Source organism: Nocardiopsis sp. EMB25 (assembly GCF_026797795.1).
Taxonomy (GTDB): domain Bacteria; phylum Actinomycetota; class Actinomycetes; order Streptosporangiales; family Streptosporangiaceae; genus Nocardiopsis; species Nocardiopsis lucentensis.
The window spans coordinates 2300486-2357759 of the sequence record NZ_JAMTDN010000001.1; the positions used below are offsets into that span (position 1 = coordinate 2300486).

A 57274-nucleotide genomic window follows, 5' to 3' on the forward strand; every position below is an offset into this window, starting at 1 on the left:
CGCGAAACGTCCGGCGAGTTCGACGGTCCGCTGACAGGTGTCGTGGTGTCCGCCCTCGGGGCAGCCGTCACGGTGAAGGTCGTCGCGGCGCAGGTGGATGTCGCGCCTGCCGTCGAGAGGGGCGGTCAGGTGGCGGATGGCGTCCATGACGTTGGACTTGCCCGCGTTGTTCTCCCCCACCAGGACGGTGACGCCTGGTCGGAGTGCGACGGTCGCGTCCGCGAGCGACCTGAAGCCCTTGATGTGCAGCGATTCCAGGTACACGATTTCTCCCGTCGTGAACTGTATGAAGACGATGCTAACAGTTTCTTATACCATCTACGACGCGCACAGCAGGAGAGAGGTTCCGAGAACCTCGATCGATCTGGCTCCCCTTCGAAGCGATCCTCGAAAGCCACCAGCTCTCAACTCTCTTGTGGTAACTTTCAAAGAAGACAGACAAACTCCAAGACAGGCCATCCGGAGAGACGATGAGTACCTGCACCGGAACCACGAAGACGGTCCGCACCACCCGCGTCGAGACCGTGACCACCTGTTGCTGCCAGACCCAGCACGCCGACCGCCCGGAACGAAAGACGGGCGCGCAGGGTGAACTCCGGCGGCTCATCGAGGCGGGAGAGCTCCGTCCCGGGGAGTCACTGGTCTGGGAACGGCCGCGAAAGCAGGAGACCCACCACGTCACGGTCAACGCCGACGGAACGGTCACACCGCACGGCACCGACAAGCGCCACTCCCTTTCGACCGCGGCGGAGTTCTTCGCGCAGGGCTCGTTCAACGGCTGGAAGGCGTGGCGACGGGCACGGGACGGTGCACGTCTGGACAGGCTGCGCGCCCTGATGGAGCACCGCTGACCCCCGCACGTGCCCGCTGCGAAGCATGCGCGTACCGCCGGTCCACCACAACACGAACAGGAAGACTCCATGTCCCATGTCATCCGGATCGACGACGAGGTGTACACCGAGCTCCAAAAGCGCGCGCAGCCCTTCGTGGACACCCCCAACGACGTGCTCCGCCGCGCCCTCGGACTGAACGCGCCCACGGGAGAACACGGAAGCGCGGGTACCGAGCGATCGGACTCACCCGTGATGTCGGACGGTGAGCACGACCGCGGCGCACTCTTCGACATGGTCAAGGCGGGGAGTCTCTCCCCCGGTGAGCGGCTGGTCTGGGACCGTCCGCGCCGGGGAGAACGGCACACCTCGACGGTCACCCCGGGTGGGCGTGTGCGTGTGGACGGCAGCGACTCTGCGCCCTTCAGGACGCCGTCGGGGGCCGCGCGGTCGATCTGCGGACACGAGATCAACGGCTGGCGTCAGTGGCGCCGCGAACGCGACGGGGTCCTCCTCGAAGACCTGCGTTGACCGCTGGCCGCACGCCGGCGCGGTTCTCCCGTCGTGGAGGACGCCGTTCAGCCAGGAGAAACGGATGGGCAGCGGCTCACTCCAAGGAGACCTCGACGAGGGCCGCCGGTGTCGGCGAGCCGTCCCGCATGCCCTCGGGCACGGTCCAGGCACCAGGCCTCCAGGGTGAGTTCGCTGAGCTCGCCCGGGTCGATCCCGTCAAGACGGACGACCACCCAGCCGAACCCGCCCGCAGTGAAGTACACCTCGGACCGCCCGGCCACGAGCGCGGCCTGCTCCAGCAGGAGCTTGGGGCTCAGGGCTGTGGCCGTCGACCTGCCACGAGCGACATGTACTCCTCCAGGTAGTACGCGAACCGTTTCGCGGTCTCCGGGTCCTCGGCCAGGGTGAGTGCCTCCTCGACCCTGGCCCGTAGGAGGGCCCGCTCCTCCGTTTCCGGGGAGAGGAGGTCGCGGCGTAGAGCGGACGCCAGTTCCTGGTAGGAATCGATGAGCTCACCCACCCACTGCTTCGGGCTCGCCCCGCCCTCCGGCCCCTGGTGCCGGTCGAGCCACCACACCAGTCCTAGACCCTGGGACAGGACCCGTTCCCTGAGCACCTCCAGGCGGGCGGTTTGCTCTTCCTCCTCCAGACGCACCTGTTCGGATGCGCGGTACCGGGCGCGGGCACGAGCCTCCGTGGCAGCCGGGATGCCCAGGCGCACGCGACCCGAGACGGTGATCCGCCCGCCATCGTCGATCTCATCCGACAACTCCGCGTTGGCTGCCCATTCGGCCTCCTGGAAGTGCAGTACCGGATGCTTCGCGGTTGCGGCGCGGACCGCCCCGACGAGGAGGCTGCGCGCGACCTCGTCGGGGTGCAGGATCCGCTGTTCGGCGCCATCGGTGACCGTCCACCCGTAGGAGAGGTGCGCGTCGAAGTACAGCCCGCTGTCGGCGCTCTCCACGCGGGCCGAGCACGTGCGGTCGAAGGTCCGGTTGTTCGAGGGGGTGTTCCGCCGTTTCCTACTCCGGAACACCCGGGCTCTCCTCGATCCGTTCGGCCCGTGTCCTGTCGAAGAAGTCCCTGAACAGCAGACGGCCCATCGTCCCTTCCGCACGAATGACGCGGTCGAGGTCGTCGTCGAGCCCAATGGATTGGAAGGAGACGGAGAGAACCCGACGTGTCCGATCGAACGGAAGGGTCCCCGCATCGGCCGCACGCCTCCAGGCGGCCAGCGCGTGGCTGGTGTCACTGCGCAGTTCGGGGTGGTTCCAGGTACGCCCCCACGCCTTCGTGAACAGCTCCACGGCTGTCTCGCCGTCCAGGCCCGTGAGCGAGAGCAGGCCGCGCGAAGGATCGTCCCGAATGGCTTCGCCGTCGGATCCGGAGCCGTCGAACAGGTTGAGGAACAAGCGGCCTCCGGCGAGGGTCGTGCGCTCGTTCTCCACCCAGTCGACCAGGATCTTCAGCGCGGACAGCCTGGGCTGTCCCGGTTCGAGCCGCCCGGCCACCGCCGCGACGGCCTCCTGCCGCAGTTCGGGGTCCTTGGCGTGCTGCATGACGTAGCGCAGTCGAGTCAACGCCTGTTCGGGGTAGGTCTCGGCGAGCTTCCCCCGGCACACCCCGATGACCGCCCTCTGCCGCTGCGGGTTGTTGGACCCCGTGGCCCAGTTGCGCAGGTCCACCACCCGAACTCGGGACCCCAGGACGGGGTGCTCGGCGAGCCGTTGGAGGACCTTGACCACGAACTCCATCCGGTGGTCGGCGTCCTGCCGCAGCCATCCCTCCAGTAGACCGAGGACGGTGGAGCTGCCCTGTGCGACCGCGACCTCGGTCAGGACGTCCGAGAGCCGGTCCAGGCACGCGTGCGCCGCCCCTCCGGGAGCGCTGATCCGGGTCAGCCACCCGGAGAGCAGGTTGGCGGCGGAGCCTCGCCGGGCCCAGAGGTAGCGGATCACCGCGAGGTCGAGTCCGTCTCGGTTGTCGGTGATGTAGACCCGCCCGTCGCGAAGGGCCAGGTTGGCGTTCGTGCACCGCACCCGGTCGTCAGGGGCGGCGAGGGCGCCTCCCCACTCCTCGAGGCGGTCCCGCACCACCTTCGGGAGCAGATCGTCGGCCGCGTTCAGAACAGCGGACGCAGGCGATCCGTCGAGGAAGGCGGCCGCGATGCGCAGCGTCCGTTCCTCGGCTCCCGAGGCGCCCGGCTTACGGTCGTCGGTCGCGAACCAACCCTCGATCTGCGACTGCCAGTCCGAGAACGGTCCCACGACGCCCGTGTCGTTCTCATGCTCGGCCCTCAGGATGATGTCGGCGAGTCCGACTCCGCGCGAGGGCGGGGAGTCAGACGACACCAGGCCGAAGAACGCGCCGCCCTCGTTGTCGAGCCACGCCTCCCGCGACGGATGGGGTGATGTCCTGATCCTGCGCCTGGCGATGTCGAGCGTGTCCGGGCGTCGGTGCTCGCGAACCACGATCCCGTCCCGTTCGCGGGATCTCGGCAGCCTCATCCCCACCGCCTCGTCACCGAGGATCACGAGCAGGGTTTCGTGTTCGTGTTCCCGGGCCTGCTTGGCGTACTGGACCAGGTCGTCGCCGAAGTCGTCCGGCAACGCCTCCCCCATGCCTGTCAGGTCGAGCAGGTAGCCGTGGCGACCGTCGTTGGGAAGACGGCTCATCTCCGGCTTGTCCCAGTCAGGCTCGGGGAACGCACGAAGGACGTAGTTCCCCGGCAGGGTCGCCAGCATACGGAGACCAGCCGTACGACGTCCGGTGTCCGGTGGGCCGATCAGCGCGTACACACCACTCCGGACGGTCTGAACCTGCCCCGCGGAGGAGTAGAGGTCACCAGTGGGGATCCCTCCGCGGTTGATCGCCTCCGACCTCAGGTGGGCGGGACCGTTCTGGTAACGGACGAGCTCGTTCACGATCTTGGTGACATCCCGGCCCGCCGCGATCACGTCTCCCCTGGCCTGGACGTCGGAGAGCACGTTCGTCGCCCCGTCCGGCCCCTCGGTGGAGTCCTCCGGTTCCGGCGGCTCTCCGGTCGGCACGGGCGGGCGCTCACCCTCGGCCGACACGGCGGGGCCGTCGGCCTGGTCGATGACGGGGGCGTCAGCGGGAGCGATCCTCGCGGCGGCGAACTCTTCCCTGACCAAGGGAGGAGGAGGGTACTCCACCCGGCCGTGGTTGCCCACGTACCGATCCGGCACGGGTCCAAGGGAGGCGGTCACGGCCTCCTCCGCATCGGCCTCCGGGGTGGGGGAAGGCGGCGTGTTCTCGACGGGTCGGTTCACTTGCCCTTCCTCACGTTCGCGTCACGACCGGTCACGATGACATCGCCCTTGGCTTTGACGTTCTCGACCCGGTTGTGGCTGATGACCGACACCTCCGACGCCGAGGCGGACCGAACCTCCTCCAGGAGCGAGCGCAGTTGCCCGGCGGCTTCGGGGGAACGCTCCAGCAACGCCGCCAGGTCTTGGGCCGTGTGTTCGGCGAAGATTCCAGTCATTCCGTCCCGTGCATCGTCGGGAGTGGCCGCGAGGGCCTGGTGGTGGGTGTCCAAACGGGTCACGGCAGCGGTCTGGGCCTCGCCGTCGAGGTACCGGTGGAACAGTGCGACACAGCTTTCACGGATGTCCGTCCAGGCCGTAGTGGCCATGGCGCCGACGATGCTGCTCGCGGCCGCGGTGGCAAGTTCCAGGGGCGCGCTCATCACTACCTCCACTGTCTGCTTCTTCGAATCATTCGGGGTTTCGGCGGCGCGTCCTCCACACCTGCACGCTCGTGAGGCGGGACAGCACAGCCGAGCGAAGGCCATCGGCCGCACTCGTCAGGGGAAGCCGGAAGTACACGATCCGCCTTGACGAACGTCGACAACACAGGAAGTGAACACCACAACGAAAGCCACGTCAACACACAGCATCAACTAGATCCGTGAGCGAAAGCCTCGCACCCTCTCGGCGATCCATGGGAGAGCACGCGAAGACCGGGAGGCCGTAGCCGCCCAGAGAGTGTTGAACAGGACGAACACGTGCTTCGCAGGATCGATGGACACATGCGCTCCCATCATCACTGTGAGCGACACCCACGTGGTGGTTTCTGCGTAGTTGGCCGATTCCGGCCAGTCATGGCTTGGGAGAGGGCTTCGCGGCTCTCCAGAACCATGGGATGAGGCGAGCGGGTGAGTGGGCGAACCCCGCTCTCAGCCAGGTGGAACGGTCAGCCGAGGGCGACCGGGCCGTTGCGGAGTCCATGGTGGATTCCGAGTGCCGGACCGAGAGGCTGGAACACCGAACGTGGCGGGGCACCCGACCGGTCCCGCCCGCGGCCCTCCACCACCCTCAGCGGGCGGCGATGGCCCTGCTCGGGTGGTGAATCCCTCGCACGGCCTCATACAGGGACTACGGGACGGCTCGCTCATGCGATCGACGCAGGTATCGGTCAAGGTGGCCTGTCCGGGCCTGGGAACCACACTCCGCGGTGGGAGCGTGTACGCGCTAACCGGCGAGGAGCTCCACGGCGTGGATCATACGGCGGAAGGATCGGCTGCGCCGTTCGGCCAGGCGAAGGTCCATGACGGCCGAGAACTTGGCCTGGTGCAGGGTTTCCCGGTAGGGCTCGTTCATGATGGCGCGCAACGCCCCCTTCGCATCACGCCGCGCCTCAGGGTCCTCGGGCGCCTCAGCATCATCCCGTACCGCGGCATGCGTCCGGAGAGACTCGGCCGCGGCGAGGAACCACGCCTCGTACTCGTGCCGTGCGATCACGATCTCGACCGGAACATTCACCAATCCCGGGGCCGGCACCATTTCCTTGGCCAGCTCCACAGGACACTCCTTGTCCTTGTCGTCGCCGTCCCGAAGAACGAGGACTCCGCCGTGGCCCCGTACACGCGCTGACTGAACACGAATCGCCTTCGCCAACTCCTCCGGCTTGCGCATCTTGGCCGAATCCAGCCGGAAGGGTTGTTCCACCCGCACCGCTGTTCCGGCGTACTCAGCGGCTACACGCGAAACGAGAACCCTAACCGCGGGCATTTCGCCATGCCCCTCCACGATGGGAGCGATGATCGCGAGGGACATCAGGCCCCTTCCAGCGGTAGGGACATCTGCGTCGTTTCAGGGAGAAGCTGATCCGTACGCAGGAGTTCGCCCGGCGTGTACAGGTGTTCCCGCATCGCCAACGCGCCCGCCTCGTCCAGTGGACCGATCCGGGTCTCACCCTCCACGGAACGGACCGCGCAGAGTTGCTCGACCTCGAAGTCGTCCCGATCCAGCAAATCGGGGCTGTGGCTGGTGACGATGACCTGACGCCGTGCACTCGCGTCCCGCAGAGCGTCCAGGAGCACCCCGGACGCCGCAGGGTGCAAAGCACTCTCGGGTTCTTCGATACCGATCGTGCTGAGCGTGTCTCCACTGTCAGAGAACAGCGAGACGAGGACTCCGAGAGCTCTCAGTGTTCCGTCCGAGACCGACTGGGCTGGGAACCGCCACGGGTCGCGGGCCCCCGGAACGTCCTGGGTGAACTCCAGGGTCTCCCAGTTACCCAAGTCCTTGCGTGACACACCGCGCATGCCCGGAACGATGTTGCGCAGGTAGTCCTCGATTCGGCTCTTGGCCGCCCGGTCCAGTCGGTGCATCACGCTGGCGATGTTGGCCCCGTCCCTGCGCAGGAACTCCCCGGAGTCCGGGGTCTGTGGCTCGCGCATGGCGTCAGGGTTCAGGCTGAAGACGTTGATACCGGCGAGCCCTTCGAAGACAGGCTCGAAGATGTCCAGGCCCGCGGCGGAGACGAGGTACAGGCGCTTCTCACTCGCCGGAGGCATGACGGGCTCGGAGGACTCGATCAGCTTTCCGTTGCGTACTTTGAAGTTTCCGCGGCGGGCGTCCCCGTCACCCGTGGTGTGCACGTGGCACTCTTCCCGGGTGACCTTGAATCCGCCCCCCTGAACCGCTCCCACCTCGAACCTGTACGTTCCGGAGGAAGTGGGTCCACGGAACTCCAGGTTGATCCCGAAGTGGTTGGGGTGTCCGGTGGACCGGCGACGTACTTCGGCCGCACCGCCCCGGGTACGCAGGGCTTGATCCAGCGTAGTCTGCAACGCCTCGGACAGCAGCCTCAACGCGTCGAGCACGTTGCTCTTACCCGAACCGTTGGGCCCTACGAGGAAAAGCAAGGGGCCAAGGCTGATGTCAGCTTTGGCGATGCTTCTGTAGTGCCTCAGTTGCACACGTGTGAGCGAGAATCGGTTGTCCTGCATAGTTCCAGTCTTTCAGTAGTACGCCCTCCGCGCACCGCAGCGGTGGCCGTGCCGGGAGCGGCGGGCCCCCGGCACGGCCGCGCGTGGTCGGGCTCAGAGCAGGTCCACGGCCAGGTGGAGCACCAGTGCGCCGGTCAGGGCTGCGAGGGCATGGGTGGCCAGGTGTCGGCCCGTGGAGCGGGGTTTGCGGTGGCTGTGCGGCCTGCGCCGCGATTCGAGCGCGGGCTCCCGCGCGGTCGACGGGGGCGGCGGACCGCGCATCCAGGCGGGCAGTTCGCCGTGGGCCTGGCGGTAGGCGACACGGGGGTTGCCGCGCAGTTCGTTCAGGAGACGCTGCTGGCGGGTGGGCGTCCGGGTGCCGGTCCGGGTGCGGGCGAAGCGGTGGCCCCGGGGTGCGTCCAGGACGGCACGGACCCGGTTGTCGGCGCTCACCGTCCCGCGCCCGCGCGGGCGGGGACGGGCAGGGCGAACTCGGCCCAGATCACCGTGCCGAGGCCGCCGCAGAAGGGGAAGTCCACGACGGCCCGGGTGCCCCACGCGGTGGCCAGGTGGTCGATGAGCAGCAGGCCCCGACCGCGTTCGGCCTCCTCCCACTCCTGGGGCGTGCGGTGCTCGGGGATCCGGGGGCCAATGATGGTCGCGGTCGTGTCCCGGGTTCCGTCGTCGACGATGGACACGAGCACGGTCGTGGCGGTGGGCATCGACAGGGTGCGGATGACCCGGCCGTCCGGGTCCTGGCCGGAGCGCGAGTGGTCGCAGGCGTTCGCGAACATCTCGCTCACGCACAGCACGACCGTGTCCGACCAGTCGGGGTCCGTGCCCTCCATGCGGGCGAGGTCGGCGCGCAGGTCCGCTCGGACCCAGGAGGTCTGGGCGAGGTCGCCGGGGTAGACGCGCGAGGGCCAGCGGCGTCCGGCGAAGGGCGGGGTGGGGGTGTGGATCGGAGCGCGCGGGTGCGGCACCATGGGCATGTCGGCAGTCCTTTCGGCAGATTCGTTGTTGGTTGTCGGCGCGCTCTGGTGGGTGGTACCAGCACCTACCAGAGCACTTTTTCGTTTCGGGGTCCGCGCCGGTCAGCGGAGGGAGCGCAGGGGGTCAGCGGTGGGTCCGGCCTCATGGTCAGGTGTCCGGTCGTCCGGGTTACTGGGGTCAGGGCCGGTGGTGAGCGCTTTGGGCGCGCTCTCGCGCGAGCGCAGCAGCTTCTCCAGGAACCGGAGGGAGTCGGGGGCGGACAGCGCGGCGCCCTGAAGGGTGGCGAAGAGGTCCACATAGCCCTTGACGAGTGAGGCGTCGCTGATCAGGTGGCCGGGTCCGCAGGGGTGCGGGGTGTGGGCGAGGGTGTGCCGGGGTGAGAGGGACAGGGTCCAGAACGCGCCGCGCAGCCCGGGGTGGTGGGCCGTGCCGTGGGGGATGACGTGCAGGCTGACCCGGCCGCCGGAGACCAGCCGGTGCAGGAACCTCCACTGCTCGCGGGTGATGTCCACGCTGCCGACGACGCGGGTCAGGGCGTCGGCGTCCATGACCACGCAGCAGTAGGGCGGACCGGAGCTGGTCGGCATGAGGCGCGAGCGACGGTGTCGGTCGCAGAAGAGACTGCGGACCTCCATCGGGCGCTCGGCCCTGTCCAAGGCGCGGGCGTAGTCCTCGGTGAGGAAGTCGTCGGGAAGGACGAGCGGGGCGTACACGCGGATCTGCTGCGCTGACGGGAGCAGCTCGGTGACGGTGGCTCCGCCGGAGAGTTCGTCGGTGATGAGGGCCTGAGCCCAGGCGTCCCACAGGACCCCTTCGGCGCACAGCTCCCGGTCCAGGACGGAGATCTGGTGGCGGTCTGGAGCTTCCTTCCCGGCCTCCACGTCGCGGAGGACGGCGATCGAGGTGAGGCACCGCTCGGCCACGAACGCCAGGGACAGCCCCTCGTTCTCACGTGCCGCCTTCACCCTGGCCCCGAACCGTGTCCACAGCTCGTCGGCGGTTCCGTCCCTCCCTCCCCCACCGCTCGCGCCTACTCGTGCCCACCGTTCACCAGCCATGACTGACCTCCGCTCGGTTCCCCGTTCAGTACCGTGCTGACACCCCTAAGCTAGACACAGACCAGAGAACTTACAAGGCATGCAAATAAAGTGGTCCGCATTATGAATACATGTCCCTTTTGGATCCAGTGAGATGATGTCCACGATCCCCACCCACCAGCGCGACATCGATGGAACGAAGGAGATCACCGTGGCCCAGGGCTCCCCCGTCCGCAGGCACTACCTGGTGAGTCAGCTCAAGCGGCTCAGAAGCCAGGCGAAGATGTCCCAGGAGCAGGTCGCCAACGAGCTGGGGTGGGACACCAGCAAGCTCTACCGGATCGAGAACGGACGGTTCGTCCGCCTGACGACGGAGGCCGTCGCCGCGCTGTGCCGTCTGTATGGAGCGAGCGATGCGCTTCGTGAGGAGCTGGTCGAGATCGCCAAGGCGGCAAGGAAGCAGAAGCCGTGGTGGTTCCAGCACGAGGATGTGGCGGGCAACGCCTTCTACAGCCTGGAGAACGAGGCGACCAAGATCCAGCAGTACGCGATGGGCGTCGTGCCGGGGCTGCTCCAGCACCCGGACTACATCGAGGCGCTGATGTCGCGCGGGTTCGTGGCCGACGCAGAGGAGCGTCAAAAGCGCGTGGCCGCACGGATTGAGCGTTGCGCCAGCATTCTGGATCGTGACCATCCACCCCGAATCTGGGCGATCACTGACGAGTCGGCGCTCCGGTGCCTGGTCGGCGGCCCGAAGGTGATGCGCACCCAGTTCCAGCACCTGATGGACCTCAACCAGCGACCGAATATCGACATTCAGGTACTGCTACTGTCCAAAGGCATGGCACAGTCCTGCGGCTACACCCTCCTGCACCTGGGCGAAACCGACCAGGTGGGCTACCTGGACGTTCCCCCGAGCGGGCACTTCTTCGAGGGCAGCGAGGAACTGACCAACCACGAACGCAGGTTCGAATACATGCAGGCTGCTGCCCTGCCGTTGGACGACACGCAAGACTTCATCCGCCGTCTGGCGGGCGAACTGGAGAGGTCCTAATGACCGAGCACGAAGCCGCCAAGGTGACGTTGGCCCCCGTCTCCCCCTGGCACACCGCCAGCTACAGCGTCGAGCAAGGCGAGTGCGTAGAGGTTGCTGAGGGGCCGATCACCGGGCTCCGGGACACCAGGCACCGCGACCTGGGGGCACTTTTCTTCGGTGGGAACGAGTGGCAAGCGTTCCTGAACATCGCCAAGAATGACCTGAGCTAAAGCAACACGAGCAACGTTCGGCCCCGTCCGCTGCGAGCCAGCAGACGGGGCCGAGTGCTGTGCAGATCAGGCGGGAGCGTGCCGGGGGCCGTGGCCGGGCGGTGGGGTGAGAGTGGACGTGAAGTTCTCCCCGTCGATCAGCGGAGTGTCGAGCGAGACTCCGACCTCCGCCATCCGATCGTAGATCTCCAGGATGAGCTCCTTGGTGCGGTAGGTGCCGTACTTCTCGACGTCCTTCCGCTTCACGATCGGGAACGTCTCCATGATGTAGTCCACGTCATCCCGATTAATCCCGTAGAGGTGGAAGAACAGCGCGTCCAATTCCGCCCGCATGACCGCACGGCGCTCCTCATCCCACCGGAACGGCGCACCCTCATCACCCAGATCCCGAGCAAAGGGTGCCATGTCGCAGGCAGTAAATGTCAGCTCAGCAACCCGACCCACGATAAAGGAAGCGAACGGTTCAAGAACTCCCGGAGAAAGCACCGGAACCTGCTCAGAAGTACTCTGGGGGATACTTGGTTGACTAAAGCTGTTGCGCAGCAAATAATCATAAGGGAACGAGTTAAAATTCGCCTCCAGCATGACGAGATCGCCAGCCGCAGGACCTGAAGATATGATCCATCCATACGATGCTGGACCCCATGGAATGATCGCAGCGATGCACGTCCGGTCATCGTTATTTCGAGCGACCCTACGATGAGCGAGCATCCCAGTCTTGCACTTAAATTCTCTTCGCCCCTGACGCAATCGAGTCTCTTCCGGAGACACCCAGTACTGCGGCTGCACTACGTAGGTTGCGGACTCCAGATCAGGGAGTGACGACTCTCCTTTCCCAGTTGAGTCAGCGAACCTGTGATTGTACTGATGCCCCATGCGACCTTCATGGAGCGGCAGCATTTTCTTAGAGCCCTTAACAAATGTATCACCAATTAGCTCCCACCCATCTTCCTCCAGACCCTTTCGATCATGAAGTAGGTGCGAGTCATGGGACATGTCAAACATGCGGAGAAATGAAACACCCCACGGATTTACCTTGGGATCGCCTTCCCTAATCAGGACTGGAACCCTTCGGTAAACATCAAGGGTGATCTCGGCGTCACGCCGTGAACGGAATACCGGACAGGTCCCAGTATTGGGGTTGAGGAGGGTAATTTCCTCAGGGGCCATAGTGAAAACCTTGTCAATGCTCTCCAAATCCGCCGGATCATGGAGGAAAAACGCGAAAAAAGCTTCAGGCTCCCGCGCACCACTGCCCACGAGTGACAGGATGCAGAACTTCATGCGCGAGTCCACGGCTGGAAAGAGACCAGCGCGGTTCTCGAAGTCATAGAGTGCCGCGATCGAACCGTTCTTCACCAAATCCTTGAAGAAGTACTGGGTCCGTGCATCCGTAGCGATTCCTGCCGGCACAATGACACCGCATCGCCCTCGGCCACCGAGCAAAATCCTGTCTGTCTCCGCGAAAACCGCATAGACGTTCAGGTTTCCCTGACCAGTAAGCGGAACACGACCAGACCTACGCAGGAAGTGGCTCTCCGCATAGACCTTACGCTTCGCCTCCGCGTACTCTTGGTAGAGGCCCTGCTTGTCCGGGTCATCCTTCAGAGATGCAATCAGCTTCTTGCGCTGAGCAGCACGCGAAACCTCGGCGATCTCCGGTGCCCGCTGAGCGAAGAACTCCTGTTCTTTGAGCTCCACGCTATCCCACGGCGGATTTCCCAGAACGCAGTCGAAGCCACCCTTCCAGCCTGTGCCCGGGTTGATACCCTGCCCGGCCTCGGGCACAGAGAACACATCCGGGAACTCCAGGTACCAGTGGAAGAAGTGGTATTGATCGCGCAGCCTGACGATCTCCTCGTGCGTGGCTTCCGAGGCCCCCTTACCCTCTGGGTCCTGCAATGCCTGGAAGACGCCCTCAGTCACAGGCCGTGGCGCTTCCGGTGTCTTCAAGCACATGAACGCCGAGCACCAGGCATCCGCCAAGTGCAAAGCGTGCGTGTACTCAGCCGAACGCTGCCACTCTTGGTATGCCTCTTCCTGCCTCCGGACATCCTGAATAGATTCGGCCGGGGCAGTCGTGATCTGGTTGAGTCGACGCGCGAAATCGGTGTTGGAGACCTTGACGGAATTGACGTCGATATCGAAAAGACTCTCCTGGCCTCCTCGCTCCTTGACGTTGATCTTCTCCAGGGCCTTCGCGTGCTTCTTGTCATCGCCTTCTGTAGCGATGAAGGCCGCGTCCGGAATGCCCTCCCTCATGAGCTTCGGAGTAGCACCGATCAGGGAGTTTCCGTACTTGATGTGCGCGTCCAGGAAATTCAGCGGCTTGCCCGGCTCCAGGGCCTCCAGCCACAGCGACACCTTGGCCAGCTCGACCGCCATCGGGTTGAGGTCCACGCCGTATATGCAGTGCGCCACCACCTCGTGCATGGCGTGCCGAACGGCGTCCACGGTCGGCTCCGGGTTGCCCTCGCGCACCGCCGCGACCTTCTTGGCGATCCGCCGCGCCGCCGCCACCAGGAAGTGCCCCGACCCACACGCGGGGTCGCAGACGGTCAGCTTCAACAGCTCCGAGACGATCGCCTCGGCCTCGTCGGCCTGCCCGGCCGCGCTGGCCGCGACAGAGCCGCGCTTGACGGCGTCGTCGATCACCGGGTCGAGGGAGGAGTCGAGCAGCGTCTCGATCAGCGACGAGGGCGTGTAGTACGAGCCCGTCGTCTTGCGGTCGTTCCCGGCCAGCTCGACCAGCTCGAAGGTGCGGTCGGCCGGGCTGTGCTGGGGCACCAGCTCCAGCAGCGACTCGTAGATGGAGCCCAGCTCCTCGGCGTCCAGGTTGCGGTAATCGACCGCCCGCCAGCGCCGGGAGTCGGTGTCCCGGACCTGAGCCAACTGCCGAACCGCGCCCAGCAGCGCCTCGTTGGACAGCTCCAGCCCCTCCAGGGGCGCGTCGGCCTCGGTGTGCGTGAACAGACCACCGAGCGCGGGGATACCCAGCTCCGGACGCCCGTTCGTGGAGGGCTTCCGACCGCCGAGAGCGTCGAGCACCAACCGCAGCGCCCGGTACTGGTCGCCGTGGGCGGTGCCTCGGCGACGGCGGGCGTGGCGGCGCAGCCGTGCGGAGGAGAAGTAGGCCGCGTAGCGCTCCCTGGCCCGCTCGTCGGTGCCGGGCGGGTGCAGCGCTCCCCGGTCCTCGGCCACGAACAGGAACAGCAGCCGGTACACCATCCGCAGCAGGGCCGCGTGCAGCTCCTTGGCGTCCAGGTCCTCCCGCAGGCGGGAGTTGGCCGGGTGCTTGAGGAAGCCGGTCCCCAGGATGGTGATGGCCTCCTGCACGCCCTTGCGCAGCTGGTCCAAGGCGCGGGTCCCGGAGCTGATCGCCTCGGTGCGCCACTTCTCCAACCAGCAGGCGGCGGGCGGCTCGCCCTCCTTGACCTGGAAGCGGGAGGCGTGCAGCAGCCGGTACAACAGCACGAACTCGTTGAAGAGCTCGCCGTCGAAGATCGCCTCCAGGTCGAACTCGACGTAGGCGGCGGTCGCCAGGGCGCTGGAGTCACGCAGCAGCCGCAACTGCCGCCCGTTGGTCACGACCGCCCACAGGTGCGCGGACGTGCGGTTGAGCGCCTCCTGCACGAGGGACTGCGGCGGAACCGTGCCCGCTCCCCCGGGCCGCCGGTCCAGCTCCGTCGCCCAGGTGGGCACATGGATGGGCACGTGCTGCCAGCGGTGGCTGAGCGGGAAGACCTTCTCCGCATCGTCGTCGGCGACGATGCTTCCGGCCCCGGCCTCCGGCAGCAGGCCGAAGCCGAGCTCGTTGAACAGCGGCAGCACCCAGTTGGTGAGGGCGATCCCGGTGGGATCGGAGGCGGGGGCGCCATCGTCGCCCGGGGGCAACTGCTTGCGCAGGTCCCGCCACAGGCTCTTGAAGTAATCCCAGTGGCGCTCGGCCTCGTCGGCCACCGACCGCGACCCCACCACCCCGTAGTCGGCGGGCTTGGCGCCGGGCACGTCCCTGCCCTCGGCGATGCGCAGCAGCATGTCGGTGGGCAGCAGCCCGCCGACCGTGTGCACTGCGGTGAGCACCTGGTTCTTGGCGATGGCGGACATCAGGCGTTTCCTCCGGCGGGGGCGGCAGAGTCGACGGACGTGGGAACAGGGAGGTAGACGTAGGCGCCGAGGATGTCGGCGGGCTCCTGGGGCTCGACCTTCAGGCCGCGGACGATCTCACGGGACTTGCTGGTGTCGGCCTGGCGCACGCGGCGGTGGGAGTCGGCCAGTTCCTCGGCGAGTTCGCGGCCGTAGGCGGCCAGGCGGTCGTTGACGGTGGGCAGGCCGTCGATGATCTTGCCCATGGTGCGCTCGGCGGAGGCCGGGTCGGTGTTGGCGTCGGCCTGGGCGTCCAGCAGCGCGACGGCCTCCTCCGGTTCCAGCCACTCGGCGCGCTCGGGCGCACCCCGGAAGGCGAGCATCCGGGCGTCCTCGGCCACCACCTGGCGGGTTCCGTGCCGGGAGGGCAGGGTCAGGTGGAACCGGTAGCGCACCAGCAGCAGAGTGGTGCGCTTGTCGACCGCCGCGGTGCGGACCACGCCGCAGCGGCGGGCCGGGCGGGCCCCCGCGGTGTCGGGGTCCAGGGCGGCGTCGAGAACATGCGAGGCCAGCGCGCCGACGACCGGGTCGGTGCGCACGAGGGCGGCCTCGCCCCGGGCGACGGCGGCGGTGTCGCGGAACGGGAACGGCTTGCCGTCCTCCACGGCCGTGGGGCCGAGCACGGGCGCGAAGGCGTCGCGCAGGCCGACCGGGGTACCGGACACGTCGGCGGTGAACCCGTCGGGCTCGGTCCGGATGACCGCCTCCAGCTCGCGCAGGGAGGTCTCCACGAACGAACGCACCTCCCCGGTGCCGCCCAGGGCGTCACGGACGGAGGCGACCTCGCGGGCCACCTCCTCGGGGTGGATGGTGCGCTGGGCGAACTTGGAGCGGGACAGCTTCTCGCGCTCGGCCGCCGACTTCCACTCGGCGTCGAGCTCGTCGGCCTTGACGGTGAGCTCGTCGGTGCCGAACAGGGCCTCCTGCTCGCCGGTCTGGGAGCGCATGAGCAGCCAGTCCACGATGGCGTCGGTGACGCCGGAGGAGGACTCGTCGGGCACGGAGACGGCGATGCCGAGGTCCTTGCGGATCTGGCGGTACTTGCGGATCAGCACCTCCAGCACCTTGCCGTCGATGCCGTTGTCCTCGCCGTAGAGGGTGATGACGCGGACCTCGTCGCGCTTCTGCCCGTAGCGGTCGACACGACCCTCGCGCTGGTCGTGGCGGGTGGGGTTCCACGCCAGGTCGTAGTGGACGACGGCGTCGAAGTAGTGCTGGAGGTTGACGCCTTCGGACAGGCAGTCGGTGGCGACCAGGACCCGGCGGGCGGCGGTTCCGCCGTCCCCGTTCTCCGCCTCGCGCGCGGTCTCGGCGGCGGCCTCCTCCGCGAACTCCTCGATGCGCTGCACCCGCTGCTGCGGGGACAGGGTGCCGGTGACGTGCTTGACGGCGGTCTTCCAGCCGGGGCGGCCGTCCTTGGCACGGCCGTTGAGCTTGCCGTCCAGGTGCTCGGCCACGTACTCGGCGGTGTCGATGTAGTGGCAGAAGACGATCGGGTCGTACCCGTCGGCCAGCAGTTCCTTGAGGTGCTTGACCAGGGCCTTGAGCTTGGCGTCCTTGGCCGGTCCCTCCAGCTTCTCGGCGCGCTTGGCCAGCAGGAGCAGCGGGTGCTGGTCGCGCTCCTCGTCGGCCTTGGCGCCGGGGGCGGTGTCCATACCCTCCAACTGGTCGGCGTCGACGGCGTCGCGGGCCAGCGGGGCACCCAGTTCGTCGGCCTCCTTGGCGGACTTGGCCAGGGCGGCGGCGGATCGGGTGGTGAGGGTCTTGGCGGCGGCGCGCGGGGAGGAGACCAGGGAGCGCAGCATGGCGATCGCCGACCACCAGGCGACGCGGTGCTCGCGCCCGCCGGGGGCTCCGGCCTGTCCGACGCGCTCGCCCGCGTAGGCGATGGCGTCCTCCAGCAGGGACCTGTACTCGGGGCTGAGCTTGTACTTCTCGTCCTTGAACTGGCGGTCGGACGGGAAGGCGGTGCGCTCGGCCAGGGAGTCGTCGGCCAGGCCGTCGCCCTCGCGGGTCAGGTACCGGCGCACGTCGGCGCGCTTGCGCTGCACGAAGTGGCGGGCCAGGAGTCGGCGCCCGGCATCGGTGTCGAGGTTCACCTCTGCCAGGTCGGGGTTGACCAGGCCGAGCAGGTTGCGGAAGGCCGACTCCTTGCCGCTGTGCGGGGTGGCGGTCACCAGCAGCAGGTGGCGGTCGGCGTCCGCGGCGACCTTCTGGAGGAGTTCGTAGCGCAACTGGTTCTGACGGGAGCCGGTGTCGTCGGCCGCCACGCAGGTGTGCGCCTCGTCGACGATGACCAGGTCCGGGCAGTAGCGGACGAAGTCGTCGCGGTGGCGGGTGGACTTGATGAAGTCGGTGGAGACGATGACGTGCTTGTACTTTTGGAACAGGGGCTGGCCCAGGTCCAGGCCGCGCTCCAGGCGGGAGACGGTGGAGGCCAGGACGAGTTCGGCGTCGATGTTGAACTTGGTGCGCAGCTCGTCCTGCCACTGCTCGGCCAGGGCCGGGGAGCACAGCACGGCCAGGCCGGTGGCGTCGCCCTGGGCGAGGAGTTCGGAGGCGATCAGGCCCGCCTCGACGGTCTTGCCGATACCGACGTCGTCGCTGATCAGCATGCGCACGGTCGGCTGGCGCAGCGCCATGAGCAGCGGGACGAGCTGGTAGGCGCGCGGCTGTACGGCGATCCCGGCCAGGGAGCGGAACGGCCCGGCGCCGGAGCGGAAACCGATGCGCAGGGCCGAGCGGAGCAGCCCGGCGGCCTCGGCGTTGCCCAGGTCGGTGGCGTCGGGCGGGTCGAAGGTGGCCGCCTCGACCCTCTCGAAGGCGGGGAAGAGGGCGGCCACGTCGTCGTCGCTGCCGCCGAGCGGGCGCAGCACCAGCATGTCGTCGGCGCTCTCGGGGAGCACCACCCATTCGCGGCCCCGGGCCGAGACCAGGGAGCCGGGGGCGTACGTGGTGGTCATAGGAGGGTGTCCTCGGGGGTCGTGTCGGTTCGCGGTGTCGGGTCCGGTGGCGGGGCCGGGTCGGCCCCCTCTGGTCAGCGGCGGGATCCGGGGCCGAAGAAGGACTCGTGGCGTTCCATGATCACCCGCCAGTCGGCGTCGTAGGGCACCCGGACGACCTGCCATCCGGCGTCCTCCAGCCGTTCCTCGGCCTCGGCGTCGCGCTGGGCCACGTGCGGGTCGCCGTGGACGGGGCCGTCCACGAACACCGCCACCTGGGCTCCGGGGAGCCGGTAGACGAAGTCCGGGCGGGCCTCGGCGTCGGCGATGAGGACCTGGGCCTGGTCGGGCATCCGGTAGCCGTGCTCCTTGAGGAAGGCGACGAAGCGCTTCTCCAGCTCGGTCTCGGAACCGAAGCTGAGCGCGGCCATCTGGTCGGTGCGCGAGACGCCCTGTCCGGTGGGCAGGGTCTCGGAGTCGGCCAGGCGCAGCAGCAGGTGGCGGATCAGGCGCCGGTCGATGAGCTGGTGGTGGATCTGGTTGCCGTAGGTGAGCAGGCAGTCGTAGCAGCCGCGGGTGCACGCCCCGTCGGTGTCGGCGCCGGTCTCCGGGTCGATGTGGCAGATGGTCAGGGCCTCGTGGGCGGCCTTGGCGAGGTTGCCCGGCACGGACTGGAGCTGGCGCAGCACACCGGCGCCGCCCTCGGCGGCCTCGGTGAAGAGCATCCGGTCGCGGGGACCCTCGTCCGGGGGCAGCAGCTCACTGGTGAGCTCGGCGTCCTCCAGCTCGAAGGCGGCCTCGATGCCGCGCTCCAGGGCGTACATCAGGCTGAGCGCGGCCTCCGGGGGCAGCGCCTCGTCCAGGTGCAGCACGGCGATGTTGCGGCGGTCGGCCACGAAGGGGATGACGCGCTTGCGGGTGGTGCGCTCCTCGCCGGCCTCCTCCACCAGGGGCAGCTCCGTCTGGTCGCCGACGGCCTTCCTGGCGTCCTTCTCGTTGAGCCACTTGCCGGTGACCGGGTCGAGCCAGAAGCCGTCCGGCTCGTCGGGCTTGGCGCGCAGCCGGCCCAGGTTGGTGACGCGCACGTCCGCCGAGTCTCCGTAGTGCAGGCGCGCGACGGCACCGTCCGAGTCGCTGACGACGGCGTCCTGGCGGCCCAGGCGGTCGCCCAGGTCCTGGAAGCGGTAGGAGGTGATCAGGCGGAACCCGGCGCGGCGGCGCTCCTCCTCGTCGGAGGAGATCTTCTCCCGCTTGGTGGTGTAGACGGTGTGCAGGTGCAGCAGGCCGGTGGTGGCCCCGCCCAGGGGGTGGTCGCACAGCTCGCAGCGGTCGGCGTTGCGGTCCACGGGATGGTGGTAGCCGCAGTGGCCGCACCGCACGGCCTTGCCGGTGGAGAGCTCCCCGCTGGACTCGGGCGGCAGTTGGACCCGGGTGACCTGGTAGCGGGAGCCCTCGTGGTAGATGAGCGCGCCGGGGCCGAACTCGCGGACGGCCACGAAGCGGGGTCGCTGGAGGAAGTCGCCCTCGTCGAAGCGGGTGCGGCGGGTGGGGATGTAGGCGGCCAGCGGCAGGCGCGGGAAGGAGTAGCCGGGCAGGAAGCCCTGGCTGGCCAGGTAGCGGTAGGGGTTGAAGTCGCTCATCATCGACTTGCTGTCCTGGCTCTCGTTCTTGAGCAGCAGGATCTGGGTCTCGGCCTCACGGCGGCGGTTGGTGGCCTGGGCCCGGTCGCGTTCGCTCAGGCTGTGGTCGAGCACCCGGCGGTTCTGCTCGGCCTGGTCCACCAGGGCGGCGCGGAACAGCCCGCGCCAGCGGCCGAAGGCGTCGTCGAAGCGCTGGGGGGCGGTGCGGATGATGCGTTCCAGCCAGTCCTCGTCCCACCAGGGCATCTCGCGCAGGGAGGGCATGACGTCGTCGAAGACCCGGCGGGCGGCGGCGATGGCCCGGCGCTGTGCGGCCTCGTCGGCAATGGCCTCGCGTGCGTGATCGTGCAGGGGCAGGGCCGGGTTCGGGACGCGCTGTTCCTCGTCGTAGGCGATGTCGATGACCTCGGGGACGGCGCGGCCCAGCAGCAGGTCGGTCTCGGCCAGCCAGATCGCCTGGAGGTGGGCGATGGCCAGGTCCTCGTTGGTCAGGTCCAGTCGCGGCGCCTGCACCACCCCGGAGACCATCAGGTGGGAGCGGCGGAAGTAGTACTGGTCGTGGCTGTTGCCGGTGGCGCAGTAGGTGATGACCAGGGCGGGCTGTCCGCCACGCCCGGCGCGGCCGCTGCGCTGGGCGTAGTTGGCGGGGGTGGGCGGGACGTTGCGCATCATCACCGCGTTGAGCTCCTTGATGTCCACCCCCAGCTCCATGGTGGGCGAGCAGTACAGGAGCTTGAGCTCGGCGTCGCTGAAGAGGCGTTCGCGGTCCTCCCGCTCCTGCGGCGCCACCTGGGCGGTGTGCTCGCGGGCGACCAGTCCGGTCAGGGAGCTGGCGGTGCCCCGGTACAGGTCGCGGAAGAAGCGGTTGACCGCGGGCCCCTCACCGCTGGCGTAGGTGCGGGTGACCGGGTCCTGGGCCCCCTGGACCCCGTCCCCGGCCTGCCAGACGAGGCAGCCGGCGTCCACCTGGTAGCCGGTCTCGGCCTTGTCGTCGCGGCGGTGGAACCTGGGGCCGCGGGGCGCCTCGGTGACCTCGTTGACCAGCCCGGCCTCGCTGAGGGCCCGCAGGAGGTCGGCGATGACCCGCTGGAGCTCGTCGGCGTGGAGACGGGAGAACTCGTCGTGGGCGCGGGCCAGGTACTTGGCGAACTTGCCGCGGCCGGACAGGAACAGGCCGTGGCGGGCGCCGCCGCGGGAGGAGCGCGGGTAGGCGATGGAGGTCCGGGGCCGGTCGCCCTTGGACAGCACCCAGGCGTCGGCCAGACGGGCCTCGCTGGCGGTCTGCAACGACTCGAAGGCCTCGTCGCGGAAGTAGGGGGTGTCGATGGCCAGGGCGCGGCGCATCTCGTCCATCAGCACCCGCAGGACGCGCTCGCGCGTGTGCGGTTCGGCGGCGCGCAGCTCGGGGGCGGCCCCCGCCCACAGCTCCTCGTTGCCGGCCACCCAGTCCAGGTCGGCGTAGTCCACCCGCAGCAGCCCGGTCTGCTCCAGGTTGGGCATGGTGACCCGCCAGCCGCGCTCCAGGTCCAGGTAGAGGCGAAAGGCGATGACGTCGCGCAGGGTGGTGGCGGCCAGCTTGGCCAGGCGCGGGGCGACGTTGCCGGACTTGGTGTAGTCGGCCGGGTCCAGGCTCAGGGCGTGGCCGACGCTGGAGGCCAGCGACTCGTGGCTGAGCCCCTCCTCCCCGGCCTCCACCAGGGCCCGGTACAGGCCGCCGCGCAGCTCAACGACCTGGACGAAGTCGTTGAAGTGCCCGGCCTGGAGGGAGGCGTCCTGGCGGTTGTCGACGAAGGTGAGGAGCTTGCGGGCCTCCTTGGGCAGGGCGTCGGCGGGCACCGACTTCAGGGCGCGCACGACGGTGCCCGAGACCAGGGAGGTGGCCGAGGAGCGGCCCTCCTGCCCCAGGCTGGCCAGTTGGGCGAAGTCGTTGGTGCCGCGCTTGTTCTCGTAGCTGACCCCGCAGTGCAGGCAGAAGCGGAACGGCGCGGGGATGAAGGCGGCCCTGAGCTCGCCCTGTCCCTCCGTACCGGACACGTCGACGGTGACCGGTTCCGGGACCTGGCCCCGGCGGTTCTTGCGGACGTTGGGCTGCTGGTGCTCGTCCAGCTCCACCCAGGACTCGGGCAGGTGTCCGTCGCCCAGGACCTGTTCCAGGCTTTCGGGCCAGGGGTTGTCGGAGGAGACGAAGAGGTAGCCCTCCGAGGCGCCGTCGGAGCCCGCGACGGTGTCGCGGCGCGCCTGGTAGACGGTCCCGGTGGGCTTGTCCACCCGCCAGACGGTCATGTACTCCTGGCCGCAGTCGCGACAGAAGGACAGCGGGAGCAGGACGTGGCCGTCGTGGCCGGGGCGCTCCAACTGGTACTCGCGGGTCAGGTAGCGGGTCTCGGGGGGTTCCAGGGTGGTGTGGACGGTGTCGCCCTTGGCCAGGAACTGGTGGAGGCGGAAGGCGAACAGGGGGCGTCCGTTGCCGGGGTGGAAGGCCTCGGCCCCGGCCTCCAGGGTGCGGCGGATCGCCTGGACACACTGGTCGGCGGGGACACCGGTGGCGCGGGCCAGGTCGGCCGCGGCCGCCTCCACGGTGATGGGCTTTTGCCGGACGAGTCTGCCGTCGGGATCGGTGGCCAGGCCGAAGGTGGACTCGATCCAGCGGGCCAGGGGGTCCCGGTAGAGGTCGTTGTAGGCGCGGGGCGCGTCCTGGGCGGTGAGGCGCTCGGCCGGAACCGTGACCGGGCCGTCGGCGGTGGCGCGGACCAGGGTCTCGGTGATGATGTTGTCCGGGCTCACCCGGGTGCCGAAGATCTTCGTCGCGACCTGGGCGACGGTGTTGCGCTGGTCCTCGGCGGTGCCCTCGGAGGACATGGTCGCGGAGGTGCCCACGCACTGCACGTCGGGGGCCTCGCAGGCCTGGCGGACGCGGCGGATGAGCATGGCCACGTCGGCGCCCTGGCGGCCGCGGTAGGTGTGGAGTTCGTCGAAGACGAGGAATTCCAGGCCCCGGGCCATCTTGATCAGGGCTGTGCGCTCGGCCGGGCGGGTGAGCATCAGCTCCAGCATCACGTAGTTGGTGAGCAGGATGTCCGGCGGGTTGTTGCGGATCTCCTGGCGCTTCTCGTCGCTCTCCTGACCGGTGTAGCGGGCGAAGGTGACCGGTTCGCGGCCCGCCCCGTACCCGTCGACCAGGAACTTCTCCAGCTCCTTGACCTGGCTGTTGGCCAGGGCGTTCATCGGGTAGACGATGATGGCCCGCACGCGCCTGCCGGTGCGTCCCTCGGCCTTCTCGCGGTCGCGCTCGCGCAGGACGCGGTCGACGATCGGCACGATGTAGGACAGTGACTTGCCGGAGCCGGTACCGGTGGTCAGCACGTACGACTCGCCGGAGCGGGCCGCCTCGACGGCCTCGCGCTGGTGGCGGTGGAGGGTGAGGGGCTTGCCGTCGCAGACGGTGCTGCCCTCCTTCTTGCCCTTCTGGAAGATGTGCGCGGTCTCGGCGTGCAGCAGTCCCTCGCTGATCAGTTCGGTGACCGTGCCGCCGGAGTCGAAGAAGGGGTTGAGGGACAGCCACGGGTCGGGCCACTGGGACTTGTCGTCCAGGTCGTCACGGAGGAAGTCGGCGATCGCTTCGTCGCGGATGACGACGCCGCCCTCGGTGAAGGCGCGGTACTCCCTGATGAGCTGGTCGTGCAGGGAGAAGACGTCCATGACGCCGAGGGGGGCGCCGTGGGGGCGCTGCCCGGCGGTGTCGGGCAGCAGCGCGGCCGGGGCCACCACGGGGAGGTTCCCGCGGGGGTCGAAGTCGGCCCAGCCGGAGACCTCGCCCTCGTCGGTGACCAGGGCCATCAGGGACTGGCGGACCTCGGCGGCGTTGACGGGCCGGTCCTTGGGCCTCTTCTTGAGCAGGTGCTCGATGAGGCGGTTGAGGTCGGCGGGGATGTCGCCGCGCAGCAGGCCCAGGGGCGGGACCTCGTGGTTGTTGTGCTTGTAGCCCAGGTCGAAGTTGGTGACGCCGTCGAAGGGCGGGGCCCCGGTGAGGAGCTCGTAGAGCACGCACCCCAGGGCGTACAGGTCGGCGGCGCGGGTGACCTTGGCGCCCTCGAACTGTTCGGGGGCCATGTAGCGGGCGGTGCCGACGGTGGTGTCGGTACTGGTGAGCTTGGTGAGGTCGGGGTCGTCGACGATCAGGCCCATACCGAAGTCGAGGACCTTGACCAGGCCGCCGCGGGTGAGCATCACGTTGGCGGGCTTGAGGTCGCGGTGGATGACGCCCTCGGCGTGCGCGGCGTAGAGGGCGTCGGCGATCTGGGCGCCGATGGCGGCCACCCAGGAGACGGGCAGTTGGTGCACCTCGTCGCCGAGGTCGCGCAGGGTGTTGCCGTCCAGGAGCTCCATGGCCAGGTAGGGCAGGTGGTCGCCGTCGGTGGTGTCCACCCCGCCGGCCACGACCCGGGGGATGCGGGGGTGGTCGAAGCGGCGCATGATGTCGACCTCGCGCCTGAAGCGCTTGACCGCCTTGCTCTGGGGATCGACGGGCGCTCCGGAGCGGCGGCGCAGGATCAGCTTGACCGCGACCTGGCGTGTGGGCGCGCCCTCCGGGGCCTCGGTGTCCTCGGCGCGGTGGACCTCGCCCATGTTGCCGCGGTCGATGATGCCGTCAAGGCGGAAGCGGTCCGCCACGTACTGCCGTTCCATCGCTCTTCCCTCACGCTCCGCCGCGCCCGTCGGCGCACTCCCCACGCGAGCCCCATGGTGTCAGGCATCGAAGGCATCCGCCCAATGCTCACAGAATGGAGAGTGGGACTCAAATCTTATGCGTTAACGACGCCAACATACACGGACTGTCCGTATCTGGCAATGCATCCGTCCGCCCACCCTTCACCTGCCACAGCCGGGGAGTCCAGAGGCCTTGGTCCCGAAATCACAGGCCAGCGGCGGTGATCCGGCCTCATACCGACGCCACCCGTTCGTGACACCGTTAACGACGCCAACGAGTGAGGATTGTTCGCGTCCGGGCCGCGCGTGTACGGTTCTGGCATGGACGTCCCCGCATCGACCTCCGACGAACGCCTCGTCACCGCCGCCGACATCGCGCGCCTGGCCGGGGTGACCCGAGCGGCCGTGTCGAACTGGCGGCGGCGCCACGCGGACTTCCCCGCTCCCGCCGAGGGCGCGGGGGCCAGCCCGCGGTTCTCCCTGTCGGAGGTGCGGGCCTGGCTCGACCGCCAGGACAAGGGCGGACAGGAGTCACCGGAGGTGCGGCTCTGGCACATCCTGCGCGACGCCTATCCGGACAGCATGTTGCGCGGGCTGGCCGATGTCGCCGCACTCCTCAGCGGATCACCCGGCTCCCCTCTCCCCGACCTCCCGGACGACGCGGCGCGGGCGTGCCTGGGGCTGGCCGAGGAGACCTCACCCGCCCGGACGGTCGGCGCTCTGGCCGAACGCCTCACCCAGTCCTCCCAACGATCGGACGCCGACACCACGACCACTCCGCGCCTGGTCCGGGCGATCACCCGCTTCGCGAACCCGGAGGCGGCCACGGTCTTCGATCCCGCCTGCGGCATCGGCTCCCTGCTGTTGGGCGTCGGCGCGGACGGGGCCCGGCGCACCGGCCAGGACGTGCTTCCGGAGGCGGCCAGGTTCACCCGGTTCCGAGCCGAGTTGAACGGCGTTCCCGACGTGGAGGTGCGCGTCGGCGACTCCCTCCGTGACGACCAGTGGCCTGACCACCGGGCCGAACTCGTGGTGTGCGCGCCACCCGCGGCCACACCGGACTGGGGACGCGAGGACCTGCTGATCGACCCCCGTTGGGAGCTGGGACTGCCGCCGCGGGCCGAGAGTGAGCTGGCCTGGCTCCAGCACGCCTACGCCCACACCGCGGCCGGTGGCCAGACCGTGGTGGTCATGCCGACCGCGGCCGCCCACCGCCGCACCGGCCGACGCATCCGCGCCGAACTCGTGCGGCGCGGCCTGCTCACCGAGGTCGTCGCGTTGCCCGCCGGGATGGCCGTCTCGCACGCGCAACCGGTGCATCTGTGGCTGCTGAGACGCCCGAGCGAACAGATCCCGACGGTGCAGCGGGTCCGGATGAGCGACCTGACCGCGGCCGACCCGGACGGACCGCTGAACGCCGACGATCACCCACGCGCGGACGTTCCGCTCGTGGAGCTGCTCGACGACGTCGTGGACCTCACCCCCTCCCGACACGCGAGCGCCCACGGAGGCGACCTCCTCACCGAGTACGCGGGGACCCGGGAGCAGCTCATCCGTGTCCTGGAGACGCTGGGCCACGCCCTGCCCTCCCTGGCGGAGGGCCCCGGTGATCTGGGCGGCTCCCAGGTGCGGGTGGCGGACCTGGTCGACGCGGGGTTGGTCCGAGTCGCCGAGGGCCGACTGGAGTCGTCCAGTGAGCGGTTGGACGCCGACTTCCTCAACGGATTCCTGCGCAGTACTGCCAACACCCGCCGTTCCACCACGGCCAGCGGCACCTTCCGCACCGACGCGCGGTCGGCGTCGGTCCCGCACAAGGACGCCGACCAGCAACGTGCCTACGGCCGGGCGTTCCGCGCCCTGGAGGAGTTCGAGCAGGCCGCGCGGGAGCTGGCCACGCTCGCAGGCCGGGCGACCGACCTGGCCAGGGAGGGCCTGACCAGCGGCGCCCTACTACCGTCGGAATCGGCCGGTCCCGGAACCGGTCCGCAGTCCGAAGACTCGTCCCGGGCGTAGCACCGGCCCCGTGGTCACGACAACGCCCTCTGGTTCTTCTCCGCTGTGTGCTCGGGCACCACTCCTTGACGTTGAGGGCGGTGGGAGCGGGGTGCGGTAGCGTCGGGCGAAAAGCTGGCCGATGGGGAAAGTTCGACGACATGACCGGACCGCTGGGCGAGGGCTCGCGGATGTTGAACGACCGTTACGCGCTGGGCCCGGCACCGTTGGGGCGCGGTGGCATGGGCGAGGTGTGGCCAGGCCACGACACCCGGTTGGACCGGGAGGTGGCGGTCAAGTTCCTCCGGTTCCCCGACGACAGCCAGGACGAGGACATGGTCCGCCGGTTCTCCCGGGAGTCACGGATCACCGCACGGCTTCGGCATCCCGGGGTTCCCGCCGTCCACGACTGCGGCACGAAGGACGGGCGGCCCTACCTCGTGATGGAGCGCGTCCACGGTGTGAGCCTGGCCGATCTGATCGCCGAGCAGGAGCGGCTGTCCGTGGGGTGGGCCGCGTGCGTCGCCGCGCAGGTGTGCTCGGTGCTGAGCGCCGCCCACCGTGCCTCGCTCGTGCACCGTGACCTGAAGCCGGGCAACCTGGTCCTGGAGCCGGACGGCACGGTGAAGGTGCTGGACTTCGGGTTGGCGGTGGCGCTGGACCGCACCGACATGTCCCAGATCACCCGGACCGGCCACACCCCCGGGACACCCGCCTACATGGCCCCGGAGCAGCTGCTGGAGGGGCGCACCACCCCGTTGAGCGACCTGTACGCGTTGGGGTGCACCCTCTACGAGATGCTGACGGGGCAGCGGGTGTTCACCGCCTCCACGTCGTTCGCGCTGGCCAGTAAGCAGGTCAGTGACTCCCCCACCAGGGTCGAGTCCCTGCGGGCGGACGTTCCCGCACCTTTGGCGGGACTGGTGGAGGAACTCCTCGCCAAACGGCCCGCGGATCGCCCCGCCGATGCCAACGAGGTGTACCGCCGACTGATCGAGCACGCCACGAGCCTGGAGCCGATCCCGGGCATCCTGCACCCTCCCCTGCTCCCGAGTCCGCACCGCATGTACGGTGCCGCGCTCGCCAGGGTCTTCGGCTGAGTCGGCCCAGGAGGGTGCGACACGCTGTCGCATACAAGCACGCGACACGGATGCTGTTGACATAGTTTTCAGCATCGAAATACGCTGGGAACCGACAGACGCTGTGACCCCACCTCCTCCCCCCGGAGATGGCTGTGTCCCTGCCCCAGCCACCCTTCCGGAACACCTGTGATTCACGGTCACCGTGCGCGCTGACACGACTCTGGATAGGTTGGGACGCGATTGTGGGACCCGGGCCCACTCCAGCCGCGTCCGTGACGTCCACGTGTACGTCGTCAGCGCAGACCCCCACGCTAGGAACCCGCCGTGCCCCAGCTCGCCATCGACAAGGACTTCCTCCAGGAGTTCGCCAAGCTCGACAAGCCCGTGCAGAACCGGGTCAGCGAGGTCTTCGCCAAGTTCGAGCGGGCCACGCACACCGGCCTGCACCTGGAGAAGATCACCGGCGCCCGCGACGACCGGTTCCGCACCATACGCATCGACCAGTTCTGGCGCGGGGTGGTGCTGGCCCCGGCCAGCGGTGACAGCTACACGCTGCTCAGGGTGCTCCCGCACGACGACGCCTACGACTGGGCCAGACGGCGCCGGGCGTCGGTGAACACGGCCACGGGCGGGATCGAGATCCGTGACGTGGCCGCCCTCGACGCGAGCATGCCGCACATGAAGCGGATGGCCGCGAGCGCGCCGACGCTCCTGTTCGAGCACGTGGGCGACGCGGACCTGCACCGGTTGGGCGTGGACGAGCAGACCCTGACGTTCGCGCGGACCCTGACCGACCCCTTCCAGTTGGAGGCCGCCAAGGGGCTACTGCCACCGGTGCAGTGGGAGGTGCTCTACGGGCTGGCGGCGGGGCTGAGCCCCGAGCAGGTGTGGGACGAGCTGGGAGCGACCATCGTCGAGGGATCGGTGGACCCCGACGACCTGGACGCGGCGGTGCGGCGCAGTTCTGACCGGGTGCTGCTGGTCGAGGGTCCCGATGAGCTGATGGCCGCGCTGGCACACCCCTTCGACCTGTGGCGGATCTACCTGCACCCGGTCCAGCGCGCGGTGGTGGAGGCCAGCCACCGGGGACCGGCCCGGGTCAGCGGCGGCCCGGGGACCGGCAAGACCGTGGTGGCGATCCACCGCGCCCACCGGTTGGCGCGGGCCGGTCGCCGGGTCCTGCTCACCACGTTCACCTCCACCCTGGCCGAGGAGCTCCGGGCCAGTGTGGGCCTGCTGGCCGAGACCGACGGTCGGGGTGACGCCGAGGAGGTGCTCGGCCGAATCAGGGTGGAGCACGTGGACCGGTTCGCGCACCGGGTGTTCCGTGAGGAGCACGGCCAGCCGGAGCTGCTCAGCCCCCAGCGGGAACGCCGGTTGTGGGAGCGGGTCGTCGCCGATCTGGGTCTGGACCTGTCCCCCGCATTCCTGTCCGAGGAGTGGCGCCAGGTGGTGCTGGCGCGCAGGGTGGTCTCGGCGGAGGAGTACCTGGCAGCCAAGCGGACCGGGCGCGGTCGCGGTCTGGGCGCGGCGCACAAGGCGCGGGTGTGGCAGGCGGTCACGGTCTTCCGGGAGCTGTTGGCCGAGGCCGGTCTGTGGACCCACGAGACCGTCGCGGAGGAGGCCGCCCGTCTGCTGGCGGCGCGCGAGGCGCGGCCCTTCGACCACGTGGTGGTGGACGAGGCCCAGGACCTGCACCCCGGGCAGTGGCGGCTGCTGCGCGCGGCGGTCGCCGAGGGGCGCGACGACCTGTTCGTCGCCGGGGACACCCACCAGCGGATCTACGGTCCTCAGGTGAGCCTGGCCGAGGTGGGGATCAACATCCGCGGCCGGTCGTCGAAGCTGCGGATCAACTACCGCACCACCGCGCAGATCCTCGGCTGGAGCCTGGGCCTGATGCACGGCCAGTCCGTCGACGACATGGACGGCGGACTGGACTCGGTGGCCGGGTGCAGGTCCGAGATGCGCGGGGAGGAGCCGGTGCTCAGGGGGTGGGCGACCTGGGAGAAGGAACTCGCCCGGCTGGTGGCGACCGTGCGGGCCTGGGTGGAGGCCGGGGTGCTGCCCGCCGAGATCGGCGTGGCCGCCCGGTCCAACCGGGTCGTGGACCAGGCCGTGCTCGCGCTGGAGGAGGCGGGGCTGCCCGCCTGGTCCCTGGCCGACGGGTCGGTCGGCGACGCCGTGTCCGTGGGCACGATGCACCGGATGAAGGGCCTGGAGTTCCGCTGCCTGGCGGTGGTGGGCGCCGGGGGCGGCCAGCTGCCCGCGCCCCGCAGCCTCACCCCCGAGGACGAGGACCCCGGCGCGCACGCGCGTGACCTGCTGCGCGAGCGCAGTCTGCTGTTCGTGGCCTGCACCCGGGCCAGGGAGCGGCTCAGCGTGAGCTGGCACCGGGAGCCCAGTCCCTTCCTGGAGGCGGTCCTGCCCTCCTGACCGGCCGCGAGGCCCCGTTCGTTCGCGTCCCCCGTTCCCCCGTACAACCTGATGAGTAAGGACCCCGATGGCGAAACTCTCCACCCTCCTGGACCAGATCGACTCCGGCACGATCCTGCTGCCCGAGTTCCAGCGCGGCTACGTGTGGAACCGCGACCAGGTCCGGGGCCTGATGCGCTCGATGTACCTGGGTCACCCGGTGGGCGGCCTGCTGCTGTGGGAGACCTCCACGGAGGACACGGCGGTGCGCGGCGGACTGATGGGCAGCGGAACGCACCTGCTTCTGCTGGACGGCCAGCAGCGGGTGACCTCGCTCTACGGCGTGATCCGGGGCAGGGCGCCCGCGTTCTTCGAGGGCGACCCTCAAGCGTTCACGGGGCTGCACTTCAACGTGGAGAAGGAGACCTTCGAGTTCTACCGGCCCAACCTGATGAACGGCGATCCGCTGTGGGTGGACGTCACCGAGCTGTTCGCCCAGGGACCGGTCCCCTACCTGACCCGGTTCGCCGACGACCCCGAGGCGGCCAACGTCTACCTGACCCGGCTCAACCGGCTGAGCCAGATCGCGGACAAGGACTTCTACCAGGAGAAGATCACCGGCGCCGACAAGACCGTCGACCAGGTCGTCGACATCTTCAACCGGGTCAACTCCGGCGGCACCAAGCTGTCCAAGGGTGACCTGGCGCTGGCCAAGCTGTGTGCGCAGTGGCCCGACGCCCGGAGCACCATGCGCGAGAGCCTGGCCTCGTGGGAGGAGGCGGGTTTCTCCTTCACGTTGGACTGGCTGCTGCGCAACGCCACCGCCGTGGCCACCGGCCGCGCCCTGTTCACCGCCCTGGACCGGGTGGACGCCGAGGGGTTCCAGAAGGCGCTCAAGGGGTCGGTCGACCACGTGGGGACCTTCCTGGACGCGCTGTCGGGGCGGCTGGGTCTGGACCATGACCGGGTGCTGATGAGCAGGTACTCCTTCCCCGTCGTCTCCCGGCTGCTGGAGCTCAACGGCGGACAGTTCGACGACGCGGCCCACCGTGACAAGGTGCTGTTCTGGTATGTCCACAGCGCCCTGTGGGGCCGCTACGCGGGTTCCACGGAGTCCACCCTGCAGACGGACTACGACGTCCTGCAGCAGTCCGGCGTGGACGGTCTCATCACCGCCCTGGAACGGTCCCGGGGCGGCAGCCTGGAGGTGCGGCCGCACGACTTCGAGGGGTCCACACGGGGGTCGCGGTTCTACCCCCTGCTGTACATGCTCACCCGGGTCAAGGGTGCGCGGGACTTCGGCAGCGGGCTGGAGCTGAGGGCGGAGCTGCTCGGCAAGCTCTCCTCGCTCCAGGTGCACCACGTCTTCCCCAAACGAGTCCTGCGCGACGCCTACGACCGCGGGCACGTCAACGCGATCGCCAACTTCTGCTTCCTGACCCAGCAGACCAACCTGGAGATCTCCGACCGGCGCCCCGAGGAGTACTTCCCCGAGGTGGAGGAGCGCCACCCGGGGGTCCTGGCCTCGCAGTGGATCCCGACCGACCCGGAGCTGTGGAAGGTCGAGAACTACCTGCACTTCCTGGCCGAGCGGCGCAGGCTCCTGGCGGAGGCGGCGCAGTCGTTCCTGAGCGAACTGGCCACCGGGGTCGAGGCCCCGGCCGAGGAGCCGCTGCGCCCGGTCACCGTCCTGGCGTCGGAGCCCGACGACGCGCGTTCGGTGCAGATCCGGGAGATGGCGGACGAACTGTTGCGGTTGGGCTTCGCCGAACCGGAGCTGGACACGACCATCAGCGACCCCGAGCGGGGCGTGGTGCTGGCCGAGGCGGAGGGGTTCTGGCCGAACGGACTCCAGCACGGGAGGGGCAAGCCGGTGGTCCTGGAACTGGACCCCGAGCAGGCCGACCTGCCCCGGCTCCAGGAGCTGGGGTATGAGGTGTTCACGTCGGTGGACTCGCTGCTCGGGTTCGTCAACCGGCTGGGGCAGGACGCGGCCGGGAGCACGGCAGAGGAGCCCGGGGAGGCCGAGGACGAGGCGGCCGAAGCGGTCTCCGCGCCGCCGACCGCCGACTTCGGCGCGGCGATGCTGTCGATCTACGAGCGGGCCAGGTCCGAGGCCGACTACACGGCCACGTTCTTCCTGGGGATGCTGTCGGAGCTGGGGCCGCTGGGGACCGCGCGCAAGCTGCTGAACGCCCCGGCGGTCTCGGACGGGTTCGCCAACCTGTGGGAGCGCGGGCGCCTGGACCTGACCGTGGAGGCGCTGGTGCTGCGGCCGGAGTTCGAGGCGCTGTTCACCGCCGAGGAGCTGGACCGGGCGCGCACGCGCCTGGCCCAGTTCGGATACCGCTTCCTGGACGGGTGACGTCCCCTCCCGGCTGGGGGCGGAAGCCGCCCGGGGCTGGGGACGCGCTCACCCGGCCGTGTCCCCGCCCGGGGCAGTCCGCCCCGGCTCCGGTCGTCGGGCGGAGGGGCGTTCGTGCCGCCGTTCAGGCCTCGACGAGGGACGCGGGTGTCGGCGGGGCGACGAGGAGTTCGTCGGGCGCCGTCAGGTACCAGGCTTCCAGGGTGAGCTCGCTGAGCTCGTCCAGGTCGATCCCGTCCAGGTGGACGACCACCCAGCCGAACCCGCCCGCGGTGAACTGCACCTCGAACACCTCGGGCCGCTCGGCCACGAGCGCGGCCTGCTCCAGCAGGGTCTGCTTCAACCCCACCGTGGCGGTGCGCGGCCACAGGTAGCCGAACGGCTTACCGCGCACACGGAACGTCGTGTACTGCTCCGATGTTCGCTGTTCGCATTCCGGCAGCGCCTTCACCAACCGCGCGAACCGCTCGATCTGCACACCCATGGGATGAGCCAACCACACACCACCGACACGGCGGTGTTCGGCTCCCCGCCGCGCTCAGCCGCCCGCGGGCTCGGTCCCCCTCTCCTCCAGCGGCTCGCCCAGCGGGCCGAGAACGGCCTCGGAGTCGCGGATCTCGGCGGGGTGGAGCCGGGGTTCCAGGATGTCCGGCGAGTCGGGTCGGGTGGCGCAGGACACGGTCCACGGCGGGCCAGGTGTCGGCCTCACCAGGGTCGAGCAGCCCGGACACGACGCTGGGACCGGCCTCGGGCGGGTCGCCCGACCACACCGTGCGGGCGCCGTCGCGGCCCCGGCCGGGGCCGCGCCTACCGTGCCGCCTCCTCAGAGACCGCCTTGGCCACCGTGTGGGCCTTGACCGTGCCGGTGATCAGCAGCGCCACCAGGGCGGTGTAACCCGCGGCGCCCACGGCCCAGGCGAGCGGCAAGGCGGAGTCGACCGCGATCGCCGCCAGGCAGGCCACGATCGTCACCAGTCCGGTGGCGTATCCGGCGCGCACCGCGGCCGTGAGCCAGGGCCCCGCCGCCCGGTGCCCCTCGTGCCAGGCGCGATCCGAGGCGAGAGTGGCCCGTGTCCGCAGGCCGATCAGGACGTTGCGCTCCAGAGCGCCCTTCGCGGAGGCGTTCTGGACGTGGTGCGCCGCGGCCGCGGCGACGATCAGTCCGAAACCCAGGATGGCGAGCCCGAGCGTCTCCTCCATGAATGCCCCTTCCGTCACACGGTCCGTCCTTCTGGAGCTCCGACGCCACCGACCGTGCCCGGGACCCCTCCTGGCCGGAAGCGGCCAGGCCGTCCCTCACATGAGTGAGGACACGAGGGGGCCGAACTCCTCGTCGGAGGCGTACAGCGCGACCGCCCCGGTCTCGTGGTCGATCTCCACCCCGACCTTGCGCAGGTCGGCGGGGGCGCCCGGTGGGCGGGTGCTCGAGGAGGGATGCCACCAGTAGAGCTGGGAGCTGATCGGCTCGCCAGCGTCGGCGATGAGGTGCCGGGCGATCTCCTGGAGGTTCTCCATGGCCGCGACGGGGTTTCCCCGCCCCAGTTCGTGCGCGATCACCACCTCGGGGGCGGGGAAGGCCACCAGTGCGCCGTGGGGTGCCTCGCCCAGGTGGCGGCCGAGGTCGTGGACGTGCGCCGCGACGTAGGGGTGCCTGCCGCCGATGAACACGAACCGGGCGCCGTCGATCTCGTGCGCGCTGATCTCCACGGGTTCGGCGAGCGAGGTGGCGACGGCCTCGGCGAAGATCTGGCCGTCGGGGCGGCCCGTGTCCTGATGGGCCTCGCGGGACAGGGGCCGCGGACCTTCCTCGCCGTCGACGACGACCGTCTGCCGCAGGCCCGGGACGACCTCGCGGGTCAGGAACCGGCCCGCGGCGCCCTCGGGGAACGCGGCGACCGGGTGGAGGCGGACGCGGAGCCGGTGGTGCTCCGACTCGGCCTCCTGGCGCGTGATCCGGGTGAGCCGGTCGGCGGAGGTCCGGGCGAAGTCGTCCGCGTACCAGGCGATCCACTCGGCCTGGAGGGCGTCCGCGACGGGGTCGTGGACGGCGGGGCCGAAGGCCGGGGCGGCGGAGTGGTCGGTTCCGGGGTCGGCCGGTGTACGGCTCGGAGCCGTCCTCCGGGCCTCGTCGAGCCGGTCGCGGAGCCAGTCGGGGAGGTACTCCTCGGTGCGGGGGTAGCGGGCGAGTTCCTGGGCGTAGGCGTGGGCGCCGTGCGGGTGATCCAGCCCGGGGTCGTCGTCGTGGTCGAAGTCGACGCTGAGCCGTCCCGAGCGGTGGACGGACAGCGCCATGGTGAGCCAGGTGCCCTTGCCCTCCAGGTAGCACGCGCTCTTGAGGCCGGTCACCGGTCCCTCCACACCCGCCGGGACCGGCTCGGAACGGATCCGCCCGTCCGCGCCCTGGACGGCGAGGACGTCGTCGATCAGGGGGCCGACCATGCGCGCGCGGTAGGTGAGCTGGTGCCATCCCTCGGGGATGGCCGTGACGAGGGCCCGACCGATGGCCTGGATGAGGTCATCCTGTTCGAGCAGACCGGGGGTGCGGAGGTCCATTCTCCGTGTCCGTTCCGTGGCGACGGGAAGATATAAGACCCCTTATACTTCATTGTGGAACTCCCCGCATCCGCCCTGACGCTCAGAGCGAGGGAGTTCGCAGTTCAGGCGCCCGATTATCGCCTTGGGCCCGCGCCGGGGCACCCTGGGTGAGGTCTCCTGGTCAGGCCGGGGACAGGGGGTAGGCGGTCAGTTCGGCAGGGCGTCGAGGTAGACCCAGGCCCCCTCGTGGCGCGTGAAGCGGCTGTGCTCGCGCAGCTCGCCCTCCCGGCCGCGCTCGCGGTACACCGCGCGGAACTCGACCGTGCCCTCGGTGTGGAAGGGGGTTCCGCCGGTGGCGCCGAGGATCTCCAGACCGACCCAGCGGGTGCGGGGATCGAGGTCGAGGCGGTCCGGCCGGGTGTCGGGGTGCCAGCTGCGCAGGAGGTAGGCCTCGTCGCCGACCGCGAAGGCGCTGTAGCGTGAACGCATCAGGTCCTCGGCGGTGGCGGCGGAGGCGGTCCCGGTGTGCAGGCGCCCGCAGCAGTCCTGGTAGGCGGCCTCCCGACCGCAGGGGCAGGGGTCGGTGGCGCGGAGGCGGGACGGCTGGGTGCGGGGGCTGCGCTGCGACATCCCCCCATTCAAACACGCGCCCCGGGCCTGACGCGTGATCACCGGATGCCGTCGGAGGAGGGCGACGCCGGTGGAACCTCCCCTTGAGGGGACGGCCCCCGAGCGCCGGACGGAGGGCGGCCACCGGTCGACCGGACCGCCTCGGCGGGAGCCCGACAGGAGGCGGTATCGTCCGCTCGGAGCCCACGGGCGCAGCCCTCACCTCCGCACCCCACCCCCAGAGGACCCTCGTGACGAGACTCCTGCACTACGCCCCCCACCTCTTCTACGTGTTCACGGTCGTGGCGGGGACAGCCGTCTGGCTCCCCCCGGGGGAGTGGATGTGGGCACTGGTCGCCTTGGCCGTGGTCACCACCGCCGGGGTCGTCCTCGACGGGGTCCTGCACCGGGGTCAGCTGTGCGAGCGGTGCGCCGCCAAGGTGCCACTGGACGCCGGCCGACTCGCCGAACGGTACGAGCGCCTCTTCCTGGCCTGGCACTGGATGTGCGACACGCTGTGGCGATGGCCGCTCATCCTCGTCATCGTGATCGCGGGCACCTGGCCCCTCCCCCAGGCCGTCGCCATCACCGTCCAGCTCGTGCTGACGCTCGCGTTCGTCTGGACGGGAGACCAGCACATGCGGCTGCGCCCGTGGTGTCCCTACTGCGAGTGGGACGACGGCGGCGAGCACGAGGAGTCCCCCGTGGAGGAACCGCCCGCACCGACCGTGGGCAGGTGAGACCGCGGAGCCCGACGGAGGCGGCGCATCCGACGACGAGGTACCGAGCACGGGCGGCCCGCGTCCCGGCAGGGCGAATCGGACGGCTGGCCACAACAGGCCACCGGAGAACACCTCGACGGCCGTCCGGGCTCCCTAGAGTTCGGGGCATGGACACCACCGAACTCACCCATCTCATCGACCGCCTCCGCGACATCCCCGACCCCGTCGAGCGCACCAAGACCGCCGCCGCCCTCATCGACGCGCTCAAGGACGCGCAGACCCGGGCCAAGGCCGTCCGCGCCGACGCCACCGCGGAACTGCGGGAGGGGCGGACGCTGCGCCAGGTCGGTGAGCTGCTCGGGGTGACCCCCGCACGCGTCGACCAGATCCTGCGCGGCACGTAGGCGCGCAAGGCCCGGGGCCGCACCGGCGCGGACCGCCCGAGGCACCGGCGGGTCCCGCCCCCCAGCGGCCCCGACGACGGACGCCGGGCGGCGCCGTCAGCCGCCGGGCAGGGTGCCCCGAGAGCGCTGGTGGGCGCGCATGGCCTCGGCGGGGGCGCGCCGGAGCGCGTCGGCCTCCACCCCTGTGACACCGCCCGCCGCGGTGCCGTCCTCCCAGCCGGAGGGGTGCCCGTGGACTCCGGACCCGCGGTCGAGGCGGTGGCCTGTCTCGGGCAGGCGCGGCAGGCACTCCTCGAACAGCAGCCCCTCGGGCAGGTCGAGGGTGCTGGGCAGGACCGCCCCGGAGGGCAGGTCGAGGCCGTCGGCGACCAGGTCGTCGTTGATCTCGCAGTCATGGGCGATGTTGGCGCGCAGCGGGTCGGCCCAGCGGACGGCCCGGAACCGGTCGGCGCGTCCGTGGTGGTCGCGCAGCAGGTGGGACACCTCGTGGATCCACGCCCCGCGAGTTCGGGCACGGGGGCCGGGCGCTGGCGGCGCGGTACCGGGAGGCGAGCAGCTTGGCGCGGTCCAGGTCGGCGGCTCGGCCGGTCGTTGCCACCGGTCAGCCCCGCGTGAGCGCACCGGACAGCCGGGGCGGGTCGAGGAAGGCGTCGATCCCCTCCGGGACCGGCCAGGCGGTGTCGCGCAGGGCCGCCAGGTCGGCGAGCGCGGTGGCCCCGTCCGCGTCGATCCGGTTGCAGCCCAGGTAGAGGGTGTGCAGGCCGTGCCCAGGGGTGAGCGCGTCGGCGAGGGCGCTCGCGCCGCGGGCCACCCGAAACGGCTCCCGGGGCCCGCGCCGCCCCAGGTCGAAGCCGCCGGATCGGGTTCCGGGAGGACCGGCGCGGGAGGTTCGCGCCGTGACGGGGGCGGAGGGAGCGGGCTACACCAGGCCCTCGACCTCCTCGCGCAGGAGCGCGCCGGCGCGCAGGAACGCCGCCGCCGAGGCGAGGCCGAGGCCGAGGAGGAGCGAGGCGACCGGAAGCTCGACGACCGGTTCCAGCGCGAAGCCGCCGACAAGGGACGGGACGGCGCCGCCCACGATCATGTGGGAGCCGACCGCCCGCAGTGCGGCCGCAAGGACGCCGCCGACCAGGGTGACGGCGGCGCACACGCCGATGCGGCGCGCGTTCACGGCGCTGAAGGGCTCGCCGGTCCGCAGTGACCGCACGACACGCAGCAGCAGCGTTGCGACGAACACGATCTGCGCGGCGACGATGAGCGACGGCGCCATCGCCCACACGCGTTCGACGACGGTCGGGGCGGTGACCGTCAGCTCGGCCGTGACCGCCCCGGTGAACTCGAATCCGTCACCGGAGGGCGGAGGCACCGCGGCGGCCGGGACCTCGACGGGCACGACGAGGTTGTCCGCCGCCAGGGTTCCGACGGCGGCGAAGAGGGCCAGGCCCACTCCCAGGACGATCGCCACGAGAGCCACCCACTCGGACGCGCGTTGACGTACGGCACTCACTTGGTCTCCCCACACTCAGACGTACGACCTATCGACAATCGATAAGCTCTTGCCTTAGTTTATCGATTGTCGATAAAAACGCCAGTCGCCCACCCCTGAGCCCCGGAGACTCCCTTGACCGACCCGACACCACCCCCCGCCCCCGTCCGCGCGTCAGCGCTCTTCCTCGTCGGCGCGATCGTCTGCTTCGTGCTTCCGCCGCTGACCCTCGGACTGCTGGTCCAGGGGTCGCCACCGCCCCTGGCCCTGGTCGCGGTGGCCCTCGTCGAACTCGCCTCGGCGGGCGCACTCGTCGCCTGGTGGCTGCGACGGAGGTCCCTGTCCCCCGCCGATGTCGGCCTCACCTCGCGGCACTGGTTCCGGGACGCGCTCCTGGGTGCCGCGACCGTGCCTCCGCGTCTGCTCATCGAGTTCGGCGTGCTGATCCCGATGGCCGGGGGCGCCCACAACCCGGAGGTCCAGGAGGTCCTCACCAACGCCTCCGCGGGCGTCGCGGCCCTGGCCGCGACACTCGTCCTCGGCGTGGTCGGTGGCGGCCTGGCCGAGGAGCTCTACTTCCGCGGCTTCCTCATGGGCGCGCTGCCCAAGGCCTTCGTCCACCGGCGGGCGGCCCTGTACGGGGCGGCGGCGGTGTCCGTCCTGCTGTTCGCGGCCCTGCACCTGCCCACCTCGGCCCCCGACGTCGCCGCCATCGTCCTCGCCAGCCTGGTCTACACCGCCCTCTTCCTGCTGACACGCCGTCTCACGGCGACCGTGGTCGCCCACTCGCTGTGGAACGCCACGACCTTGCTCACCGTGGTGGCCGTCTACGGGTGACGGACCGGCCCGGGGGAAGGGCCGCGCCCTCACACAAGGCCCCGAACCGGCCCGGACCCGGTGCGGGCGGCACGCCGCGACCGCGTGCCGCCCTCCTCGCGGTCCCCGGCGCGTCGCGGCCCGACGCATCAGGCGCGCGGGACCGGGAAGCGGTGCTCGTTGATCGCGACCTTCTCCCGGACGGCCGCGTCCAGGTCGACCCCGAGCACGTCGGCCAGGCGCAGCAGGTAGCAGAACACGTCCGCCATCTCCTGGCGCACCGCCGCCGCCTTGTCCGGGTCGGCCATGACCGCCTCGGACTCCTCCGCGGTCAGCCACTGGAACTCGGCGACCAGTTCACCGGCCTCTCCCGCCAGGGCCATCGCCAGGTTCTTGGGCGTGTGGAAGGGACCCCAGTCCCGCGCCTCGGCGAACCTGTCCAGCAACTCCTGCAACGATACGACGCTCATGGGACCGGTCTACCAGAGGCCGGGAGGAGCACGTGTCGGTCCCGGGGCGGCCGTGGGCCCGGGGCGCCCGGCGTGGCATCCTGGGACGCATGGTGGACAAGCGGCCGCGGCTGGAGATCGAGTACTGCACACAGTGCCGGTGGCTTCCCAGGGCGACCTGGATGGCACAGGAACTGCTGACGACGTTCGAGGGGGACCTGGGCGAGGTCGCGCTCGTCCCCGGGACCGGCGGCGTGTTCGAGGTGCGGCTGGACGGGGAGAGCGTGTGGTCGCGCAAGACCGACGCGGCCTTCACCGACGCGGCCGAGCTCAAGCGGCTCATCCGCGACCGGATCGCCCCCGACCGCGCGCTCGGCCACTCCGAGCGGAAGCCGGAGGAGGAGTCGGACCGGTGACCGCCACCGGGTGGCCGCTACCGGCCAGCCCCATCGGCCTCCGGACCTGACAACTCGGGCGTTCTCCCGCCACACTGACCGTCATGACACGCACACGGTGGATCGTGGCCGGGCTCGCCACGACGGTGATCCTGGCGACCGCGGCGGTCCTGTACTGGTCGGGCGGCGACGCCGTCGCGGGAACCGAGGGCGCGGCCGCGCCCTGGGGCGCAGCCCTGATCGCCGCCCTGACGGTGCTCCTGGTCGTCGCCGGGCGGATCGTGGAGCGGTCGTCGGGGAAACGAAGACCGAGCGCGGCCCGGCATCCGGTTCCGGCCGAGACCACGGAGCCGACCCAGACGGTCGACGGATCCCAGGCGACGGCCAACGCCGTCACCGGGGGTGTCAGCGGGAGCACCCTCATCCAGGGCGGCACGCTCACCTTCCACCAACCCACGCACCACACGGTCATCGACACCCAGGTCGTCCACGCCCCGGAGCCCGAACCGGCCTGGCCCATGGTCGTCGGAGTCCTGCCGAACGAGGCCGACCACTTCCAGCACCGCTCCCTCACCGACCGGCTCACCCGGTCGTCGCGGGACCACCCCACCGTGGTGCTCGGACAGGTCCTGTCCGGGATGGGCGGTGTCGGCAAGACCCAGCTGGCCGCCCACCACGCCCGGGCGCTGCTCCGGCGGGAGGAGGTGGATCTGGTGGTGTGGGCGCCCGCGGCCGAGCGGGCCACGATCCTGCGGGCCTACGCCGACGCCGCCCACCGGATCCTCCACTCCCCCGCGGACGAGGACCCCGAACACGCGGCGCGCCGGTTCCTGACCTGGCTCCAGACCACCGACCAGCGCTGGCTGGTGGTCCTGGACAACCTGGACGTCCCCGAGCACGTGCGCGGCCTGTGGCCGACCACCAGCGCTCCGGCCGCCGCCGACACGGCCGGGCCCCGGGGACGACTGGTGGTCACCACCCGCCGCACCGACACCGCCCTGGCGGGCAGGGGGCGCGCGTTCATCGACGTCGGCGTCTACACACCGGACGAGTCCCTCACCTACCTCGCCACCGCGCTCGACGACCTGCCCCTCGCCCCCGACCAGGCCGACCTGACGGCGCTGGCCGAGGACCTGGGACACCTGCCGCTGGCCCTGTCCCACGCGGCCGCCTACATCCGCGACCGCAGGGGCGGCATGACGTGCGCGTCCTACCGCGCGCTGTTCCGGGACCGGCGCGGCGCCCTGGACCGGCTGTTCCCGGAGGAGGAGAGCCTGCCCGACGACTACGCGCGCACCGTGGCCACCACCTGGGCGGTCTCCGTCGAGCACGCGAACACGCTCACCCCGCGCGGGCTCGCCCTGCCGATGATGCGGCTGGTCAGCCTGCTGGACCCCACGGGAATCCCCGTCGCGGCGCTGACGTCCTCCCCCGTCCTCGACCACCTCCGCCGCGCCCGCCCCGAGGAGCCGGGTCCGACCTCGCGGGACGCCGACGACGCGCTGTCCGCGCTGGCCCGGCTCCACCTGGTCACCCGGTCCGGGTTCGGGGACGACGCCCTGGTCGGAGCGCACCGGCTCGTGCAGCGCGCCACGCGTGAGCGGCGGGCGACGCGGCCCGACCGGGACACCGTCCGCGCGGCCGCCGACGCGCTCCTGTCGGTATGGGAGCCGAGCGTCCACGCGACCGGCCTCGGGCAGCGGCTGCGGTCCAACACCACGGCGCTGGCCGAGCACGAACGGGGCTGGCTGTGGGACGGGGGCGCCCACCCCCTGCTGGTCCGTCTCGGACAGAGTCTGGGCAAGGCGGGCGCGCTCTCCCAGGCGGTGGCCCACTGCGAGGAACTGGCCGACACGGCCGACGCGCGCCTGGGGGCCGAACACCCGGACACCCTGGCCGCGCGCCACGACATCCTCCTCTGGCGCGGCCTGTCGGGCGAGGTGCGCCACGCCGCCGAGGGTTTCGGGGCGCTGGCCGGCACCATGACGCGGGTGCTCGGCGCGCGGCACCCGCAGACGCTCAGGTCCCGGGTCCAGGCGGCACGCTGGCGCTCCCGGGCGGGCGACCCGCGGGGCGCGGTCGCCGACTTCGAGGACATCGTGCCCGTGCAGACGCGGGTGCTCGGCGCGGACCATCCCGACGTCCTCAGCACCCGTGCGCACCTCGCCTCCGCCCGGGGCAGGGCGGGTGACGCGGAGGGCGCGGTGGAGTCCTTCCGGGCGGTGCTCGCCGACGAACTGCCGCTGCTCGGCGCCGAGCACCCCAGCGCGATGGTCACACGCAACCAGGTCGCCCGTTGGCTGGGAAGGGCCGGCGACCCCCGCGGAGCCATCCGGGACCTGGAGGCCCTCCTGCCCGACCAGCTGCGCGTCCTCGGACCGGACCACCCCGACACGCTCACCACCCGCGGCCAGATCGCGGCGTGGAAGGGTGTGGTCGGAGAGTACGCCGAAGCCGTCGCCGAACTCGAGGCACACCTCGCCGACCAACTGCGCGCTCTGGGTCCGGACCACCCGCACGTGTTCACGACCCGGAACAGCCTGGCCCGGTTCCGCGGCGAGGCCGGCGACCCCGCCCGCGCGGTCGAGGAGCTGACGGCGCTGCTGCCGGACCAGATCCGCGTCATGGGCCCCGACCACCCGAAGACGCGGGAGGTCGAAGAGCACCTGGAGGCCTGGCGGAGGCGGGCCGAACGCTAGGGAAGCCCGAGGGTCAGGGACACGCGTTCGCGGACCATGTCCACGTCCAGGATCCTGGCGGTGACCTCCTGCCCCACGGAGACCACGTCGGTCGGGGCGTCGAAGGGGCGGGAGGACAGCTCAGGCAGGTTGATCATCGCGGTGCACCCGCCGAGGTCCACGAACATGACCCCGAAGTCGGCGATGCGCGCGACCGTGCCGGTGACGAGCCGTCCGCGCTCCAGGGTCCGCATGAACGTCCAGGCGCGGTCGCTGTCGGCGGGTTCGGTCCGCCAGCGGGCGCGCAGCACGCCGTCGGGGTCGGGCAGGACCGCGGTGAGGAGGGGGCGGCGTTGGCCGACGTGGTCGGACAGGACCATGGCGCCGCGCGCGCCCGACAACAGCGCGGCCAGCGCCCGGTGGTCGGGCCCGTCGAACTCCTCGCTCCTGAGCCGACCGTGCGCGTCCTCCCAGACGAGTTCCACGGGGTCCTCCTCGGGCAGTGCCGCCAGGACCCCGTCGACGTCGTCGGCCAGCGGCGGCCACACGGTCAGCCGCGCCCGGGGTGCCAGGCGGGCGCGCACGTCGGCCGCGGTCTCGCGGGTCACCCGGTGCCAGCGGGTGGCGTTGCCGACGAACTCCTCTTCCAGGAGCACACCGCGGCCGTGGCCGAGGTGGTCCAGGCGCGCCCAGAAGGTGGCGTCGGCCGGACGCCGCTCTTCCGGTTCGTCGCCGGAGTCGAAGAAGACGTCGTCGGGTGAGACGTCCATCGGTTCGGGGAAGAGTCCGAGTCCGCGGGTGCGGGCCACCGCCTCGTGGCAGGGTTCCCGGCTGCCGACGTACACGTACAGGTCCCCACTCACGTGGACGGCGAACGTGTCCTCGACCTCCAGTTGGCACCAGAACGCCTCGTCGCCCCGGAGCATGGTCCGGACCAGTTCCAGCCCGACAGAGAGCGGGACGGTCGTACCGTCGTGGAAGCCGACCAGGGCGGACGGAAAGAGCCGCGCGATCGCGGCGGGCGTGGAAGCACCACCGAACAGCGGTTCCCGGACCTCCAGGTGATCGACCCCGCTGTCCCGGGCGAAGGCGGCGATCGCGTCCAGGTAGGCGGCCTCGATCGGCCCGTAGTCGCTGTCGACGTTCTCGGAACCGACGTGGTGGCCGTTGGCGTCACGGGCGGCGGGATCGTACTTCGTGACTCGGTGGACGTGGAGCGGCACGCGGTTCCCTTCGTGTGTTGGCGGGGCGAGGACTCCAAACGCGCCTCACCGCACGGCCCGGCGCTCGGATAGGATCGCGGAGCGCACGCCGCGAGTCGACCGAAGGGTGCACGGCGCTGACTCCACGGTTTTCGACCCTCGCCCCTCTTACCGGAGGCACTGCCTCTGGCGGAGCCTGCGCGGAATCCGGACCCCAGCCCCACGACACTCCTGCAGTACCTCTTGGTGGTCGCGGTCGGGCTGTTCGCCTGCAGGGTCGCGTGGGGCCTGGCCGACCTGGTCGTCTCGGTCCTGAGACACCGCGCTGAGCGCGTGTGGCCCGCGCCCGGCCGAACGGTCGGCCCCCGTGCCCGGCCCGAACCCGACCGCCCGGGAGGCGGCGTCCACCGGAACGAGGTCCGCGGGGACGTGAGCGGCATTGTCGTCCAGGCGGAGCACATCGGTCGGGTCCACATCCACGCCCCGCCGCCCGACCGCACCGGCGCGGACATCTGACCCCCGCGGGCGGGGGCGTCAACCGCGCTCCCCGGTGGCGCGTCGGTACGGTGTGAGTGACACGGACACCTCCCCGACCACGGGATCAACGCCGAGCCGACCGTCACGCGTGCTGCGCGTGCTCGCCGTGGTCCACCTGGGCCTGATGCTGCTCGGGCTCCCCTGCCTCGGCCTCCTCTCGCTGTTGCACCTGTTGCTGCCGTACTCGGGGCAGACCGCCTCCGGCTACCTCGGCGTGATCGGTGTCATCGTGGGCCTGTGGGCGCTCGGCTCCTGCGTGGGCTGGTGGTTGATGCGCGCCCTGGAGGTGGACGGGGCGCCGAGGTACGCGTTGTCCGCCCTGTTCGTCGGCACGGCCGTGATCGTGGCGCCGCACGTGGTGTCGGTCGTCGGGGGCATCGCGGGCTGACCGCTTCGGCCCCGGCGGTCCTCACTACCCGCGGGTGTGGACCGACAGGCGCGCCTCGGCCGCCGCCAGCAGCATGGTCAGCGCCGTCGGGTAGGCGCTGCCCCTCATCGTGGCCGCCAGCAGCGGGACGGTCGCGGCGATGTTCGGGTGCGTCTCCTCCGGCAGCGCGGCGTAGGTCGTGTCCCACACCCTGGCCTCCGCCTCGTGGGCGGACGGGGGCAGCGCCGCGTTCGCCGCGTCCAGGGCGGCGAAGCCCAGGGCCTGGTCGACGAACGCGTGGTAGATCCGCACGGCCTCCGCGTCGGGGAAACCCGCCCCGCGCAGCAGCCCGAGCGCCGTCTCCACCGCCCGGATCTCGTGCGCGCGCCCGGTCACCCGGCACGCGCTCAGCACGGTCGCCTGCGGGTGCGCCAGGGCGCCCTCGTGCAGTCGAATCCCCAGTTCATACAGGTCGGAGCGCCATTCGCCGGTGGGCCGCCAGTCCCGCAGGGTGCGGCCGATCAGCTCGTCGGCCACGGCCAGCAGCAGGTCGTCGGCGCTGCGGAAGTAACGGTACAGGCTGCTGGGGTCCGCTCCCAGGGCGATGCCCAGACGCCGCACGGTCAGGGCGTCGGCGCCGTGTTCTCTGACCAGGTGCAGGGCCGTTCGGACGATCAGCTCCTCCGACAGGACGACCCCCCGTTTCGTGGGCCGCCTCCTTCGCCGTGCCCCGGGCGGTACCACGCGGTCGCTCATCGGTTCCTCCGCACGTCATGGCCTCGGTGTTCTGCGGGGGAGCTTATGACAACACCATTGACCTGCCAAGGGGGTGACGTGTTGCATATCCGTTCACCGGGCCGACATCCCCCAGCGAACGGAGCCGACCATGACGTCCACCCCGCCGCCCACCTCCGCGGTCCCGCCGCCCACCGCCTCCGGTACGCCCCTGCGCAGATCCATCGGCGTCCTGGACGGCGTCGCGATCGCGGCGTCCAGCACGGCGGCCACCACGAGCATCGGCATCGGCCTCACCGCGATGGCCATGGTGGTGGGCCCCCACCTGCCCGCGATCCTGCTGTTGGGCTTCCTTCCCGTCCTGTGCGTCGCCGGGGCCTACACGCGGCTCAACCGGGTCGAACCGAACGCGGGCAACACCTACGTCTGGGTCGGCCGCTCCCTCAACCCCTGGCTGGGCTTCCTCTCCGGGTGGACGATGATCGTCGCCACCGTGGCCTTCCTCGCCTACACCACGGCCGTGACGGGGTCCGCGATCCTGCAGACCGTCCGCATGGCGGGCGTGGAGGCCGTCGCCGGGCTGGTCCTGGACCCGGGGTCGACGGCCCAGTCGGTCCTGGTGGGCGGCGCCGTGCTCGCCGGGGTCACCCTGACCGCGGTCACCGGTCTGCGCTCCGCGGCCCGGTTCCAGGGCGCGCTCCTGGTCTTCGAGTACGCGGTCCTGCTCGGGTTCCTCGGCTACGGCCTCGCCGTCGGCCCGAACCCCTTCAGCCTCGACTGGTTCAACCCGTTCGCCCTCCCCTCCCCGACGGTCCTGGCGCAGGGGCTGCTGCTGTCGGTGTTCTGCTACTGGGGCTTCGAGGCCGCGTTCAGCGTCAGCGAGGAGGTCCGCGAACCGGGCGACGCCTCGCGGGCCGGACTGCTCACCCTGTTCTCCACGCTCGGCCTGTTCCTGTTCGGCTCGGTGGCCTTCCAGCGCGTGCTCAGCGAGGACGAACTCACCGCAAGCGGGCCCGAGGGGCTCGCCGTCTTCGCCGGGCACCTGGCCGACCAGCCGCTGACCGCGCTGCCCCTGGTGGCCCTGATGTTCTCCGCCGTCGCCTCGCTCCAGTCCGGCGTGATCCCCACCGCGCGCGGCATGTTCGCCATGAGCCGGGACCGCACCCTGGGCCCGCTGTGGTCGCGGGTCAGCCCGCGCTTTGGCACACCGGCGGCGGGGACCCTGGTGCTGGGCGCCGTCGCGGCGGGCGTGGCCGTCCTGTCGCTGGTGATCCCCCGGCTGGTGGACGTGATCGTGGCGACGGTCAACTCGGTGGGGATCCTCGTCGCCCTGGTCTACGTCCTGACCGCGCTGGCGGCCGCGACGCGGTTCCGCGGGCTGCTGCGGGAGTCACCGTGGGCGGGGGTCCGCGCGGTGGTCCTCCCACTGGTGGGCGCCTCGGTGGTCCTCGGCATCACCGGTTACCTGTGCTGGACCTACGCCACCTCCACGGACCGCTTCGCGGTGCACCCCGACAACGGCTGGTTCCTGCTGTCGATCCCGGCGGTGATGATCGCGTCCGGGATCGCGACCGGCGCCTGGGCCCGCTGGGTGCGCCGCTCCCCCTACTTCCTCCGCGACGCGGGCACCGCCCCGTCGGAGGAGCCCGCCCCGTCCCCCTCCCGCTGACGACCGAAGGAAGCAGCACAGATGCACTCCCACCACGCCGACCTCGTGTTCACCAACGGCCCGGTGCTGACGCCCGGCGGCCCTCCGAACGGGGCCACCGCCGTCGCCGTGACCGGGGACCGGATCACCGCCGTCGACGCCTCGGCGGCGGACGACCTGACCGGCCCCTCCACCACCGTGGTCGACCTCGACGGGCGGCTGCTGCTGCCCGGCTTCCAGGACGCGCACGTGCACCCCGCCCCGGCCGGGCTGGAGATGGTCCAGTGCGACCTGACCGGGGCCGAGACACGGGCGCAGACCCTCGACGCCGTGGCCGCCTACGCCGCCGCGCACCCCGAACGCGCGTGGATCGCCGGGGGCGGCTGGTCGATGGAGGCCTTCGAGGGCGGCGCTCCGCACCGCTCGGACCTGGACGCCGTGGTCGCCGACCGGCCGGTGTACCTGCCCAACCGCGACCACCACGGGGCGTGGGTCAACGGCCGCGCGCTGGAACTGGCCGGGATCACGCGCCACACCCCCGACCCGGCGGACGGCCGGATCGAGCGCGGTCCCGACGGGGAACCGACCGGGCTCCTCCAGGAGGGGGCGATGGGGCTGGTCAGCCGTCTGGTCCCCGAGCCCTCGCCGGCCGACCTGCGCGCCGCGCTGCTGCGGGCACAGGAGCACCTGCACTCCCTGGGGATCACCGCCTGGCAGGATGCCCTGGTGGGTTCCTTCGGCGGGATCCCCGACCCGTCGGCGGCCTACGCGGAGCTCGCCCGGGAGGGGGCGCTCACCGCGCGGGTCGTCGGCGCGCTGTGGTGGGACCGCGGGCGTGGAGCCGAGCAGATCCCCGAACTCGTCGAGCGGCGCGCCGCCCTGACCCACGGGCGGTTCCGCGCGGACGCGGTGAAGCTCATGCTCGACGGGATCGCGGAGACGGGAACCGCCGCGATGCTCGACCCGTACCTGGACGGCTGCGGGTGCGCCACGGCCAACCGGGGCACGAGCTTCATCGACCCGGAGCTGCTCCCCGACCACGTCACCGAGCTGGACCGGCTCGGCTTCCAGACGCACTTCCACGCCCTCGGGGACCGCGCCGTGCGCGACGCGCTCGACGCGGTCGAGGCCGCTCGGAGGGCCAACGGCCCCTCCCCCCACCGCCCGCACCTGGCGCACCTGCAGGTCGTCCACCCCGACGACGTGCCGCGCTTCGCGGCGCTGGGCGCCACGGCCAACATCCAGCCGCTGTGGGCGGCGCACGAGCCGCAGATGGACGAGTTGACCATCCCCTTCCTGGGCCCCGAGCGGGCGGGGTGGCAGTACCCGTTCGGGGCGCTGCACCGGTCCGGGGCGCACCTGGCGGCGGGCAGCGACTGGCCGGTGAGCAGCGCCGATCCCCTGGAGGGCGTCCACGTCGCGGTCAACCGGGCTCTGCCGGGCTCGAGGGGGCCCGCCTTCCTTCCGGAGCAACGGCTGGACCTGGTCACGGCGATCACGGCGTACACGGCCGGCTCGGCCCGCGTCAACCGCCTGGACGAGACCGGCGCGCTCCGTCCCGGCGCCCTGGCGGACCTGGTGGTGCTGGACCGGGACCCCTTCGCGGGACCGGTCGGGGCGATCCACGAGGCCCGGGTGGCGCGGACGTACGTGGGGGGTGGACTGGTGTACGCGGCGCCCGGGGAGTGAGCGCGCCCGGGGTGTCCCGCCGGCCCACGCGCCCGGGACGCCCCGGCGGCCGGGGCCGACGCCCGGCGGCGACGCACGCGGCGCCCCGGGTGACCGGCCCCGCCGCGGCCGCCGTCCTACGCTGAGTCGCAGTTCGACTCCCAAAAGTCACAGGAGCCACACCTATGAGTACTCCAGCGCAGATCGGCGTCACCGGTCTGGCGGTCATGGGCCGCAACCTCGCCCGCAACCTGGCGCGCAACGGGTACACCGTCGCCCTCCACAACCGCACGTCCGCCAGGACGGACGCCCTCGTGGAGGAGTTCGGCCACGAGGGCGACTTCGTGCCCGCCCGCACCGCCGGGGAGTTCGTCGCCGCGCTCGAACGCCCGCGCAAGCTGGTCGTGATGGTCAAGGCGGGCCAGCCCACCGACGCGGTGATCGACGAGTTCGCGCCCCTGTTGGATCCCGGCGACATGATCGTCGACGGCGGCAACGCGCACTTCGCCGACACCCGGCGCCGTGAACGGGGTCTGCGCGAGCGCGGCATCCACTTCGTGGGCACCGGTGTCTCCGGCGGCGAGGAGGGGGCCCTGCGCGGGCCCAGCATCATGCCGGGCGGTTCGGCCGAGTCCTACGCGTCGCTCGGTCCGATCCTCGAGCGCATCGCCGCCAAGGCCGACGACGGCACGCCCTGCGTCTCCCACGTCGGACCCGACGGCGCGGGGCACTTCGTCAAGATGGTGCACAACGGCATCGAGTACGCGGACATGCAGCTGATCGGCGAGGCCTACCAGCTGCTGCGCGACGTGGCGGGCTACGCCCCCGGCCAGATCGCCGACGTGTTCCGCGGCTGGAACACCGGACGGCTGGACTCCTACCTGATCGAGATCACCGCCGAGGTGCTCTCCCACGTGGACGCCGCCACCGGTGCGCCGTTCGTGGACGTGGTCGCCGACGCCGCCGAGCAGAAGGGCACCGGCCGCTGGACCGTGCGGACCGCGATGGACCTGGGCGTGCCGGTGTCGGGGATCGCCGAGGCCGTCTTCGCCCGTTCGCTGTCCGGGCACACCGCGCTGCGCCACGCGTCGCGCTCGCTGGAGGGCCCCTCCGCCCAAGCGCTGTCCGGAGCCGCGGCCTCGGACTTCGCCGACCGCGTCGAACAGGCGCTGTACGCCTCCAAGATCATGTCGTACACGCAGGGCTTCCACGAGATCGCCGTGGGCAGCGACGAGTACGGGTGGGGTGTCGACCCGGGCGCGGTCGCGGCCCTGTGGCGCGGTGGCTGCATCATCCACGCCGCGTTCCTGGACCGCATCCGCGCCGCCTACGACGCCCGCCCCGACCTGCCGGGCCTGCTGTCGGACGAGACGTTCGCGCGGGAGGTGGCCGAGGCACAGGACGACTGGCGCGAAGTGGTGGTGACGGCCACCCGTCAGGGCGTGCCCGTTCCGGGGTTCTCCGCCGCGTTGGCCTACTACGACTCCCTGCGCGCCGAGCGCCTGCCCGCCGCCCTCGTCCAGGGGCAGCGGGACTTCTTCGGTGCCCACACCTACCGCCGCGTCGACCGGGAGGGCTCCTTCCACACGCTGTGGGGCGGTGACCGCTCCGAGGTGCGGGCCTGACACCGCCCGGGTCAGTCCGAGGGCGGCATGGGGACGGTGTCCAGGACCCGTTCGGCCTCGGCCCGCGCGGGCACGGCGTAGGTCCCGTGCAGCTCGTGCACCAGCTTCTGGGCGCGGACGGCGGGCCAGTCGTCGGGCAGGTGCGCGAGCGGGACGCGCGGGTCGCGGCGGATGGTCTGGAGCCAGTCGGTCATCAGCAACAGGAGCCGGGCCAGGTCGTCGGGCGCCTCGGGCACGGGGGCCGCGGTGTCCCACCGTTCCAGGAAGCGCCGGTAGCGGGCGGTGAGGTCGGCCAGGTCGAAGGCGTCGGCGATGATCCGCCCCACCTCGGTGGGCGCCGCGGGCCGGGCGTGGAACACACGGACGTTGTCGTCGATCCCGAGTCCGTCGATGACCTGGCACGCGTCGAGCTCCGACGGCGCGATCCACAGTCCGTTGCCCAGCGGGCCGAACCCCGCCCAGGTCAGGCGGGAGCGCAGGTCGTGGCGGTCGCGCTGGCGCCCTTCCGGCAGTGAGAAGGACAGCAGGGTCCACGGCGCGTCCGCGTCCTGGTTCACCACCCCGGTCGTCCAGATCCGCCGTTCACCGTCGGCGAGGATCTCGGCGCAGCGCCGGGTCAGCCCGTAATAGACCTGTCGGCCGTGCCGTTCCCGGTGGAAGTGGCCGCGCCGCGCCATGCGGCTGAGGGTGGAGCGGGCGGCGTGTTCGGACACGCCGACCCGGGCGAAGACGTCGATGAAGCTCCCGGAGGACACCCCGATGTCCCGGCCGAGCACGAAGTTGCCCAGGAAGCTCAGCATCAGCGACTGCGGGCGCGGTCGCGTCCCGGAGCCCTCGTCGGTCTCCGCGCACTCGTCGGTCGTCATGGTTCTCCCTCCGCCGTCAGCGTATCGGCGCCGCCGGACGAATAAAGTTAGGCAACTTCTTGACTGAGATCATAAATATGCCTAACGTCGTGGCCAACGGCGGGGTCAGGGTGACGCGCACCACCCCGACCACCCGCCGTCCCCCGCCACCACCGGCACGAACGAGGAGACCCCCATGACGGACAGCATCGACCTGGCGGGCAGGACCGCGCTGGTCACCGGGGCCGGGCGCGGACTCGGCCTGGCCTACGCCCGACGGCTGGCGGCCGCGGGCGCGGCGGTCGTGGCCAACGACGCCGACCCCGAGGCGGCCAAGGCGGCCGTCGAGACGATCACCGCCGAGGGCGGCGCCGCCGTCGCCGAAGCCGCGGCCGTCGGACCGGCCTCGACCGCACAGCGCCTGGTGGACCGGGCCGTGGAGGAGTTCGGCCGCCTGGACGTCCTGGTCACCAACGCCGGCGTACTGCGCGACCGCGTGCTGTGGAAGATGAGCGACGACGACTTCGACACGGTGATCGACGTCCACCTGCGCGGCACCTTCACCTGTGCCCGCGCCGCCGTCACGCACATGCGCGAACGCGGTGGCGGCGGGCGGCTCATCCTGGTCGGCTCCCCCGCCGGGCAGCGCGGCAACTTCGGGCAGACCAACTACGCCGCCGCCAAGGCCGGGATCGCCGCCATGGCCCGCACCTGGTCGATGGAGTGCGCCCGGGCCGGGATCACCGTCAACGCCGTCATCCCGGTCGCCGCCACGGCGATGACCGAGACCGTCCCCGCCTTCGCCCCCCACGTCGAGGCCGCCCGCGAGAGCGGCCGCCCCCTGCCGGGCTGGCTGCGCAAGGGCGAGGGTTTTGGCACCCCCGAGGACGCGGCCGGGCTCGTCGCCTTCCTGGCCTCCGACGCCGCCGCCTCCGTCACCGGCCAATGCGTCGGCATCGGGGGCGACCGCCTGTCCCTGTGGTCGCACCCGGCCGAGAGGGTCGTCGCGCTCACCGACGGCGGCTGGGACGCGGGGGAGATCGCCGCCGCCTGGCCCGCCACACTGGGCCGTGACCCCGAGAGCGTCGGCGTCCCCGCCCCGACCGACCCGGAGGCGGGAGCCTGATGGGCATCGACCCCGACACCGTCACCGCGATCGACGTCCACACCCACGCCGAGGTGTCCGCCGAGGGCCACCAGTCCCTGGACGACTCCCTGCACGACGCCTCCAGCGCCTACTTCGGGACCGACGCCGCGCACCGCAGGCCGACCCTGCCCGAGATCGCCGCCTACTACCGCGAGCGCCGCATGGCGGCCGTCGTCTTCCCCGTCGACACCGAGTCCACCACCGGGCTGCCCGCCGTCCCCAACGAGGAGGTGGCCGAGGCCGCCGCCGAGCACCCGGACGCGCTCATCCCCTTCGCCAGCATCGACCCCGCCAAGGGGCGTCTGGGCGCCCGGCAGGCGCGCAGGCTGGTCACCGAGTACGGCGTCCGCGGCTTCAAGTTCCACCCCAGCCTCCAGGAGTTCTTCCCCGACGACCGGTCCGCCTACGTGCTGTACGAGGCCCTGGAGGAGCTGGGCGCCGTCGCGCTCTTCCACACCGGACAGACCGGCATCGGCGCGGGCGCCCCCGGCGGGGGCGGCATCCGCCTGAAGTACTCCAACCCCCTGTACGTGGACGACGTGGCCGCCGACTTCCCCGGGATGCCGATCATCATGGCCCACCCGTCCTTCCCCTGGCAGGACGAGGCGCTGTCGGTGGCCGTGCACAAGCCGCAGGTGTACATCGACCTGTCCGGGTGGTCGCCGAAGTACTTCCCGCCCCAGCTGGTCCGCTACGCCAACTCACTGCTCCAGGACCGGGTGCTGTTCGGCTCCGACCACCCCGTCCTGTCCCCCGACCGCTGGCTGGCCGACTTCGAGCGCCTGGACATCAAGCCCGAGGTGCGGCCCAAGATCCTCAAGCACAACGCGGCCCGGCTGCTGGGCCTGAAGGGCGGCGGCGATGCGTGACGAGGGGATCGGCTCCTGGCCCGCGCGGCGGGCGCGCTCCTGCCCCGAGCGCACCGCCCTCGTCCACGGGGAGCGGTCGTTCACCTACGCCGAACTGCACGAACGCGTCACCCGGCTGGCGGCGGCGCTGCGCGGGCTCGGGGTGCGCCGCGGCGACCGTGTCGCCTACCTGGGTGCCAACCACCCCGCCCTGGTGGAGACCCTGTTCGCGGCCGGGACGCTCGGTGCGGTGTTCGTACCGCTCAACACCCGCCTGGCCGTCCCCGAGCTGGCGTACGCGATCGAGGACTCGGGGTCGTGCGTGCTGGTGCACGGCGCCGAGCAGGCCGAGGCCGCCGAAGGGCTGCGCGACCGGACGGCGCCGCGCGTCCTGGTCCCGGTGGACGACGACGCCCCCGACGGCTACGAGGCGCTGATCGCCTCCTCCCCCGCCGCCCCCGTGGACGAGCCGGTCGGCCTCGACGACACGTGCATGATCATGTACACGTCCGGCACCACCGGGCACCCCAAGGGAGCCGAGCTCACCCACGGCAACATCACGTGGAACTGCGTCAACGTCCTCATCGACGTGGACGTCACCGTCGACGAGGTCACCCTGGTCACCGCTCCCCTGTTCCACACCGCCGCGCTCAACATGACCTGCCTGCCCACCCTGCTCAAGGGCGGCCGCGTGATCGTCGAACCCGGCTTCGATCCGGCACGCGTCATCGAACTGTTCACCGCCCGGCGGGTCAGCTGGATGTTCGGCGTTCCGGCCATGTTCGACGCGCTGGCCGCCCATCCCGGCTGGGCCGGCGCCGACCTGTCCTCCCTGCGTGTCCTCATGGCGGGCGGCGCCCCCGTCCCCGAGTCCACCATCGCCGCCTACCAGAGGCGCGGGCTCACCTTCCTCCAGGGGTACGGCATGACCGAGACCGCGCCCGGCGTGCTCATGCTCGGCGCCGCGGACAGCCTCCGCAAGGCCGGGACGGCGGGTCGGCCGAGCGTGTTCACCGACGTGCGGATCGTGCGCCCCGACCTGACCGACGCCGCCCCCGGCGAACCCGGGGAGATCGTCGTGAAGGGGCCCAACGTGATGCGCGGCTACTGGGGGCGGCCCGACGACACCGCCCGCGCGCACACCGCCGACGGCTGGTTCCGCACCGGCGACGTGGCCACGGTCGACGCCGAGGGCTTCGTGCGCGTCGTGGACCGCGCCAAGGACATGATCATCTCCGGCGGGGAGAACGTCTACCCCGCCGAGGTCGAGAACGTCCTGCACGACCATCCCGACGTGCTCGAGTGCGCGGTCATCGGAGTGCCCGACGAACGCTGGGGCGAGGTCGGCCGCGCGGTCGTCGTCCCCCGTCCCGGGACCGCCCCCGCCGAGGGGGACCTCCTCGCCCACTTCGAGGGCCGTCTGGCCCGCTACAAGACGCCCAAGTCCGTGGTGTTCACCGACGAACTGCCACGCAACGCCGCCGGCAAGCTCCGCAAGGCCGACCTGCGCCGGGACCACGGCGCCCCCTGAGCGCCGCGCCCGCGCTCCCGCGCGGCACGACCGCGCGCACCCGCGCCCCGTTTCCGTGCCCCTCCTCCGATACGTCCCGTTCCCGCGCGCCACGACGGCGAGCCCGTCCCCGACCGTCCCCGGACCCGCCCCGGGTCCCGTCCACCACACCCCGAAGGACACACCCATGCCGACCACCGTCACCGGACTCGACGAACTGCGCGCCGCCGCCGGCTCGGACCTGGGCCACAGCCCCTGGCGCACCGTCGACCAGCAGCGGATCGACACGTTCGCCGACGCCACCGACGACCACCAGTGGATCCACACCGAACCCGAGCGGGCCAAGGAGGGCCCGTTCGGCGGCGCCATCGCGCACGGCTACCTCACCCTCTCCCTCGTCATCCCCATGTTCGGGGAGGTCCTGGAGATGAGGGGGATCGACATGGCCGTCAACTACGGCCTCAACAAGGTGCGCTTCCCCTCCCCCGTGCCGGTGGACTCGCGCGTCCGGCTGACCGCGCGCCTCGCCGAGGTGGCCGACGTCAGGGGCGGCGTGCAGGCCACCGTCGACGGGGTCGTCGAGATCGAGGGCTCCGACAAGCCCGCCTGCGTCCTGCAGGCCGTCTACCGCTACTACGGCGACTGAGCCTCCGGCCCGCGGGATCACCGCTCGGCCCCGACCCCGCGGGCCGTCCGCCCCTCCCCCGTTCCGAACCGGAACCCACCCCCGGCCGCACCACGGATCCCCGGCACCACCCACGAGAGGACGACTCCCCCATGACCTCCTCCGCACCCCCTCCGGTTCCACCGCCCGCCCCTCGTCCCGGCCCCGGGGCCGACCCGCGCGAGATCCGCCGCGTCGCCCTGTCCAGCTACATCGGCACCACCGTGGAGATGTATGACTTCCTCCTCTACGGCACCGCCGCGGCGCTGGTGTTCGGGCCCCTGTTCTTCCCCGACCTCGACCCGCTCATCGGCGTGATCGCCTCCTTCGGCACCCTGGCCGCCGGGTACGTCGCCCGGCCGCTCGGCGGCATCGTCTTCGGCCACTTCGGCGACCGGCTCGGCCGCAAGCGGATGCTGCTCACCACGATGATCCTCATGGGCGCGGCCAGCACCCTGATCGGACTGCTGCCCACCTACGAGCGCATCGGCCTGGCCGCCCCGGTGATCCTGGTGGCGCTGCGCGTCGTGCAGGGCGTCGCCGTCGGCGGCGAGTGGGGCGGAGCCGCCCTGATGACCGTCGAACACGCGGCGCCCGGCAGCCGCGGGGCGTGGGGCGGCGTCACCCAGATGGGCGCCCCCACCGGGGCGGTGCTGGCCACCCTGGCCCTGGCCCTGGCGGGACTGCTGCCCGACGAGCGGTTCCTGGCCTGGGGGTGGCGTGTGCCGTTCCTGGCCAGCGTGGCGCTGATCGGGGTCGGGCTGTTCGTCCGACTGCGGATCAGCGAGAGCCCGGTGTTCGCGCGGTCCGGGTCCGACGCCGGGTCCGCTCCCGTGCCCTCCGGTCCCGCCCGGGGCCGCCTGCCCTTCGTGGAGGTCCTGCTCACCCGGCCCCGGAACCTGGTGCTGGCCGTGGTGGCCGGGATCGCCCCGTTCGCCGCCCAAGGCGTCTTCACCGCCTTCGTCATCTCCTACGCCATCGGCATCGGCTACGACCGGTCGGTCGCGCTGACGGCCGTCGTCGTCTCCTCCACCCTGGCCATCGCCCTCACCCCGCTCTACGCCCGGTTGTCGGACCTGGTCGGCCGCAGGCCCGTCTACCTCGGCGGTGCCCTGGCCGTGGCGGTCACCGCCTTCCCGGCGTTCTGGCTGGTGAACACCGGTGCCGTGGCCGGGCTGATCGCGGGGGTGGTACTCGCCCACGCCATCGCGCTCACCGCCATGTACGCGCCGATGGCCGCCCTGCTGGCCGAGATGTTCGACACCCACCTGCGCTACACCGGAGCCTCGGTCAGCTACCAGAGCGCGACCGTCCTCGGCGCGGGGCTCAGCCCGATGATCGCGGCGTCGGTCCTCACCGCCGCGGGCGGCGGCACCGCCACGCACGGCGTCTCGTGGATGCTCGTGGCCGCCGGACTGGCCAGCGCCGTCGCCATCTGGTTCACCGGGGAGACCGGTCGCCGCGACCTCACCGACATCGACGCCCGCTGAGCCGTTCCGTGTACCGGGGTCGGTGGGCGGGAACCTGTCCTTCGACGTTCCATGTCGCCCACCGACCCCGAGCACCCCCCATCGACAGCGGTACCGACGGCACCGGAGGACCTGGCTTGACCGAGCGACCGACGACCGAGACCCCCGCCCCCGCCCACGACCTGCTCGACCCGAAGGTCTGGACCGGGCGCCTCTTCAGCGGCGGCTGGCGCGACGCCGCCGACGACGCACCCGTCACCGAACCCGCCACCGGCGCCGAGCTCGGCCGCATCGGCCTCGCCGCCCCCTCCGACGTGGGCAGGGCCGCCGAACAGGCCGCCTCCGCCCAGCGCGACTGGGCCGCCCTCCCCCACCGCGAACGAGCCCGGGTGCTGCGGCGCGCCGGGGACCTCCTGGAACGCCACGCCGACCAGGTCCGGGACTGGCTGATCCGCGAGTCGGGGTCGGTCGGGGCCAAGGCCGACGTCGAACTGTCCGCCTCCGTCCGCGAGTGCGAGGAGGCGGCCGCGCTGGCCTCGGCGCCGCTGGGCGAGCTCCTGCCCACCGAGCAGGACCGGCTCTCCATGGCCCGACGGGTGCCGGTCGGCGTCGTCGGTGTGATCGCGCCGTTCAACTTCCCGCTGATCCTGGCCATGCGCTCGGTCGCACCCGCCCTGGCCCTCGGCAACGCGGTGGTCCTCAAGCCCGACCCCCGCACGTCGGTGTGCGCGGGTGCGGCGATCGCCCGGCTC

General features: G+C 71.2%; 48 protein-coding genes and 1 pseudogene (2 of these 49 cut by a window edge). 24 read left to right on the plus strand and 25 right to left on the minus strand.

Annotated features, from left to right (window positions below):
- A protein-coding gene (locus KIK06_RS09890) for an ATP-dependent nuclease (protein ID WP_268642925.1) crosses the window boundary here: on the minus strand, positions 1 to 264 show its 5' end (the start). 1629 nt of this gene lie to the left of the window's left edge; 264 of the gene's 1893 nt are visible here — the first part of the coding sequence; the start codon lies at positions 262 to 264; the stop codon falls past the left edge of the window.
- Between the two features lie 206 nt (positions 265 to 470).
- Between KIK06_RS09890 and KIK06_RS09895 the strand changes: the two genes are divergently transcribed.
- Complete coding sequence (locus KIK06_RS09895; protein ID WP_268642926.1) at positions 471 to 851, plus strand: hypothetical protein; 381 nt, start codon at positions 471 to 473, stop codon at positions 849 to 851.
- A 69-nt stretch (positions 852 to 920) separates the two neighbouring features.
- Complete coding sequence (locus KIK06_RS09900; RefSeq protein ID WP_268642927.1) at positions 921 to 1361, plus strand: hypothetical protein; 441 nt, start codon at positions 921 to 923, stop codon at positions 1359 to 1361.
- A 76-nt stretch (positions 1362 to 1437) separates the two neighbouring features.
- On the opposite strand, the pseudogene KIK06_RS09905 reads toward KIK06_RS09900, so the two are convergent.
- From KIK06_RS09905 to KIK06_RS09945, 9 genes and pseudogenes are all read right to left on the minus strand, one after another.
- Positions 1438 to 1672, minus strand: a pseudogene (locus KIK06_RS09905) (MmcQ/YjbR family DNA-binding protein); the annotation flags it as partial.
- Positions 1657 to 2379, minus strand: a complete 723-nt coding sequence (locus KIK06_RS09910; protein WP_268642928.1) for a hypothetical protein — start codon at positions 2377 to 2379, stop codon at positions 1657 to 1659. The gene KIK06_RS09910 and the pseudogene KIK06_RS09905, both read right to left, overlap by 16 nt.
- The gene (locus KIK06_RS09915; protein WP_268642929.1) at positions 2366 to 4636 is read right to left on the minus strand and encodes a hypothetical protein; all 2271 of its coding nucleotides are present in this window, start codon (positions 4634 to 4636) and stop codon (positions 2366 to 2368) included. The genes KIK06_RS09910 and KIK06_RS09915 overlap by 14 nt, the downstream gene beginning before the upstream one ends.
- Positions 4633 to 5055, minus strand: a complete 423-nt coding sequence (locus tag KIK06_RS09920) for a hypothetical protein (protein WP_268642930.1) — start codon at positions 5053 to 5055, stop codon at positions 4633 to 4635. The genes KIK06_RS09915 and KIK06_RS09920 overlap by 4 nt, the downstream gene beginning before the upstream one ends.
- Before the next feature lie 784 nt (positions 5056 to 5839).
- Positions 5840 to 6424: a DUF4276 family protein gene (locus KIK06_RS09925; RefSeq protein WP_268642931.1), complete on the minus strand. Its 585-nt coding sequence runs from the start codon at positions 6422 to 6424 to the stop codon at positions 5840 to 5842.
- The gene (locus KIK06_RS09930; protein ID WP_442789758.1) at positions 6424 to 7602 is read right to left on the minus strand and encodes an AAA family ATPase; all 1179 of its coding nucleotides are present in this window, start codon (positions 7600 to 7602) and stop codon (positions 6424 to 6426) included. Before KIK06_RS09930 ends, KIK06_RS09925 begins: the two co-directional genes overlap by 1 nt.
- Before the next feature lie 93 nt (positions 7603 to 7695).
- Positions 7696 to 8034: a hypothetical protein gene (locus KIK06_RS09935; RefSeq protein WP_268642933.1), complete on the minus strand. Its 339-nt coding sequence runs from the start codon at positions 8032 to 8034 to the stop codon at positions 7696 to 7698.
- Positions 8031 to 8573 carry an ATP-binding protein gene (locus KIK06_RS09940; protein WP_268642934.1) on the minus strand — a complete coding sequence of 181 codons (543 nt, stop codon included), beginning with the start codon at positions 8571 to 8573 and terminating at the stop codon, positions 8031 to 8033. Before KIK06_RS09940 ends, KIK06_RS09935 begins: the two co-directional genes overlap by 4 nt.
- A gap of 102 nt (positions 8574 to 8675) precedes the next feature.
- Positions 8676 to 9632 carry a helix-turn-helix domain-containing protein gene (locus tag KIK06_RS09945; RefSeq protein ID WP_268642935.1) on the minus strand — a complete coding sequence of 319 codons (957 nt, stop codon included), beginning with the start codon at positions 9630 to 9632 and terminating at the stop codon, positions 8676 to 8678.
- A gap of 133 nt (positions 9633 to 9765) precedes the next feature.
- Between KIK06_RS09945 and KIK06_RS09950 the strand changes: the two genes are divergently transcribed.
- Positions 9766 to 10665, plus strand: a complete 900-nt coding sequence (locus KIK06_RS09950; RefSeq protein WP_268642936.1) for a helix-turn-helix domain-containing protein — start codon at positions 9766 to 9768, stop codon at positions 10663 to 10665.
- The gene (locus KIK06_RS09955; protein ID WP_268642937.1) at positions 10665 to 10877 is read left to right on the plus strand and encodes a DUF397 domain-containing protein; all 213 of its coding nucleotides are present in this window, start codon (positions 10665 to 10667) and stop codon (positions 10875 to 10877) included. Before KIK06_RS09950 ends, KIK06_RS09955 begins: the two co-directional genes overlap by 1 nt.
- Positions 10878 to 10943: 66 nt before the next feature.
- On the opposite strand, the gene KIK06_RS09960 is transcribed toward KIK06_RS09955, so the two are convergent.
- From KIK06_RS09960 to KIK06_RS09970, 3 genes are all read right to left on the minus strand, one after another.
- Positions 10944 to 14984, minus strand: coding sequence for an Eco57I restriction-modification methylase domain-containing protein (locus KIK06_RS09960; protein ID WP_268642938.1), 4041 nt, complete (start codon positions 14982 to 14984; stop codon positions 10944 to 10946).
- Positions 14984 to 17986: a DEAD/DEAH box helicase gene (locus tag KIK06_RS09965; RefSeq protein WP_268642939.1), complete on the minus strand. Its 3003-nt coding sequence runs from the start codon at positions 17984 to 17986 to the stop codon at positions 14984 to 14986. Before KIK06_RS09965 ends, KIK06_RS09960 begins: the two co-directional genes overlap by 1 nt.
- A 74-nt stretch (positions 17987 to 18060) precedes the next feature.
- The gene (locus KIK06_RS09970; protein WP_268642940.1) at positions 18061 to 24291 is read right to left on the minus strand and encodes a protein kinase domain-containing protein; all 6231 of its coding nucleotides are present in this window, start codon (positions 24289 to 24291) and stop codon (positions 18061 to 18063) included.
- A gap of 342 nt (positions 24292 to 24633) precedes the next feature.
- Between KIK06_RS09970 and KIK06_RS09975 the strand changes: the two genes are divergently transcribed.
- The 4 genes from KIK06_RS09975 (at position 24634) to KIK06_RS09990 (ending at position 32163) form a co-directional block, all read left to right on the plus strand.
- The gene (locus KIK06_RS09975) at positions 24634 to 26325 is read left to right on the plus strand and encodes an N-6 DNA methylase (RefSeq protein ID WP_268642941.1); all 1692 of its coding nucleotides are present in this window, start codon (positions 24634 to 24636) and stop codon (positions 26323 to 26325) included.
- Between the two features lie 140 nt (positions 26326 to 26465).
- Positions 26466 to 27404 (plus strand): serine/threonine-protein kinase, encoded by a 939-nt coding sequence (locus tag KIK06_RS09980; RefSeq protein WP_268642942.1) that lies wholly within the window; start codon positions 26466 to 26468, stop codon positions 27402 to 27404.
- A gap of 306 nt (positions 27405 to 27710) precedes the next feature.
- Positions 27711 to 29819: a UvrD-helicase domain-containing protein gene (locus tag KIK06_RS09985; protein WP_268642943.1), complete on the plus strand. Its 2109-nt coding sequence runs from the start codon at positions 27711 to 27713 to the stop codon at positions 29817 to 29819.
- 67 nt (positions 29820 to 29886) lie between these two features.
- Complete coding sequence (locus KIK06_RS09990) at positions 29887 to 32163, plus strand: DUF262 domain-containing protein (protein WP_268642944.1); 2277 nt, start codon at positions 29887 to 29889, stop codon at positions 32161 to 32163.
- Positions 32164 to 32287: 124 nt separating this feature from the next.
- Here the strand turns inward: KIK06_RS09990 and KIK06_RS09995 are convergent, their stop codons facing one another.
- The 5 genes from KIK06_RS09995 to KIK06_RS10015 all read right to left on the minus strand — a co-directional run bounded on the left by KIK06_RS09995 (position 32288) and on the right by KIK06_RS10015 (position 35328).
- A complete protein-coding gene (locus KIK06_RS09995) occupies positions 32288 to 32647 on the minus strand; it encodes an MmcQ/YjbR family DNA-binding protein (RefSeq protein ID WP_268642945.1) in 360 nt (119 codons plus the stop codon).
- Positions 32648 to 32701: 54 nt separating this feature from the next.
- Positions 32702 to 32872, minus strand: a complete 171-nt coding sequence (locus KIK06_RS10000) for a hypothetical protein (RefSeq protein WP_268642946.1) — start codon at positions 32870 to 32872, stop codon at positions 32702 to 32704.
- A gap of 98 nt (positions 32873 to 32970) precedes the next feature.
- Positions 32971 to 33381 (minus strand): SdpI family protein, encoded by a 411-nt coding sequence (locus KIK06_RS10005; protein ID WP_268642947.1) that lies wholly within the window; start codon positions 33379 to 33381, stop codon positions 32971 to 32973.
- A gap of 78 nt (positions 33382 to 33459) precedes the next feature.
- A complete protein-coding gene (locus tag KIK06_RS10010) occupies positions 33460 to 34716 on the minus strand; it encodes a hypothetical protein (RefSeq protein WP_268642948.1) in 1257 nt (418 codons plus the stop codon).
- Positions 34717 to 34905: 189 nt separating this feature from the next.
- Positions 34906 to 35328 (minus strand): YchJ family protein, encoded by a 423-nt coding sequence (locus tag KIK06_RS10015; protein ID WP_268642949.1) that lies wholly within the window; start codon positions 35326 to 35328, stop codon positions 34906 to 34908.
- A gap of 230 nt (positions 35329 to 35558) precedes the next feature.
- Between KIK06_RS10015 and KIK06_RS10020 the strand changes: the two genes are divergently transcribed.
- Both KIK06_RS10020 and KIK06_RS10025 read left to right on the plus strand, forming a co-directional pair.
- Complete coding sequence (locus KIK06_RS10020; protein ID WP_268642950.1) at positions 35559 to 36047, plus strand: hypothetical protein; 489 nt, start codon at positions 35559 to 35561, stop codon at positions 36045 to 36047.
- A 149-nt stretch (positions 36048 to 36196) separates the two neighbouring features.
- A complete protein-coding gene (locus KIK06_RS10025; protein WP_268642951.1) occupies positions 36197 to 36433 on the plus strand; it encodes a hypothetical protein in 237 nt (78 codons plus the stop codon).
- Between the two features lie 96 nt (positions 36434 to 36529).
- Here the strand turns inward: KIK06_RS10025 and KIK06_RS10030 are convergent, their stop codons facing one another.
- The 3 genes from KIK06_RS10030 to KIK06_RS10040 all read right to left on the minus strand — a co-directional run bounded on the left by KIK06_RS10030 (position 36530) and on the right by KIK06_RS10040 (position 37940).
- A complete protein-coding gene (locus tag KIK06_RS10030) occupies positions 36530 to 37054 on the minus strand; it encodes a DUF2201 family putative metallopeptidase (RefSeq protein WP_268642952.1) in 525 nt (174 codons plus the stop codon).
- Positions 37035 to 37244, minus strand: coding sequence for a hypothetical protein (locus tag KIK06_RS10035; protein WP_017599855.1), 210 nt, complete (start codon positions 37242 to 37244; stop codon positions 37035 to 37037). Before KIK06_RS10035 ends, KIK06_RS10030 begins: the two co-directional genes overlap by 20 nt.
- A gap of 108 nt (positions 37245 to 37352) precedes the next feature.
- Positions 37353 to 37940: a hypothetical protein gene (locus KIK06_RS10040; RefSeq protein ID WP_017599854.1), complete on the minus strand. Its 588-nt coding sequence runs from the start codon at positions 37938 to 37940 to the stop codon at positions 37353 to 37355.
- 114 nt (positions 37941 to 38054) lie between these two features.
- Here KIK06_RS10040 and KIK06_RS10045 point away from each other — a divergent pair, with 114 nt between their 5' ends.
- Complete coding sequence (locus tag KIK06_RS10045) at positions 38055 to 38756, plus strand: CPBP family intramembrane glutamic endopeptidase (RefSeq protein ID WP_017599853.1); 702 nt, start codon at positions 38055 to 38057, stop codon at positions 38754 to 38756.
- A 128-nt stretch (positions 38757 to 38884) separates the two neighbouring features.
- Here KIK06_RS10045 and KIK06_RS10050 read toward each other — a convergent pair whose 3' ends face one another.
- Positions 38885 to 39205 carry a nucleotide pyrophosphohydrolase gene (locus tag KIK06_RS10050; protein ID WP_026127824.1) on the minus strand — a complete coding sequence of 107 codons (321 nt, stop codon included), beginning with the start codon at positions 39203 to 39205 and terminating at the stop codon, positions 38885 to 38887.
- 89 nt (positions 39206 to 39294) lie between these two features.
- On the opposite strand from KIK06_RS10050, the gene KIK06_RS10055 reads away from it, so the two are divergent.
- On the plus strand, positions 39295 to 39600 hold the full coding sequence (locus tag KIK06_RS10055) for a SelT/SelW/SelH family protein (RefSeq protein ID WP_268642953.1): 306 nt from the start codon (positions 39295 to 39297) through the stop codon (positions 39598 to 39600).
- A gap of 83 nt (positions 39601 to 39683) precedes the next feature.
- Positions 39684 to 42278, plus strand: coding sequence for a tetratricopeptide repeat protein (locus KIK06_RS10060; RefSeq protein ID WP_268642954.1), 2595 nt, complete (start codon positions 39684 to 39686; stop codon positions 42276 to 42278).
- Here the strand turns inward: KIK06_RS10060 and KIK06_RS10065 are convergent.
- On the minus strand, positions 42275 to 43480 hold the full coding sequence (locus tag KIK06_RS10065; protein WP_268642955.1) for a S1 RNA-binding domain-containing protein: 1206 nt from the start codon (positions 43478 to 43480) through the stop codon (positions 42275 to 42277). The two genes, KIK06_RS10060 and KIK06_RS10065, sit on opposite strands and share 4 nt — an antisense overlap.
- A gap of 225 nt (positions 43481 to 43705) precedes the next feature.
- Between KIK06_RS10065 and KIK06_RS10070 the strand changes: the two genes are divergently transcribed.
- Positions 43706 to 43975, plus strand: a complete 270-nt coding sequence (locus tag KIK06_RS10070; protein WP_268642956.1) for a hypothetical protein — start codon at positions 43706 to 43708, stop codon at positions 43973 to 43975.
- Between the two features lie 52 nt (positions 43976 to 44027).
- Positions 44028 to 44384, plus strand: a complete 357-nt coding sequence (locus KIK06_RS10075; RefSeq protein WP_268642957.1) for a hypothetical protein — start codon at positions 44028 to 44030, stop codon at positions 44382 to 44384.
- Positions 44385 to 44408: 24 nt separating this feature from the next.
- On the opposite strand, the gene KIK06_RS10080 is transcribed toward KIK06_RS10075, so the two are convergent.
- Positions 44409 to 45119, minus strand: a complete 711-nt coding sequence (locus KIK06_RS10080; protein WP_268642958.1) for a TetR/AcrR family transcriptional regulator — start codon at positions 45117 to 45119, stop codon at positions 44409 to 44411.
- 130 nt (positions 45120 to 45249) lie between these two features.
- Between KIK06_RS10080 and KIK06_RS10085 the strand changes: the two genes are divergently transcribed.
- From KIK06_RS10085 to gndA, 3 genes are all read left to right on the plus strand, one after another.
- The gene (locus tag KIK06_RS10085) at positions 45250 to 46767 is read left to right on the plus strand and encodes an APC family permease (RefSeq protein WP_268642959.1); all 1518 of its coding nucleotides are present in this window, start codon (positions 45250 to 45252) and stop codon (positions 46765 to 46767) included.
- Between the two features lie 21 nt (positions 46768 to 46788).
- Positions 46789 to 48435 carry an amidohydrolase gene (locus KIK06_RS10090; RefSeq protein WP_268642960.1) on the plus strand — a complete coding sequence of 549 codons (1647 nt, stop codon included), beginning with the start codon at positions 46789 to 46791 and terminating at the stop codon, positions 48433 to 48435.
- Between the two features lie 164 nt (positions 48436 to 48599).
- On the plus strand, positions 48600 to 50039 hold the full coding sequence (gene gndA / locus KIK06_RS10095; RefSeq protein WP_268642961.1) for an NADP-dependent phosphogluconate dehydrogenase: 1440 nt from the start codon (positions 48600 to 48602) through the stop codon (positions 50037 to 50039).
- Positions 50040 to 50050: 11 nt separating this feature from the next.
- Here the strand turns inward: gndA and KIK06_RS10100 are convergent, their stop codons facing one another.
- Positions 50051 to 50905, minus strand: a complete 855-nt coding sequence (locus KIK06_RS10100; RefSeq protein WP_268642962.1) for a PaaX family transcriptional regulator — start codon at positions 50903 to 50905, stop codon at positions 50051 to 50053.
- 175 nt (positions 50906 to 51080) lie between these two features.
- Here KIK06_RS10100 and KIK06_RS10105 point away from each other — a divergent pair, with 175 nt between their 5' ends.
- From KIK06_RS10105 to KIK06_RS10130, 6 genes are all read left to right on the plus strand, one after another.
- Positions 51081 to 52010, plus strand: coding sequence for an SDR family NAD(P)-dependent oxidoreductase (locus KIK06_RS10105; RefSeq protein WP_327084642.1), 930 nt, complete (start codon positions 51081 to 51083; stop codon positions 52008 to 52010).
- Positions 52010 to 52900, plus strand: a complete 891-nt coding sequence (locus KIK06_RS10110) for a 4-hydroxyphenyl-beta-ketoacyl-CoA hydrolase (protein ID WP_017599839.1) — start codon at positions 52010 to 52012, stop codon at positions 52898 to 52900. The genes KIK06_RS10105 and KIK06_RS10110 overlap by 1 nt, the downstream gene beginning before the upstream one ends.
- Positions 52893 to 54410: an acyl-CoA synthetase gene (locus KIK06_RS10115; RefSeq protein WP_268642963.1), complete on the plus strand. Its 1518-nt coding sequence runs from the start codon at positions 52893 to 52895 to the stop codon at positions 54408 to 54410. The genes KIK06_RS10110 and KIK06_RS10115 overlap by 8 nt, the downstream gene beginning before the upstream one ends.
- 166 nt (positions 54411 to 54576) lie before the next feature.
- Positions 54577 to 55035: a MaoC family dehydratase gene (locus tag KIK06_RS10120; protein ID WP_268642964.1), complete on the plus strand. Its 459-nt coding sequence runs from the start codon at positions 54577 to 54579 to the stop codon at positions 55033 to 55035.
- Positions 55036 to 55166: 131 nt separating this feature from the next.
- Positions 55167 to 56543: an MFS transporter gene (locus tag KIK06_RS10125; RefSeq protein WP_268642965.1), complete on the plus strand. Its 1377-nt coding sequence runs from the start codon at positions 55167 to 55169 to the stop codon at positions 56541 to 56543.
- A gap of 116 nt (positions 56544 to 56659) precedes the next feature.
- On the plus strand, positions 56660 to 57274 hold the beginning of the coding sequence (locus KIK06_RS10130) for a benzaldehyde dehydrogenase (RefSeq protein WP_268642966.1). It continues 879 nt past the right edge of the window; 615 of the gene's 1494 nt are visible here — the first part of the coding sequence; it begins with the start codon at positions 56660 to 56662; its stop codon lies off the right edge, out of view.

What these genes read in the sequence shown, in the direction of transcription:
- KIK06_RS09895 (WP_268642926.1), top strand. Translation starts at nt 471, where the DNA reads ATGAGTACCTGCACCGGAACCACGAAGACGGTCCGCACCACCCGCGTC.
- KIK06_RS09900 (WP_268642927.1), top strand. Translation starts at nt 921, where the DNA reads ATGTCCCATGTCATCCGGATCGACGACGAGGTGTACACCGAGCTCCAA.
- KIK06_RS09920 (WP_268642930.1), bottom strand. Translation starts at nt 5,055, where the DNA reads ATGAGCGCGCCCCTGGAACTTGCCACCGCGGCCGCGAGCAGCATCGTC.
- KIK06_RS09925 (WP_268642931.1), bottom strand. Translation starts at nt 6,424, where the DNA reads ATGTCCCTCGCGATCATCGCTCCCATCGTGGAGGGGCATGGCGAAATG.
- KIK06_RS09930 (WP_442789758.1), bottom strand. Translation starts at nt 7,602, where the DNA reads ATGCAGGACAACCGATTCTCGCTCACACGTGTGCAACTGAGGCACTAC.
- KIK06_RS09940 (WP_268642934.1), bottom strand. Translation starts at nt 8,573, where the DNA reads ATGCCCATGGTGCCGCACCCGCGCGCTCCGATCCACACCCCCACCCCG.
- KIK06_RS09945 (WP_268642935.1), bottom strand. Translation starts at nt 9,632, where the DNA reads ATGGCTGGTGAACGGTGGGCACGAGTAGGCGCGAGCGGTGGGGGAGGG.
- KIK06_RS09950 (WP_268642936.1), top strand. Translation starts at nt 9,766, where the DNA reads ATGATGTCCACGATCCCCACCCACCAGCGCGACATCGATGGAACGAAG.
- KIK06_RS09955 (WP_268642937.1), top strand. Translation starts at nt 10,665, where the DNA reads ATGACCGAGCACGAAGCCGCCAAGGTGACGTTGGCCCCCGTCTCCCCC.
- KIK06_RS09960 (WP_268642938.1), bottom strand. Translation starts at nt 14,984, where the DNA reads ATGTCCGCCATCGCCAAGAACCAGGTGCTCACCGCAGTGCACACGGTC.
- KIK06_RS09965 (WP_268642939.1), bottom strand. Translation starts at nt 17,986, where the DNA reads ATGACCACCACGTACGCCCCCGGCTCCCTGGTCTCGGCCCGGGGCCGC.
- KIK06_RS09970 (WP_268642940.1), bottom strand. Translation starts at nt 24,291, where the DNA reads ATGGAACGGCAGTACGTGGCGGACCGCTTCCGCCTTGACGGCATCATC.
- KIK06_RS09975 (WP_268642941.1), top strand. Translation starts at nt 24,634, where the DNA reads ATGGACGTCCCCGCATCGACCTCCGACGAACGCCTCGTCACCGCCGCC.
- KIK06_RS09980 (WP_268642942.1), top strand. Translation starts at nt 26,466, where the DNA reads ATGACCGGACCGCTGGGCGAGGGCTCGCGGATGTTGAACGACCGTTAC.
- KIK06_RS09990 (WP_268642944.1), top strand. Translation starts at nt 29,887, where the DNA reads ATGGCGAAACTCTCCACCCTCCTGGACCAGATCGACTCCGGCACGATC.
- KIK06_RS09995 (WP_268642945.1), bottom strand. Translation starts at nt 32,647, where the DNA reads ATGGGTGTGCAGATCGAGCGGTTCGCGCGGTTGGTGAAGGCGCTGCCG.
- KIK06_RS10010 (WP_268642948.1), bottom strand. Translation starts at nt 34,716, where the DNA reads ATGGACCTCCGCACCCCCGGTCTGCTCGAACAGGATGACCTCATCCAG.
- KIK06_RS10015 (WP_268642949.1), bottom strand. Translation starts at nt 35,328, where the DNA reads ATGTCGCAGCGCAGCCCCCGCACCCAGCCGTCCCGCCTCCGCGCCACC.
- KIK06_RS10025 (WP_268642951.1), top strand. Translation starts at nt 36,197, where the DNA reads ATGGACACCACCGAACTCACCCATCTCATCGACCGCCTCCGCGACATC.
- KIK06_RS10050 (WP_026127824.1), bottom strand. Translation starts at nt 39,205, where the DNA reads ATGAGCGTCGTATCGTTGCAGGAGTTGCTGGACAGGTTCGCCGAGGCG.
- KIK06_RS10055 (WP_268642953.1), top strand. Translation starts at nt 39,295, where the DNA reads ATGGTGGACAAGCGGCCGCGGCTGGAGATCGAGTACTGCACACAGTGC.
- KIK06_RS10060 (WP_268642954.1), top strand. Translation starts at nt 39,684, where the DNA reads ATGACACGCACACGGTGGATCGTGGCCGGGCTCGCCACGACGGTGATC.
- KIK06_RS10080 (WP_268642958.1), bottom strand. Translation starts at nt 45,119, where the DNA reads ATGAGCGACCGCGTGGTACCGCCCGGGGCACGGCGAAGGAGGCGGCCC.
- KIK06_RS10085 (WP_268642959.1), top strand. Translation starts at nt 45,250, where the DNA reads ATGACGTCCACCCCGCCGCCCACCTCCGCGGTCCCGCCGCCCACCGCC.
- KIK06_RS10090 (WP_268642960.1), top strand. Translation starts at nt 46,789, where the DNA reads ATGCACTCCCACCACGCCGACCTCGTGTTCACCAACGGCCCGGTGCTG.
- gndA (WP_268642961.1), top strand. Translation starts at nt 48,600, where the DNA reads ATGAGTACTCCAGCGCAGATCGGCGTCACCGGTCTGGCGGTCATGGGC.
- KIK06_RS10100 (WP_268642962.1), bottom strand. Translation starts at nt 50,905, where the DNA reads ATGACGACCGACGAGTGCGCGGAGACCGACGAGGGCTCCGGGACGCGA.
- KIK06_RS10105 (WP_327084642.1), top strand. Translation starts at nt 51,081, where the DNA reads ATGACGGACAGCATCGACCTGGCGGGCAGGACCGCGCTGGTCACCGGG.
- KIK06_RS10110 (WP_017599839.1), top strand. Translation starts at nt 52,010, where the DNA reads ATGGGCATCGACCCCGACACCGTCACCGCGATCGACGTCCACACCCAC.
- KIK06_RS10115 (WP_268642963.1), top strand. Translation starts at nt 52,893, where the DNA reads ATGCGTGACGAGGGGATCGGCTCCTGGCCCGCGCGGCGGGCGCGCTCC.
- KIK06_RS10120 (WP_268642964.1), top strand. Translation starts at nt 54,577, where the DNA reads ATGCCGACCACCGTCACCGGACTCGACGAACTGCGCGCCGCCGCCGGC.
- KIK06_RS10125 (WP_268642965.1), top strand. Translation starts at nt 55,167, where the DNA reads ATGACCTCCTCCGCACCCCCTCCGGTTCCACCGCCCGCCCCTCGTCCC.